Here is a 55,925-nt window from a genome sequence, read left to right as displayed (position 1 = left end):
TCAACACCCTGACCGCCGAGGATGATCCGGCCGAGGCATTGACCCGTTATATCCGTGCCAAAATGGAATTCTCACGGCGCCAGCCACAAGCCTCGCGAGTCTTCGCCATGGAAGTGATCAGTGGCGGCGAGTGCCTGACCGAGTATTTCAACCAGGACTATCGCGCCTGGTTCCAAGGCCGGGCAGCGGTATTTCAGGCGTGGATCGATGCTGGAAAGATGGACCCGGTCGACCCGGTCAACCTGATCTTCCTGTTGTGGGGCAGCACTCAGCATTACGCCGACTTCGCGACCCAGATCTGCCGCGTCAGCGGACGCACCAAGCTGACCAAGCAGGACATGGAAGAAGCCGGCAACAACCTGATCCGCATCATCCTCAAGGGCTGCGGCCTGAACCCTGCTATTTAAGACGCTTATGCCTTTTACCCTCAGCGACTTTTGCGAGTACCGCGAAGAAATTCGCAAAAGCCGCTTCATCACCTTCGCCGCGCCGATCGCAAGCCCTGCTGACGCCCAGGCCGTCATCGAACAGCACAGCGATTTGAATGCTTCGCACAATTGCTGGGCGTGGAAGCTGGGCGATCAGTACCGCAGCAACGACGATGGCGAGCCCGGCGGCACCGCAGGCCGGCCGATTCTCGCGGCGATCGAAGCGCAGGATTGCGACCAGGTCGCGGTGCTGGTGATTCGTTGGTACGGCGGCATTCAACTAGGTACGGGCGGCCTCGCCCGGGCGTATGGCGGTGGCGCCAACAAATGCCTGCAAGCGGCGCCAAAGGTGGAGCTGATCAGTCGAGTGCCTGTCAGTTGCGCCTGCGCCTTTGGTGAGCTCGCATTGCTGAAACTTCGCGTGGCGGAACTGGGCGGTTTGGTCGTGGAAGAAACCTTCACTGCCAACGGCGTCGAACTGCAATTAGCGATTGGAAAAGCGCAGATCCACACCCTGCAAACGCAGCTGGCGGACTTGAGTCGTGGGCGCATTGTGTTGCAGCACTGAGTGCACCAACAACGTTCACCCTTATTCCATCGACGCTGGGAATTTGCCCACATCTACTGTGCACCCGGCTGTGGATAACCTGAGCACAGGTGCCTGTAACCCTTCTGTCATGCGGGTTTGCGGGCTTTGTACACTTTTCGTCCAATCTGCCACCATCAACACTAAATTCACGTAAAAACAAATAGTTAGCGCGGGTTATCACCTTTAGAAGATAGCCGCACAGTGCTTATGCCCGACCTTTGAGCTTGCGCACAAATACTGTGGAGCAATCTGTGGATAACCCGTTCATGACTGTCGCGACTCCCTATCCGGTATGGCTTGCAGACAGCCGCTCATTTTTTAACCAATTCAACTCGAGCAAAACAGGAGCCTGATCAACAGCTCTGCCCTCAAGTGGTGCCTGATTCGCCGTTGATGGGTCGCAACCCATTGTCCCCGAGGACTGTACCTGCGCGGATTAGCAGCTTTCCTGACTACATGGCCAGGAAATTGCTTTATCCACAGGCATCATGTCCATCGACCCGAGTCCGTCATGCCCAACCCCGTGCCGATCCCCGATCAAACGCCCCGCCTGCAATTGCGCAAGATCAGTAAACGCTACCCCGGATGCCTGGCCAACGATGCCATCGACCTGACGATTGCGCCTGGCGAAATTCACGCCCTGCTCGGGGAAAACGGCGCCGGTAAAAGTACGCTGATGAAGATTATCTATGGCGTCACCCACGCCGATTCCGGGGAGATGATCTGGCAAGGGCAACGCGTGACCATGCGCAACCCGGCCCAGGCCCGTGGCCTTGGGATTGGCATGGTGTTCCAGCATTTCTCGCTGTTCGAAACATTGAGCGTGGCGCAGAACATTGCCCTGGCGATGGGCGCCACGGCCGGCACACCGAAACAGCTTGAACCGAAGATTCGTGAAGTGTCCCGACGTTATGGCATGGCGCTGGAGCCGGAGCGACTTGTCCACAGCCTGTCGATTGGCGAGCGGCAACGAGTGGAAATCGTTCGTTGCCTGATGCAAGACATCCGCCTGCTGATTCTCGATGAACCGACCTCGGTGCTGACCCCGCAAGAGGCCGATGAACTGTTCGTCACCTTGCGCCGACTTGCGGCCGAGGGCTGCAGCATTTTGTTTATCAGCCACAAGCTTGGTGAAGTCCGGGCGCTGTGCCACAGCGCCACCGTGTTGCGCGGCGGGCGAGTGGCCGGGCATTGCTTGCCAGCCAAATGTTCGGACCGGCAACTGGCGCGGCTGATGGTCGGTGAAGCGGCCGAGACGATTACGGACTATCCGAAGGTGGTGGGCGGTGCTGCGTTTCTCACCGTTAACCGGTTGTCCTGGCCCAATCCAGATCCGTTCGGCTGCTCACTGAAGGACGTTGATCTTGAGGTACGCAGCGGTGAAATCGTCGGCATCGCCGGTGTCGCGGGTAACGGTCAGGATGAGTTGCTCGCCTTACTGAGTGGCGAAGAACGACTGACCCGCAATGACGGCGCAAGGATCAGTTTCGGAGGGCAATCGGTCGCTCATTTGCGACCCGATGCGCGACGCAAACTCGGCCTGGCCTTCGTTCCTGCAGAACGCCTGGGTCACGGCGCGGTGCCGGAGTTGAGTCTGGCGGATAACGCGCTGCTCACGGCTTTTCAACAAGGGTTGGTCAGCAATGGATTGATTCAGCGCGGCAAGGTCGAAGCGTTGGCCGAAGAGATTATCCGACGCTTCGGGGTCAAGACGCCCGATGCTCAAACGCCAGCTCGCAGCCTGTCCGGCGGCAACTTGCAGAAATTCATCCTCGGCCGGGAAATCCTCCAGCAACCCAAATTGCTGATCGCCGCGCACCCGACCTGGGGCGTGGACGTCGGTGCCGCCGCGACCATTCACCGCGCGCTCATTGCCTTGCGCGATGCCGGCGCCGCAATCCTGGTGATCTCCGAAGACCTCGACGAATTGTTCCAGATCAGCGACCGCCTCGGCGCCTTGTGCAGCGGTCGTCTATCGCCGCTCAAGGCAACCGTCGACACGCTCCTGATCGACGTCGGCGGCTGGATGGCCGGCCAGTTCGAAGCCCCTCAATCACTCGCCCCCGAAACGGTTTAACGGAGTTTCAAATGTTGCTTTCTCTCGAACCCCGTGGCCAGCAATCGCGCCTGATGCTCTGGTGCTCGCCGTTGCTCGCGGCGGCGCTAACGCTGGGCTGTGGCTCATTGCTGTTTATCGGATTGGGCCACGATCCATTGCTCACCTTGCACACCTTGTTGATCGCGCCGGTCAGCGACCTGTATGGCGTCTCGGAATTGTTGGTCAAAGCGTTGCCGATTTTGCTCTGCGCGCTGGGACTCGCGGTGGCGTATCAGGCGCGGATCTGGAACATCGGTGCCGAAGGTCAATTGCTGCTCGGCGCGCTGGCCGGCAGTGCCTTGGCCGTGAACATCATCGACCTGCAAAGTCGCTGGGCACTGGTGCTGATCCTGCTGGTCGGCACCCTGGCCGGTGCGGCGTGGGCCGGGCTAACTGCGTGGTTACGCACGCGCTTCAACGCCAACGAAATCCTCACCAGCATAATGCTCAATTACATCGCCCTGAACCTGCTGCTGTTCTGTGTCCATGGGCCGTTGAAAGATCCGGCCGGGTTCAATTTCCCGGAGTCGGCGATGTTCAGTGATTTCAGCCGATTGCCGTTATTGATGGAGGACGGTCGGGTTCACGCCGGGGTGTATTTCGCCTTGTTGGCGTTGGTCGCTGCCTGGGTCTTGTTGCAGAAAAGCTTTGTCGGTTTCCAGATCAAAGTGCTGGGGCTGGACAAGCGCGCGGCGGGTTTCGTTGGGTTCCGCGAGAAGCGTTTGATCTGGCTGGCGCTGTTGATCAGCGGCGGTTTGTCTGGCCTGGCCGGCGTGTGCGAGGTGACCGGGCCTATCGGCCAATTGGTGCCGCAAGTCTCGCCCGGCTACGGCTATGCGGCGATTACCGTGGCATTTCTCGGACGACTCAACCCCATCGGCATTCTGTTTTCCAGCCTGTTGATGGCGTTGTTGTACATCGGTGGTGAAAGCGCGCAGATGAGCATGAACCTGCCGCAAGCCATCACCCAATTGTTCCAGGGAATGATGCTGTTTTTCTTGCTGGCCAGCGACGTGCTGATTCTCTACCGACCTCGTTTGAATATGCGCTGGGCCCGTCGCGCACCAGCCACCGCCGTACATGCAGGAGCGCTGTGATGGATCTCGATCTGCTGAGCAATATTTTCTACGCCATGGTCCGCTGCGGCACGCCGTTGCTGTTGGTGGCGCTGGGTGAATTGATCTGCGAGAAAAGCGGCGTACTCAACCTGGGGCAGGAAGGGATGATGCTGTTTGGCGCGGTGATCGGTTTTATCGTCGCGCTGAACAGCGGCAACCTGTGGCTCGGCGTGCTGTTGGCGATGCTCGCCGGGATGTTGTTGTCATCACTGTTTGCCGTGGTGGCGCTGGTGTTCAATGCCAACCAAGTGGCCACCGGGTTGGCGCTGACAATCTTCGGCGTGGGCCTGTCGACGTTTGTCGGTGCGGCGTGGGTGGGTAAACCGCTAGCCGGTTTTGAGCCGGTGGCGATTCCCTACTTGAACGAAATCCCGCTGATCGGGCGGATGTTGTTTGCGCAGGATTTGCTGGTGTACCTGTCATTCGTGCTGTTTGCGGTGGTGGCCTGGGTGATTCTGAAAAGCCGCGTCGGGCTGATCATTCAGGCCGTCGGGGAAAACCCGGATGCGGCCAGCGCGATGGGTTTGCCGGTGTTGGGCGTGCGTACGCTGGCGGTGTTGTTTGGCGGCGCGATGGCCGGGTTGGCCGGGGCGTATCTGTCACTGGCGTACACGCCGATGTGGGCCGAGAACATGAGCGCCGGGCGTGGCTGGATTGCCTTGGCGCTGGTGGTATTTGCCAGTTGGCGGGTGTGGCGCTTGCTGCTGGGCGCGTATCTGTTCGGACTCGCCAGCATCCTGCATTTGGTGGCGCAGGGGTTAGGGCTGGCGATTCCGTCGAGCCTGTTGGCGATGCTGCCGTATGTCGCGACGATTGTGGTGTTGGTGCTGCTGTCGCGGGATGCGCTGCGTACGCGGTTGTATGCGCCGGTTTCGTTGGGGCTGCCGTGGCAGAGCGGACATTAGCGGTCGCCTGCCTTGGCCCCATCGCGAGCAGGCTCGCTCCCACAAAGGCCCGGTTTGAACCTTGGACTATGGGTTCACACCGCCCCCTGTGGGAGCGAGCCTGCTCGCGAAAGCTGCCTGACAGGCAACACCTGAGCCACGCCCCACGTCAATTCAAAGATCAGGAAAATCACCAACAACGAACTGGCCCCATGCAGCAAGGCATAAAGCTGCCAAGCCGAAAACAGAAACCGTCCCACCGCGTCATACCGCCCAAACACCTGCTGCGGATCCCGAATCCGCAGCACCGCCCAGACACACACTATCGAGCCCAACAGATTCGCCATTAGCATGTGCATCGGCTCAAAAACCGGCAACTCGCCGGGCAAGTCAAAGACTTGGCTCACCCCCTTCAACACTCCGTGTAATGCCGAAAAACTCCACGGCGTGACAAACGCCGCCGTCACGATCAAGTCATACCAGGCGCTGCCCCGCACCACCCGGCGATATTGCGTTGAAGTCCACATTGGCCCTGCTCCAGACATTCGAGGAGCAACAAGGCTAAAGCCTGGAGTATGCTCCAAGGTCAAGCCCTCTTGAGACACCACTATGCGCATCGGTGAATTAGCCCAGGCCAGCGCGGTCAGCCGCGATACGCTGCGTTTTTATGAGCAGCGCGGATTGATCGCGGCGCAACGTAGCGCCAATGGTTATCGCGACTACCCGGCGGACATGGTGCAACTGGTGCAGTACATCAAAACCGCTCAGCGACTGGGTTTTACCCTCGGCGAAATCGGCAACAGCGTCGCGGCAATCTGGCAGTCACCCGATCCAGACAGCGCCGTCACGCAATTGCTGCAAGACAAACTCAAACTGATCGAAACCCGCATGGCTGAACTGGGCGCTTTGCGCAGTGAATTGCAGCAACGACTCGGCCAGCGTTGTCCTTTAAATCCGTGATCCTCTTTTTTCAAGGAAGCTACTCATGTCCAAGGCAAAAACCGCACTCATCATCGGAGCCTCACGGGGCTTGGGCCTCGGCCTGGTGAAAACTCTGCTGGCCGACGGCTGGCAAGTCACCGCCACCGTGCGTAACCCGCAAAACGCCGAAGCTCTACGGGCCTTGGGCAATGTGCGGATCGAGAAACTCGACATGGACGATCAGCCAGCGGTGATCGCCCTCAGCCAACAGCTCAAAGATGAAATGTTCGATCTGTTGTTCGTGAATGCCGGGGTCAAGGGCCCGGACGTTCAAATACCGGGCGGCGCGACGCTGGCCGAGATCGGCCAGCTGTTTTTCACCAACGCCGTGGCGCCCATTAACCTGGCCCAGCGTTTCATCGGGCAGATTCGTCCGGACAGCGGCGTGCTGGCGTTCATGAGTTCGGTACTCGGCAGCGTGACCATGCCGGACGCGCCGGAACTGGCGCTGTACAAAGCCAGCAAAGCGGCGCTGAACTCGATGACCAACAGCTTTGTGACGCAATTGGGCGAGCAAAAACTCACCGTGCTGTCGTTGCATCCGGGCTGGGTGAAAACCGACATGGGCGGTGAAGGTGCGGACATTGATGTGGACACCAGTACCCGTGGTTTGGTGGATCAGGTGAATGCCTACACCGGCAAGGGCGGGCATCATTTTGTGAATTACAGAGGTGAAACCATTCCCTGGTAAACATGTAGGAGCCGGGCTTGCCCGCGATTGCATCAACTCGGTCTCGCTGACAGACCGAGGTGCCTGCATCGTCGGAACGCCGCCCGGGGCAAGCCCGGCTCCTACAGGGATTTGTGTTGTCTGGTCGGGTCGGGCTTGCCCAGAACAGCGTTTTGTCCGAAACTCCGCACCTCGCCCCCGCGGCGATCCTGGATCAGCAGACAGGGTAATCACTGAGCTGGCAACCCTGAACCCAACTTTCAGAGGAGCCGGCCAACATGCCTGCATCCCGTACCTGGTTAAAAAATCCCCTCGCGATCTTCACTGCCAATGGCCTCGATGCCCGTGGCGGTCTGGTTGTGCAAGACGGTGTGATCGTCGAAGTGCTCGCCGCCGGACAGCAACCGTCCGCACCCTGTGGACAAGTCTTCGATGCCCGCGAGCATGTGATCCTGCCGGGGCTGATCAACACCCATCACCATTTCTATCAAACCCTGACCCGCGCCTGGGCGCCGGTGGTCAATCAGCCGTTGTTCCCGTGGCTGAAGACCCTGTACCCGGTCTGGGCCCGCCTCACCCCGGAAAAACTCGCCCTCGCCACCAAAGTCGCGCTGGCCGAGTTGCTGCTGTCCGGTTGCACCACCGCCGCCGATCACCACTACCTGTTCCCCGAAGGCCTGGAAAATGCGATCGACGTGCAAGTCGAATGCGTTCGCGAGCTGGGCATGCGCGCCATGCTGACACGCGGTTCCATGAGCCTCGGCGAGAAGGACGGCGGCCTGCCACCGCAGCAGACCGTGCAAGAAGGCGAAGTGATCCTCAACGACAGTCAGCGCTTGATCGCCGAATACCACGAACGCGGTGACGGTGCGCAAATCCAGATCGCCCTGGCGCCGTGCTCGCCATTCTCGGTCACTCCGGAAATCATGTCCGCCAGTGCTGAATTGGCAAACAAGCTCGACGTGCGCCTGCACACCCACCTGGCCGAAACCCTCGACGAAGAAGACTTCTGCCTGCAACGCTTCGGCCTGCGCACCGTGGATTATCTGGACAGCGTCGGCTGGCTCGGCCCACGTACGTGGCTAGCCCACGGCATCCACTTCAACCCGGACGAAATCGCCCGCCTCGGCGCGGCCGGCACCGGTATTTGCCATTGCCCAAGCTCGAACATGCGCCTCGCTTCCGGCATCTGTCCGACGCTGGATCTCACAGCGGCGGGCGCGTTGCTCGGGCTGGGTGTGGACGGTTCGGCGTCCAACGATGCGTCGAACATGATGCTCGAAACCCGTCAGGCACTTTACATTCAACGCCTGCGTTATGGCGCCGAGAAGATCACCCCGGAACTGGTGTTGGGTTGGGCGACCAAGGGCTCGGCGAGCTTGCTGGGCCGTACCGATATCGGCGAACTGGCGGTCGGCAAGCAGGCGGATCTGGCGCTGTTCAAACTGGATGAGCTGCGCTTCTCCGGCAGCCATGATCCGGTGTCGGCGTTGCTGCTTTGCGGCGCGGATCGGGCGGATCGGGTGATGGTCGGCGGCAAGTGGCGAGTGATCGATGGGCAGGTTGAAGGGTTGGACCTCAAAGGCCTGATTGCTGATCACAGCCAAGCGGCTCGGCAGTTGATTGCCGGCACCTGATACAACACACATCAAACCTGTGGGAGCGGGCTTGCCCGCGATGGCGGTCTGTCAGCCAACAGAGATGTTGAATGTGATGACCTCATCGCGGGCAAGCCCGCTCCCACAGGTTCTACGAAGTTCTTAAAGGCCGAGCAGCGACAACATGATGAATGTCGCGAACAGCACAAAGTGGGTCATGCCTTCGATGGCGTTGGTTTCGCCATCGTTGAGGTTGATCGCGCTGACGATCAAGGTCAGGAAGATCATCACCGTCTGCACCGGGGTCATCGCCATTTGAAACGGCTGGCCGGTGTAGAGCGCCATCGCTTCCATCACCGGCACCGTCAGGATCACCGTTGACAGTGACGCGCCCAAGGCGATGTTGACCACCGACTGCATGCGGTTGGCCAATGCTGCACGCAATGCGGTCAGAATCTCCGGCGCTGCGGAAATGGCCGCCACCAGAATGGCCGTAATCACCGGCGGTGCGCCCGTCCCTTCCAGCCCCAGATCGAGGGTTTTGGACATCACCTCGGCCAATGCGCCGATCACCACCACGCCAAATACCAATGTGCCAATACTCAGTGCCAGATTGACCGATTCAGGTTCCTCCTCCGGAACTTTCTTGCGGCGTTTTTCCGGGTAGCTGTAGCTGAAAAAGTAGCTGTGCGGCCCGACCTGCATCCGCAGGAACAGGGCGTAGAGCACGACCATCGCCCCGATGGTGAAGCCCGAATAAATCTTCCAGTTGGCCTCGGGAATGAACTCCGGCACCACCATCGACACCCCCATGGCCGTGAGAATCATCACGCTGTAGGTGCGCGCCGAATCATCGTTGTAGGACTGCTCGCCGTGCTTGAGCCCGCCCATCAACGCGGCCAGGCCGAGGATGCCGTTGATGTCGAGCATCACCGCCGAGTAAATCGTATCGCGCACCAGGGTAGACGAGGCTTCGTTGCTCATCATGATCGCCAGGATCACCACTTCCACCAGCACCGCCGCCAACGTCAGGATCATCGTGCCGTAAGGATCGCCGACTTTTTCCGCCAGCAACTCGGCATGATGGGCGACGCGCATGGAGGCGGCGACAATGAAGGCGATCAGCACCAGGCCGGCGGCCAGCGCGACGGGTTGGCCGCTGTGGAGCATCCAGTGCTCCAGCGGGTATGCGACGACGGCAGCGAGGACGGCCAGCAGCAGAAAAGTTTCTTGTTTGAGGAGTGTGAGCATTGCGGGCCTTTTTGCGCAGTGGAGCGAAAGCAGAGTGATGAGCTACTGACTGCGGTGCGGCGCTAACGTTTCGTTACACCTTAGCGCACCAGGGGATGGCAGCCGCGTCAGGTCATGCACTTTTATCGGCCTTGCGGGCCTCATCGCGGGCAAGTCTTGCTTCTACAGTATTTGTGGTGCCCCCAATCTCGCGACCGACACTAACCTGTAGGAGCAAGGCTTGCCCACGATGGCCGTTACGCGATTTCGACTTTTGTTGTCTTTTTGGTCAGCAATTTGCATTGCCCCTGCCAACCTCACAACAACATGGAGTTCGAATTCATGCATAAACGTCCGTTGCAGAAGCTGCTTTGCGCCGTCGCCGCAGCCATCGGTCTGAGCGCCAGCCTGACCGCCAGCGCCGCCGACCCGCTGAAAGTCGGCTTCGTCTACATCGGTCCGATCGGTGACCACGGCTGGACGTATCAGCATGAACAGGGGCGTAAGGCGTTGGCTGAAAAATTCGGCGACCGGATCACCACCAACTATGTGGAGAACGTCGCCGAAGGCGCCGACGCCGAGCGGGTGATCCGCAACATGGCCAAGGACAACTACGACCTGATCTTCACCACGTCATTCGGCTACATGAACCCGACCCTGAAAGTGGCGAAGCAATTTCCCAAAGTCACCTTCGAACACGCCACTGGCTACAAGCAGGACAAGAACCTCGGCACCTATTTGGCGCGCACCTATGAAGGTCGCTACGTCGGCGGCTTCCTCGCGGCGAAGATGACCAAGACCAAAAAAATCGGCTATGTCGCCTCCTTTCCGATCCCGGAAGTGATCCGCGACATCAACGCCATTCAACTGGCCCTGAACAAATACAACCCCGGCACCGAGATCAAGGTGGTGTGGGTCAACTCGTGGTTCGATCCGGGCAAGGAAGCGGACGCCGCCAACGCGCTGATCGACCAAGGCGTAGACGTGGTGTTCCAGCACACCGACAGCCCGGCGCCGATCCAGGCGGCAGAACGTCGTGGCGTGTATGCCGTCGGCTACGCGTCGGACATGGCGCACTTCGGGCCGAAAGCGGTATTGACCTCCATCGTCAACGACTGGGGTCCACACTATATTCAAGCGACCCAAAGCGAGCTCGAACACACATGGAAATCACAGGATTACTGGGGCGGGTTGAGGGAAGGTACGGTTGAACTGCCGATCAGTGAACTGGTTCCAGCGTCGGTGAAAGCCGAAGCCGAGCAGATCATTGCGGACATCAAGAGCGGCGCGTTCCACCCCTTCACCGGGCCGATCAAGGATCAGGCAGGTGTCGAGAAAATTGCGCTGGGCGCGACGGCCAGCAATGCGGAACTGGCGTCGATGAACTACTACGTTGAAGGCATGAAGGCCGATATTCCGAAGTAGTTTCCACTATCAGTACACAGTACCTGTAGGAGCGGGCTTGCCCGCGAAGGCGGTGGGTCAGTCGCCAGCGATGTTGAATGTGCTGGCCCCTTCGCGAGCAAGTCGAATCGTCGCACCGCCGCTCCTACATTAGTTTTTCAGTGTTCTCAAGGACTGTGCATGAACCAACTCCCGATCATCGACATCGCCCCGCTCTACAGCGATGACCAAAACGCTTGGCCAGCCGTCGCCGCCGAGATCGACCGCGCCTGCAGCGAATGGGGCTTCTTCTACATCAAGGGTCACCCGATTTCTCCATCGCGCATCAACGCCGTTCTCGACCAAGCCCAACGCTTCTTCGCCCAACCCACCGCCGAAAAGCTCAAGATCGACATCACCCAAACCCGCCACCACCGCGGTTACGGCGCCATCGCCACCGAGCAACTCGACCCGAGCAAACCCAGCGATCTGAAGGAAACCTTCGACATGGGCCTGCACCTGCCGGCCGATCACCCGGAAGTTCTGGCGGAAAAACCTTTGCGCGGCCCTAACCGCCATCCCTCGCTGCCCGGCTGGGAAGCGCTGATGGAACAGCACTACGTCGACATGCAGGCCCTCGCCCAAACCCTGTTGCGCGCGATGACGCTGGCACTGGGCATCGAGCGCGATTTTTTCGACAGCCGTTTCAACGAACCGGTCAGCGTACTGCGGATGATCCATTACCCACCACGCCACACCGCCAGTTCCGCCGAACAACAAGGCGCCGGCGCTCACACCGATTACGGCTGCATCACCCTGTTGTACCAGGACGCTGCCGGTGGCCTGCAAGTTCGCAACGTGAAGGGCGAATGGATCGACGCACCGCCGATCGACGGCACGTTCGTGGTCAACCTCGGTGACATGATGGCGCGGTGGAGCAACGACCGTTATCTGTCGACGCCACACCGGGTAATCAGCCCGTTGGGCGTGGACCGTTATTCGATGCCGTTCTTCGCCGAGCCACACCCCGACACACGCATCGAATGCCTGCCCGGTTGTCAGGATGAACTGCACCCGGCGAAATACCCGGCCACCACCTGCGCGCAATTCCTGCTCTCGCGCTTCGCCGATACCTACGCCTATCGACGGGAACAGGACGCGGTGTGATGAATCGGCTGGTCAGGTTTTGCAAATTGTTTCCACGGGCATCTGTAGAATGCTCGCCATCTGCACCTGATGAGAAAAGACTATGTACGACTGGCTGAACGCCCTGCCCAAGGCAGAATTGCATTTGCACCTCGAAGGCTCGCTGGAGCCTGAGCTGCTGTTCGCCCTGGCTGAACGCAACAAGATCGCCCTGCCGTGGAGCGACGTCGAAACCCTGCGCAAAGCGTACGCCTTCAACAACCTGCAAGAATTTCTCGACCTGTATTACCAGGGCGCCGACGTGTTGCGCACCTCGCAGGATTTCTACGACCTGACCTGGGCGTACCTGCTGCGTTGCAAGGCGCAGAACGTGATTCACACTGAACCGTTCTTCGACCCGCAAACCCACACTGACCGTGGCGTACCGTTCGAAGTGGTGCTCAATGGCATCGCTGCCGCCTTGAAGGACGGCGAGCAGCAACTGGGCATTACCAGCGGTTTGATTCTGAGCTTCCTGCGCCACTTGAGCGAAGAAGAAGCACAGAAAACCCTCGATCAGGCGCTGCCGTTCCGCGATGCGTTTGTGGCCGTGGGCCTGGACAGTTCGGAAATGGGACACCCGCCGAGCAAGTTCCAGCGCGTGTTTGACCGTGCCCGTCACGAAGGCTTCCTGACCGTCGCTCACGCCGGTGAAGAAGGCCCGCCCGAATACATCTGGGAAGCCCTCGACCTGCTGAAAATCCAGCGCATCGACCATGGCGTCCGCGCCATCGAAGACGAGCGTTTGATGCAGCGGATCATCGACGAGCAGATCCCGCTAACCGTGTGCCCATTGTCGAACACCAAACTCTGCGTGTTCGATCACATGTCCCAGCACAACATCCTCGACATGCTGGAGCGTGGCGTGAAAGTGACCGTGAACTCCGATGACCCGGCGTACTTCGGCGGGTATGTGACCGAGAACTTCCATGCGCTGTACACCGATTTGGGCATGACTCAGGATCAGGCCAAGCGCCTGGCGCAAAACAGCCTGGATGCCAGATTGGTCAAGCCATAAGCCACACCGCATCCCCACTGTGGGAGCGAGCCGGCTCCGGGCGGCGTTCCGACGAAAGCTATGTGTCAGACACTATTCATTTCGACTGACACAACCTCATCGCGAGCCGGCTCGCTCCCACATTGGCTGGATGTTGCTTCATCCCTAAAGCGCCATTTCCAGCTCGGTTTCCTTGGCGAAGCGATGGATTTCACGCTGCCCAGCGGCAGTGATCTGCAAGGCACGGGATTCGTTGGGCAGGCTCAACCAGCCCGACTGCATGAACAGTTGCAACAGCGCCGCGCCCAGTGAGCCGCCCATGTGCGGGCGTCTTTCGCTCCAGTCGGGACAGGCACAGGCCACCCGGCTGTTGCGATGCGCCAGCGCCTGGATGAATACACCTCGTGTCGCCAACTGGGTGGAACCTTTGTGGGTAATCATGACCCGCTGATCGATCTGTTCGATCCAGCCTGCATCCAGCAACCGCTGGTAAAGGTCCGCGGCCAAGGTGCCTCCCAGATGGTCGTCGCACAGTCTGGCTCGCAGCAGTGACGAAGGCGCCGTCTGAGGTTTGGCGATGGGATTGGGGCGTTTGAAAACATCCGGGACCTCTCGGGGGGTACTGGCCAGGGTCGCACTGGCCAATGCCTCGATAGCCGCGCCGACTTCGGGGGCCGCCAAGCGGAAAAATCGCTTTCGCCCACGGATTTCAACTCTCAACAGACCGCCTGCGGACAATCGTCCCAGGTGTGCGCTGGCCGAAGAGGGTGACAGGCCGGCCAACAATGCCAGCTCTTCGGTTTGCCGCGCCGTGCCGTCCATCAAGGCCCACATCATTGCGCTGCGCTTTGGGTCAGCCAGCAACGTGGCGATCTGGCTGATGCAAGGTGCATGTTCCATGTATTCACTCCCTGTTGAATCGTTTCGTCTGCTGCTCAGAGACATCTTGACCAGTAATGTGTTGTCGGCCAAGCCGCGGAAACCGCCATAAGTCGGGCAAAGCCCTCCACGCCCCTATGCCAAGGCTTCGCAGCCAGGGCGAAGGTCGGGTGATTGAGCGAGGGCCATGCCGACTGGAACGCGGACTCGCCATCGCGAGATCGACGGTGCGTACATGAGGCGGGCGCTAGTATAAGCGGGTTGACCGCCGGATCCTGCCCTTGAGAAACCGTGGGTGCTGATAGTTGCTGACAGAAATTTCGCTATTTACCTGCGACTAATGATCGATGCCCGATATCGTCGGAAATTGGCTGCTTAAATGAGCGCATCGGCTGGCAAGCATTTCCCGTAACAGGTTCACAGGCTTACTCAATTGTGCGCGATGGGCGCACAGCAAATTCAGAGGTGCGCGCTCACAGAGCAGTTCTGGCATCAGCACTTTCAGCCGCCCGGCGAGCACATCGGCGGCAACATCGAGCCAGGACTTGTAAGCGATCCCTGCGCCTGCAACGGCCCACAACCGCACCACATCGGCATCGTCACTAAACCGGTCACCGCTGACGGTCAGGCCGACTTCGCGCTTGCCGTCACGGAAACTCCAGTGATCGTGGACCCGGCCGCCGAGCATGAACAATAAACAATTGTGCTGAGCCAGTTGCTCCAGCTGCCGTGGCTCGCCCTGTCTGGCGAGGTAACTCGGCGCGGCGCACAGTACCCGGCGGTTCTGCGGGGCGATGGGCAGCGCTACCAGGCTTGAATCTTCCGGTTCGCCATAGCGCAGGGCGATGTCGACCGGTTGGCGGAACAGGTCGGCAATGCGGTCACCCAGCAGAAGCCGGACGGTCAGTTTCGGATGCTCACGCTGAAACTCGTCCAGCCATGGCAGCAACAGGTTGCGGCCAAAGTCCGACGGTGCCGAAAGCTGCAGAATCCCGCTGACCTGATCCTGACCACTGGCCAGCAATCGGCGCCCTTCATCCAGATTGCTCAGGGCTGCCCGGGCATATTCCAGAAAGCCCTCGCCTTCGGCCGTCAGGCGCAGGCTGCGGGTGGAGCGTGCGAGCAAACGCGCGCCGAGTTGCTGTTCGATGCGCTTCAAGGCCGCACTGGCCACCGCAGCCGACATGTCCATCACCCGCGCCGCCGCCGACAGGCTCCCCAGGTCCGCAGCCCGGACGAACAGCTGCAAGTCATCGAAACGCAGCATCTTCAGCCTCGATTATCAAAAAAATATTGAAAGAGACTGCTCTTTTAGCGGGTTTTATCTTGCTGCGAAATAGCCAATCATCTGCCCCATCAAATTCATCACGCTCCCGGAGTCGTCCATGTCCCAGCCTTTTACCGCCATTGCCACCCTCATCGCCAAAGCCGGCCAGCAAGACGCTCTTGAACAGCACCTGCGTGCCTTGGTCGAACCGACCCGCGCCGAGGCCGGTTGCGGCCAATACGATCTGCACCAGGACCTCGCCAACCCGCAGGCCTTTTACATGATCGAGCAGTGGAGCAGCGACGAAGCCCTGCAAGCGCATGACGCCAGCGCCCACATCCAGAATTTCCGCGCCAAGGCCGGCGACTTTCTCGAACATTTCGACCTCAAGCGCCTGCGTACCGTGGCCTGACTCCTTCCTTTATTACCTTCAGGAACTCCCTAGATGAAAGCCATTGCTTACTACAGTTCGTTACCGATCAGCGACGAACAATCCCTGCAAGACATCGAGCTGCCAGAACCGGTTGCCGGTCCGCGCGACCTGTTGGTGGACGTCAAAGCCATCTCGGTCAACCCGGTGGACACCAAGGTCCGCCAGAACGTCCAGCCTGAAGAAGGCGTGGCCAAGGTACTGGGTTGGGACGTGGCCGGTGTGGTCAAGGCCGTCGGCCGCGAAGTGACCTTGTTCAAGGTCGGCGACAAGGTCTTTTACGCAGGCTCCATCGCCCGCGCGGGGGGTAACAGCGAACGCCATGTGGTGGATGAGCGGATCGTTGGCCACATGCCCAAAACCCTCGGTTTCGCCGAAGCCGCCGCGCTGCCGCTGACCGCCATTACCGCCTGGGAGTTGCTCTTTGAACGCCTGCAAGTGCGCGAAGGCAACACCGATGAAGGCCAGCGCTTGCTGATCGTCGGCGCGGCCGGTGGCGTGGGTTCGATCCTTACGCAATTGGCCAGTCAGCTCACCGGGCTCAACGTCATCGGCACCGCCTCCCGTCCGCAAACCCAGAGCTGGGTACGTGAATTGGGCGCCGACCTGGTGATCGATCACAGCCAACCGCTGAGCGAGGAGCTCAAGCGTGCCGGTGTGGATTACGTGACCCATGTCGCCAGCCTGACCCAAACCGATCATCACCTGGACCAATTGGTCGAGGCGCTGGCACCGCAAGGCAAACTGGCGTTGATCGATGATCCCAAGTCGCTGGACGTGACCAAGCTCAAACGCAAGAGCCTGTCACTGCACTGGGAGTTCATGTACACCCGCTCGCTGTTCGAAACCGCAGACATGATTGAGCAACACCATTTGCTCAACCGCATCGCCGGGCTGATCGACGCCGGCACACTGAAAACCACGGTCGGCGAGCACTTCGGCACCATCAACGCGGCCAACCTGCGCCGTGCGCATGCGCTGCTGGAGAGTGGCAAAGCCAAGGGCAAAATTGTGCTGGAAGGGTTCTGAAACAAGATGAAACAGTGTCGTCCTGACGGGGACGACACCGTCAGTCCGAGAGTTGACCTCCGTCATAATAGCGATCGTATTCGGGTCTACAATCGAATCCTCTGCGGAATATTCTTTACGTAGTAGCTTTTACGAGAGGAGAGATCAGCAATGAAGATCCTGATAAAAGAAGTGGCTAAATCACAATGGCAAGTCCGTCTGGACCAACTTGCCGTGACATTCCGCAGCGAAGCCGAAGCACTGGCCTTTACCCGAACCCTCGAAGCACGCCTGTACGCCCCCCATCAAATTCCCGGTCACCAGCAGCGCGCTGCTGGCTGAGCCCGCCCTCAGACCCGGGCTTGCGCCAACGTCCGGGCAGTTTGCAAGCGACGGGTGAGCATCGCCATGCTCACCACCAACACTCCGCACAAGCTGATGACCATCGCCATCGGCATGGCACTGCCATCGTGTAAAACACCGACCAGCGAAGCGGCACCGGCCGCGACGGTGAATTGCAGGCAGCCGAGCATCGCCGATGCACTGCCGGCGCGAGCGCCCTGCCCGTTCATGGCACACGCTGACGCGTTGGGAAGGATGCAGCCGAGACTGGAGATACAAATAAACAGCGGAATCAGCAACGGCCATAGTTGCTCGGGGCGCAGCGCACTGACGGCGAGCAGTGTCAGGCCGGCGATCAGGTAAACCCACACGGCACGTGCCAGCAAGAACGCCGGGCCACGCTTGGCCAGCAATCGTGCGTTGACTTGCGCCACCAGAATGAACCCCGCCGCATTGGTGCCGAACAGCCAGCCAAAATGTTCGGCCGGTACACCGTAGAGTTTGATGAACACGAACGGTGAACCGGCGATGTAGGCAAACATCCCGGCGATGGCGATGCCACCCGTCAGGGCGTGGCCGAGATAGACCCGATCCGACAACAGGCGACCGTACTGCCTGAAAGCGCCCGACAACGGCTGACGCGGTACATGCGCGGGCAGACTTTCCGGCAACCCGAGCGCCACGGCCAATGCGGCCAAGGCACTGAAACCGGTCAACGCCAGAAAAATTGACTGCCAACCCGTGGTGTTGACCAACAAGCCGCCGAGCATCGGCGCGAGAATCGGCGCTAGACCCATGACCAGCATGAGTTGCGAATAGACTTTCGCAGAACCCACGGCATCGCATTTATCGCTGACCACCGCACGGGAAATCACCATCCCCGCGCAACCGCCTAACGCCTGGACAAAACGTGCGCCGATCAACCATTCAAGGTTTGGCGCAAACGCGCAGGCCAGCGAAGCAAGGGTGAATAAACCGACCCCGGTCAGCAACGGAATACGCCGCCCGAAACGATCGGCAACCGGGCCGTAGAAAAGTTGACCAATCGACAAACCGAGGAAATACGCCGCCAGTGTCAGTTGCACGTGTTTTTCGTCTGTGCCGAAAGCGAGCGCCATTGCCGGGAAGGCCGGTAGATAGAAATCGATCGCCAGCGGGCCGAAAGCGCTCAGGGCGCCAAGAATCAAAATGGTACGGAAGTTCATCAGGCATCCAGTTGGACATGAGTCGTCAGGCCAACAGTCTAGCCGTGCATGAACGTCTTGAACATTACGATAGCTTGCTAACTAACAAAAACCCCTGAATGAATGCAAACTCCTGTAGGAGCGAGCTTGCTCGCGAAGGCGGTGTGTCATTCAGCATTGTTGTCGTCTGACACACCGCTTTCGTCGGAACGCCGCCCGGAGCAAGCTCGCTCCTACAGGGGATTGCGCTGGGTCAGGCGATTTTCGCCTCGTAACCTTCTTCGGTGATCGCGGCGATCACTTGCTCAACCGTCAACGCGCTTTCAACCCCGACTTCCTTGGCGGCCAGATCGACCCGCACACTGGCCGCCGGATCTTTGGCTTGCAGCGCCTGAGTAATGGCTTTGACGCAGTGACCGCAAGACATGCCCTGAACGTTGAACACTTGCATGGTGTGGCTCCTTTCATGAGGTTGCGAGCAGTCTCGAGCTTGCCACCATGGCAAGGTCAAGTTCTTGAACAAATTGCCGGGCTGGCAATCGGCGTCGCGCTCGGCCAAGCTGCGGGCATCAATGACTCGAATTCAGGAGATTCAGCCATGCGCTGGTCAGCTCTCAGCCTGTTTGGCTTCCTCAGCCTCTTTGCCGCGATACCTTCGGTTCACGCCGCCGGGGAGAACTATGGCGTACTGATCATTTCCCGCGAGCGCCTGGAAGTTTCAACCTCCTGCGAGATCGGTGTGTACATCCAGGATGAACTGGCTGCACGACTGTTCCAGGAGCAAAGCACGTTGTTCAACCTGCCGCCTGGCAATGTGTCCTTGCGCCTCAAACTGTTGCCGGGCCAAGTGCCGGGTTGCAACCCGGGCATGCTCGTACCGGGCGCGCAGAACATCGTCCTCAAGGCAGGGGATGTGTTGAAGTACCGGATTGCGATGTCGCAGGAAGGGATGTACCTCAAGCCCGCCGTCCTCGACTACTGAAGAAATCCGTTGTGGGAGCGTGCCTGCTCGCGAAGCGGTGTGTCAGTTGCGTAGAGGTCGACTGATACACCGCTTCGCGAGCAGGCTCGCTCCCACAGTAGGGATTGCGGTGGCATAAATAATGGCGCTTGACCTTGCCCGCATGGCAAGGTTGATCCTGTAGGCATCTACTACAGGGAGTGCGACCGATGTCCGAATCCACCACGTTCGATCTGCCGATTGCCGGCATGACCTGCGCCAGTTGCGCCGGGCGTGTCGAACGAGCCTTGAGCAAAGTCATCGGCGCCTCAGCCGTCAGCGTCAACCTGGCCACCGAACAGGCCCGCGTCCAAGCGCCCAGCGACAGCTTGCCCGCGTTGATGGACGCTGTTGAGCAGGCCGGTTACAGCGTGCCCCGGCACAATCTGGAACTGAGCATCGACGGCATGACCTGCGCTTCGTGCGTCGGCCGGGTCGAGCGTGCGCTGGCCAAGGTGCCGGGGGTCAAGAGCGTCAGCGTCAACCTGGCCAACGAACGCGCCCACCTCGAACTGCTCGGCCACATCGATCCGCAAAGCTTGATCGCTGCCGTGACCAAAGCGGGTTACTCCGCCAGCGTCTGGGAAGTCGAACACCCGCTAACCGACACTCAACAACAGCGCCTGCACCGTGAGCGCTGGGCGTTGATCATGGCCATCATTCTCGCTTTGCCGCTAGTGCTGCCGATGCTGCTGCAACCGTTCGGCGTGCACTGGATGCTTCCTGCCTGGATGCAATTTTTGTTGGCAACGCCGGTGCAATTCATCTTCGGTGCGCGCTTTTATGTCGCCGCCTGGAAAGCCGTGCGCGCCGGGGCCGGAAACATGGATTTGCTGGTCGCCCTGGGCACCAGCGCCGGTTACGGCCTGAGTGTTTACGAATGGGCTACCGCCGCCGGGCGCATGCCGCACCTGTATTTCGAAGCCTCGGCGGTGGTGATTGCGTTGGTGCTGCTGGGCAAGTACCTGGAAAGCCGCGCTAAACGCCAGACCGCCAGTGCCATTCGAGCCCTGGAAGCCCTGCGTCCGGAGCGGGCGATTCAGGTGATCGATGGTCGCGAACAAGACGTCGCCATCAGTGCCTTGCGCCTCAATGACCTGGTCATGGTCAAACCGGGCGAACGCTTTCCGGTGGACGGCGAAGTGGTCGAAGGCCAGAGCCACGCCGACGAAGCGCTGATCAGCGGTGAAAGCCTGCCGGTGCCCAAGCAACCGGGGGACAAGGTCACCGGGGGCGCGATCAACGGTGAAGGCCGATTGCTGGTTCGCACCCAGGCCTTGGGCGCGGAAACCGTGTTGGCACGAATCATTCGTCTGGTCGAAGATGCCCAGGCTGCCAAAGCACCGATCCAGAAACTGGTGGATAAAGTCAGCCTGGTCTTCGTGCCCACTGTCCTGTTGATCGCACTGGTGACGTTCATCGGTTGGTGGCTGTACGGCGTGCCGATTGAAACAGCCTTGATCAATGCCGTCGCGGTGTTGGTGATTGCCTGCCCGTGCGCCTTGGGGCTGGCGACTCCGACAGCCATCATGGCCGGGACCGGCGTGGCGGCACGTTACGGGATTCTGATCAAGGATGCCGAAGCGCTGGAACGCGCCCATGAAGTCAGTGCAGTGGTGTTCGACAAGACTGGCACGCTGACGTCGGGCACACCGCGCATTGCTCATTTGACGGCCATTAACGGTGACGAAGCCGCCCTGCTGCAAATCGCCGGCGCGCTGCAACGGGGTAGCGAACATCCGCTGGCCAAGGCAGTGCTGGACGCTTGCACCGAGCGTGGATTGACCGTGGTCGATGTCAGCGACAGTCAATCGCTGACAGGGCGTGGCATTGCCGGCACGCTCGATGGTCGTCGACTGGCATTGGGTAATCGTCGTCTATTGGAAGAAAGTGGTTTAAACGCAGGTTCCTTGGATGACTCGGCAACAGCCTGGGAAACCGAGGGCCGAACCCTGTCCTGGCTGATCGAGCAAAGCCCGGAATCGAAAGTGCTCGGCCTCTTCGCCTTTGGCGACACCCTCAAGCCCGGCGCCCTGCAAGCCGTGCAACAGCTTAGCGCGCGGAACATCAGCAGCCACCTGCTGACCGGTGACAACCGTGGCAGTGCCAAAGTCGTCGCCGAGGCGCTGGGCATCACCGATGTGCATGCCGAAGTGCTGCCCGCCGACAAAGCCGCCACCGTTGCCGACCTGAAAACGATCGGTGTGGTGGCGATGGTCGGCGACGGCATCAACGACGCCCCGGCCCTGGCTGCGGCGGACATCGGCATCGCCATGGGCGGCGGCACCGACGTGGCCATGCACGCGGCCGGGATCACCCTGATGCGCGGCGATCCACGGCTGGTACCGGCGGCGCTGGAGATCAGCCGCAAGACGTATGCGAAGATCCGGCAAAACCTGTTCTGGGCCTTCGTCTATAACCTGATTGGCATTCCGTTGGCGGCGTTCGGCTTCCTCAACCCGGTGCTGGCCGGTGCGGCCATGGCGTTATCGAGCGTCAGTGTGGTGAGCAATGCGTTACTGTTGAAAACCTGGAAGCCCAAGGACCTGGAGGACAACCGATGAACATCGGTCAAGCAGCCCGCCACAGCGGCCTGAGCGCGAAGATGATCCGTTACTACGAGTCCATCGGCCTGCTCAAGGCTGCCCATCGCACCGACAGCGGCTACCGCGTTTATGGCGACGATGACCTGCATACACTGGCCTTCATCAAGCGTTCCCGGGACCTGGGGTTTTCACTGGAAGAGGTCGGCAAACTGCTGACCCTCTGGCAGGACCGCCAACGCGCCAGCGCTGATGTGAAGGCCCTGGCCCGTCAGCACATCGACGAACTGAACCAGAAGATCCGCGAACTCGGCCAACTGCGCGACACCCTGCAAGACCTGGTCGAGCACTGCCAGGGCGACCATCGCCCCGAATGCCCGATCCTCAAGAACCTGGCGTCGGGTTGCTGCACCGAACCTGTTCGCGCCTGATCGTCAAGCCCTTCACCACCAGCAATGTGGTGAGGGGAATGCCGTGGAACAGCAACACCACCGCACCCGGCGTCCACCACGAATAAAACGGCGCGGCGATTAACATGCCGACGCCGAAGCCGGTCATTTGCAGCAGGGTCAGAAGGCTGAAAATGGGCAGACGCAGGTTGTCCGGCTCGCGTTGCAGACGGGACATCAGGCCGACTTCCGAGAAACCGTCGCCCAACCCGGCCGGCAACGAGAACAGCAGCAATCCGTAAAGGGTCTGCTGCTGAAACATCAGGATGAAGCCGCAGGACATCAGCAGCACCCCGAAGAAAAATCGCCGCTCCAGATTGACGTTGTCCGAGCCTTTCAGGCGACTGGCGATTCGCGCACCGATCAATTTTCCGCTAGCCCAGACCGCCAGCATCAGGCCCAGCGTGGTGCCGGCCGACTCGGGGGTCAGTAGCGTGGAAACTATTGGCAAACCCACGTTGTGCGCGGCACTGCCAAGGGTGTCGGCCATGGTAACGGTGAGCATCGCGGCCACCACCGGTGCGCTGCGCAATCCTTGTCGCAGGGCCGACCATTCGCCCCGCTCGCGAATGGATTGATCACAGGTTGCGGGGATGGAAAAGCGCAACGGCAGGATGAACAACGCGGCCAGCAGGTACGTCACCACGTTCAATGCAAACACCGTTTCAAACCCAAACGCTGCCACCAGCACTCCGGCAACCAGACTGCCACCGACCATCGCGGCCGATGAAGCAGAGGTGATCCAGGCATTGGTCTTGAGCAGGTGTTCGCCATCGATCAAGTGCGGCAGCTGACTGTTCAGGCCGATGGCAAACATCGAGTTACCGAAGCCCAGACCGAACGCGATGACGGGGAGCAGCAGCGCCTGTTGATCAACCGGCAGCACCAGCAGCAAGCCGAGCAATCCTGCTCGCAACAGGTCGAAGACGATCAGCGGCATACGTCCGACCCAGCGGCGGTAGAACGTGGTGCCGATCAGACTGGCGAAAATCCCTCCGCCGACGCGACTGGCGAGAAAGATGCCGACACTCATGGCACTGTTGCTGAGCAGATAAACGTATGTGGCCAGGGCGACCATGTTGAGGAAAGCGCCAAAGTCAGAAATCAGACGGGCGGCGATGATCAGTCGGGCGTTGCGGGTGGAGGTATTCACATTCAATCCTTGAGTGTGGAGGGTATGGTTGTTTTGGATTGTCTGGTCTGACGCCATCGCGGGCAAGCCACGCTCCCACAGGTCAGGTGTCGACCATAGATCTGTGGCCTGCACATAACCTGTGGGAGCGTGGCTTGCCCGCGATGCAGACGCCGCGGTTCCAAATAAAAGCCTCTACAAAAAACCCGGCCGAAGCCGGGTTTTTGTTTAGCTGATCACTGCATCCAGGGCGGAGGCGGCTCTTCGGCTTTGCTCGGTGGCGCGTCGTCAGCAGCGCGGATCGCTTGCTTACGCTCTTCGTCCAGCCGCGCAGCCTCGATTTCGCGCATGATCCCGCCGACGTCGGCCAACTCTTCCGGCTCGTCGAATTCCCCGGTCAAGACACTGGCCGGGTGCAAGGTGCCGGCTTCGTACAACGCCCACATTTCCTTGGCGTATTTGGTCTTTTTCAACTCCGGCGCAAACCGCCCGAAGTAAGACGCCATGTTGCCCACGTCGCGCTCCAGCATGTTGAACGCGTGGTTGTTACCCGCCGCATCCACCGCCTGAGGCAAGTCGATGATGACCGGGCCGTCCGGGGTCAACAGCACATTGAACTCCGACAGGTCACCGTGCACCAGACCGGTACACAACATCAGCACGATCTGCGAGATCAGGAACGCGTGATATTCGCGCGCCTGGTCCGGCTCCAGCACCACGTCGTTCAGACGCGGCGCGGCATCGCCGTATTCATCGGCCACCAGTTCCATGAGCAGTACGCCTTCGAGGAAGTCATACGGCTTGGGCACCCGGACACCGGCACCGGCCAGACGGAACAAAGCCGCCACTTCGGCGTTCTGCCACGCGTCTTCGGTTTCTTTCTTGCCGAACTTGGAGCCCTTGGCCATCGCACGAGCCTGTCGGCTGTTGCGCACCTTGCGGCCTTCCTGATACTCGGCCGCCTGACGGAAACTGCGTTTATTCGCCTCCTTGTAAACCTTCGCGCAACGTAACTCGTTGCCGCAGCGCACCACATAAACAGCTGCTTCTTTACCACTCATGAGTGGGCGCAGCACCTCGTCAACCAGACCGTCCTCGATCAGGGGTTCAATGCGTTTTGGAGTCTTCATCAGCTTTTATTGTGGGTCCTTTATTACCAAACACGCGAAAGTCATTCGTTATACGGCAATCCAGTCGTTCGGGGGAGGGGTTGCCGACCTATGAACGTCGTGAAGCACGCAATGTGCCGGATTAATCACTCATCCGCCGCCGGTCGTCAATGACCGTCCGAGATCATAGCTGAGGCAACGACACCCGTAGGCGAAAGGTTCTGAGGGCATTTACGACAGAAACTGAAATCTTTATTCATACCGTTCAGTAGGATTTTTCCAATCCCGGCTCAATTTCCCCCTCCAGCGGCCGAAGTCCTCAAAGACAAAGGCAATTGTCCGACAAACTTTCCTACAGCAAACGACGGCGCACTCACGGACCCGAGATAAAGAACAACGTTTTCAGCTGCCAATATTCCGCGAGTCATCAGCACTGCGTGGGCCTACAAGAAAATCTGGAGCGTGGATGAACATCAAACAGAAGTTGACCTGGGCGTTTGCAATCATCGCCTGCTTGCCCGTGGTGCTGGTCGCCACCCTCGTTGTGCTGAATTTGCGCAGTGACGCCAAGGAGAGTTTCGTCGACGGCAGCGGCCGCGAAATTCGCCAGGTCAGCAACGCCATGCAACTGTTTTTCGACGGCATCAGCCAAAACGTCGACTACCTGGCCAACCAGCCCCTGATCAAGAACTCCGACGACAGCCTCAAGACCTACATGAGCGCCAACGCCGAGAGCATTCCGCAAAGCGAGATGGATAAAAAAGTCTTCAACCTCCTCCAGGACCTGGGCAAAAGCCACCCCTCGTACGCCTATGCCATTCTCGGCACTGCGGCTGGCGGTTATGTGTCCTGGCCGGACGATGCGAAGCTGAACAATTACGACCCGCGCCAGCGCCCTTGGTACAAAGCGGCCCAAGCCAAACCGGGCAAGCCGTTCCGCACCGAGGCCTATTACTGGGCACAGGACGACGCGACCTACGTCAGTACCGTGCGCACCATCGACAACCAGTTGGGCAGCAATGGCGGCGTGGTCAGCATCGACGTGACGCTCAAGGGGCTCACCGAAATCGTCAAACAGATCAAGCTTGGTGAAACCGGCTACCTGATGCTGCTGGAAAACACCGGCACGGTTCTGGTGGACCCGAAACAGCCGGAGCACAACTTCAAGCCACTGAGCAGCCTCGGCGAGGGTTACGCGCAACTGGCCAAGGCTGGCAAAGGCCTGGTGGAAGTCGAGCTGAACGGCGAAATCTACATGGCCAACGTCTGGCCGTCGGAGCAACTGGGCTGGACCTTCATCGGCCTGATCAAGCAAAACGACGTGATGAGCTCGGCCACCCAGCTGACTTGGCTGATCGCAATCATCGCGGCCGTGCTGGCCGTGTTCTTCGCCATCCTCGGCGCGAGTTTCGCCAGCGTCATCGTGCGCCCGATCCGCAGCGTGGCCAGCGGTCTGGAAGGCATCGCTCAAGGCGAAGGCGACCTGACCAAGAACCTGGAAATCCGTGGCAGCGACGAAACCGCGCAATTGGCCAGTTGGTTCAACCAGTTCTTGACGGCGATTCGCAACCTGATTCAAAGCATCGGAGGCGCTGCGACCAACATCCTCGCCACCTCCAAGAGCTCGACCCAGGTCTCCAGCGATATGGCCGAAGCCGCAGGGCGCCAGCGTGAAGCGGTGGACATGGTGTCCACGGCGTTCCACGAAATGGTCGCCACCGCCAACGAAGTCGCGCGTTCTTGCAGCCAGGCGGCGGACTCTGCCGACAACGGCCAGCGTCAGGCTCGCGAAGGTCAACAGCAGATTGATGCAGCGGTGAGCAGCGTTGATCGCTTGAGCCAGGAAATCGAACAGTCGGCGCAATCGATGCAGCAACTCGAGCGCGACAGCAACGACATCCAGTCGATTCTGGGAACCATTCGCTCGATCGCCGAGCAGACCAACCTGCTGGCGCTGAACGCGGCCATTGAAGCGGCACGGGCCGGTGAGCAAGGGCGCGGGTTTGCGGTCGTGGCCGACGAAGTGCGGGCGCTGGCCAAACGCACGGCTGACTCCACGGCGGAGATCGACGGTCTGCTCGGCAACCTTGCCAAGCGCACCAGCCAAGTGACTCAACAGATGCATGCGAGCCTGGAAGTGTCGCAGCAGTCGGTGAGCCGAATCGGCGAAGCACGCAACAGCTTTGGGCTGATTCGCGAGTCGGTGGACGTGATCCGCGATATGAACACGCAAATTGCGACGGCGGCAGAAGAACAGCATTCCGTGGCCGAAGACATCAACCGGCACATCAGCCAGATCCATGGAGATGCGCAATTGGTCGCGGAACTGGCCAACTCGGCGCGCCTGGATTCACAAAGCCTGGCCGGGCTTTCGAGCGAGCTGGACGGGTTGGTTCGACGCTTTAGAACCTGATCCCCAAGAACATCACAGATCCCCTGTGGGAGCGAGCCTGCTCGCGAAAGCGGACTTACATTCAACATAGATATTGAATGTGACGGCCTCTTCGCGAGCAGGCTCGCTCCCACAAGGGTCAGGTGGTGTTATTGCTTGAAGAGTTCGCCGGGGGTAAACCCGAACAGGCTTTTGAACGCAGCAATAAACGCCGACGTCGAGTCATAGCCACACGCCAGCGCAGCATTGGTTACGCTGGCGCCCTCCTCCAGCAAACTCAACGAAGACAACAACCGCATCCGCTGTCGCCAACCGCGAAAGCTCAACCCGGTCTCGCGCTGAAACAGGCGCATCAGGGTTTTTTCCGAGGTGCCCAACTGTTCCGCCCAGGCCTGCAGCGTCACGTTTTGCTCTGGTCTTTCAATCAACTCGTTGCACAATCCCAGCAGCCGCTCATGCCGTGGCAACGGCAGGGAAAACCCCACCTCGGGCAAGTTCGCCAACTGATCCAGCAACACACTCACCAACCGCGCTTCCTGGCTGTCGCCCTGCGGATATTCCACTGGCAGCAAGCAAAAACTCTTGATCAGCTCCCGCGCCAGCGGTGTGACTTCCAGTACCCGGCAGCGCCCGTCCGCCCACTCACAATCTTCGCGACGCACATACAGGCTGCGCATTTCGGCGCGCATCGAGGTCACGACCTGATGCTCCAGATCCGCCGGAATCCAGATGCCCCACTGCGGCGGCGCAAAGAAACTGCCCTCGGCAGTGTGCACGCCGAGGACGCCGCTGATGGCGTAGGAAAACTGTACCCAATCGTGGCGGTGCCGCGGTGTCCAGGAGCCGGCGTTCAGGCTTTCTACCCGGGCGAATAGCGGACGCGGTAACACTGACAACGTCGGAATGATCCGCTCGAGAGAAAGGTGTCCGTTAGTCGACATTAACTAGCCTTATGTCGCAAGGTGACTGATGAGATCGACGTTAGGCTAAGTCACGACTCCATACAAATCTATTTGATGCAGCTAATCCCTGTGGGAGCGAGCCTGCTCGCGATAGCGGTGTTTCAGCCAACATTTTGGTGACTGACACACCGCTTTCGCCGGCAAGCCCGCTCCTACAGGTTCCGGGTTTACTCAGGTGTTTCTTCAGCGCTCGATAATTGCGGTGACGCCTTGACCGCCGGCCGCGCAGATCGAGATCAAACCTCGGCCCTTGCCCGCCGCGTCCAGCAACTTCGCCAGGTTGGCGACAATACGTCCGCCAGTCGCCGCAAACGGATGCCCGGCCGCCAGTGAACTGCCTTTGACGTTAAGACGGCTGCGGTCAATGGAGCCCAGCGGCGCATCAAGCCCGAGGCGGGTTTTGCAATAGTCAGGATCTTCCCAGGCCTTCAACGTGCAGAGCACTTGCGCGGCGAAGGCTTCGTGGATTTCGTAGTAGTCGAAGTCCTGCAAGGTCAGGCCATTGCGCGCCAGCAATCGCGGCACCGCGTACACCGGTGCCATCAACAGGCCTTCGGCTCCGTTGACGAAATCCACCGCTGCCGCTTCGCCGTCACGCAGGTACGCGAGGATCGGCAGGCCACGCTCCTTGGCCCACTCTTCACTGCCCAGCAACACCAGCGACGCACCGTCGGTGAGCGGCGTGGAGTTGCCCGCCGTCATCGTGCCCTTGGCGCTTTTCTCGAAGGCCGGTTTCAGCTTGGCGAGCTGCTCCAGGGTCAGGTCCGGGCGCAAGTTGTTGTCGCGGGTAAGGCCGAGGAATGGCGTCATCAGGTCGTTGTGCCAGCCTTCGGCGTAGGACGCGGCCAGATGACGATGGCTTTCCAGCGCCAGTTGATCCTGAGCTTCGCGGGGGATGTTCCAGGTCTGCGCCATCAGCTCGCAATGTTCGCCCATGGACAAACCGGTGCGGGGTTCGCCGTTGCGCGGAAATTCCGGGATCAGGTGTCGGGGCCGCAATTGCAGGAACGTTTTCAGTTTGTCTCCGGTGGTCTTGGCGCGATTGGCTTGCAGCAAAATCCTGCGCAGGCCCTCACTGACACTGATCGGCGCATCCGAGGTGGTATCGACACCGCCGGCAATGCCGCAATCGATCTGCCCCAGGGCGATCTTGTTCGCCACCAGCAACGCCGCTTCCAGCCCGGTGCCGCACGCCTGCTGGATGTCATAGGCCGGCGTTTCGGGCGACAGCCGCGACCCGAGCACGCACTCGCGCGTCAGGTTCATGTCCCGTGACAGTTTGAGCACCGCCCCCGCGACCACTTCGCCCATTCGCAGGCCGTGCAGGTTGTAGCGTTCGATCAAGCCTTCGAGCGCTGCGGTGAGCATCGCCTGGTTACTGGCGGTGGCATACGCCCCATTGGAACGGGCGAAAGGAATACGGTTACCGCCGATAATCGCGACGCGGCGCAGCTGAGTCATGAAAAGCTCCTTGTGAAATATTCAATTTGAAACCCGATCACCTGTGGGAGCGAGCCATGTGGCGAGGGGGCTTGTCGGAATGCCGCATCACCCCGTTCGGCTGCGAAGCAGTCGTAGATATTCTGGGGCCGCTTCGCGACCCAACGGGGGCAAGCCCCCTCGCCACATGGCTCGCTCCCACAGGGGTCTGCATTCCATTTCAGGGTTTGCATTCCAATTCTGGTCTGCTGTCACCCTGAAATTCTCGCTACGAACTACTCTGCAATGTTCAAGCGTAGGCCTTATCTCGTGGATCGAACGACTGATTGCCAATCGTGGTCCACACTTTGAACCCCAGCTGACGGAGCACGTTCCATGTCTGACCGTTATATCGACTTCGCCAATTCGTCCATCGGCCATCGCCTGGTCGGGGCCTTGGGTTTGCCGTCGCCGGTCCGTCTGGAGCGCTGGCAGGCAGGCCGGCTGCGGCCTGTCGAAGGGGCGCTGTTGATTGGCGGTGGCCCGTTGGCTGAGAAAGTCAGTGCTTTCGCCAATCGCCTGACCGACGCGATTTACAGCTACGGTACCGAGCCGTCACTGGCCACCGCGTGGATTCCCGGCCACGGTCCGAAACTCAAAGCCGTGGTGTTCGATGCCAGTAACCTGGAACAAACCGGGCAGCTCAAGCAGCTGCGCGAGTTCTTCCAGCCGCTGATGAAAAACCTCGATCACAGCGCGCACCTGGTGATTTTGGGCCGTGCCCCGGAAATCTTGAGCGACCCCTTCGCCGCCAGCGCCCAGCGCGCACTGGAAGGTTTCAGTCGTTCGCTGGCCAAGGAACTGCGCAGCGGTGGCACCTTGCAGTTGATCTATGTCGGCGACGGTGCGGAAGATCAACTGGAAGGACCGCTAAGGTTTTTCCTCTCGCCTAAAAGCGCGTTTGTGTCCGGGCAAGTGATTCGGTTGAAGGCGTGCGCCACGCCGGTTCAGGACTGGACGCGGCCACTGGCAGGACGCAAGGCGCTGGTGACCGGCGCAGCACGTGGCATCGGCGCCTCGATCGCCGAGACGCTGGCCCGTGACGGCGCCGAGGTGATTCTGCTCGACGTGCCATCGGCCAAAACCGATCTCGACGCCCTCGCCGCGCGCCTCGGCGGGCGCAGCATCACCCTGGACATTTGCGCCGAAGACGCCGCCACACAGTTGGTCGAACAACTGCCCGACGGCGTCGATATCGTGGTGCACAACGCAGGGATCACACGCGACAAAACCCTGGCCAACATGACCCCTGAATTCTGGGACGCGGTGCTCGCGGTCAACCTCAATGCCCCGCAAGTGCTGACCAAGGCCCTGCTCGACAGCGGCACCCTGCACGACAACGGCCGGGTGATTTTATTGGCCTCCATCAGTGGTATCGCCGGCAATCGCGGGCAAACCAACTACGCCGCGAGCAAGGCCGGGCTGATCGGGCTGGCACAAGCCTGGGCGCCGTTGCTGGATCAGCGCGGGATCAGCATCAACGCAGTGGCGCCGGGGTTTATTGAAACGCAGATGACCGCGCACATTCCGTTCGGCCTGCGTGAAGCGGGCCGACGCATGAGTTCACTCGGCCAGGGCGGCTTGCCGCAAGACGTCGCCGAAGCTGTGGCCTGGCTGGCGCAACCGGGCACCGGCGCGTTTACCGGGCAAGCGCTGCGGGTCTGTGGACAAAGCGTCTTGGGGGCCTAGCGATGATCACCGATTGGCACACACTCAACCGCGAACCGAGCCTGCCTGCGTTGTACGTGCGAGCAGCGACGCGGCGCAAAATCACCGGCACCACATTGCCCGACACGGGTTTGCACTGCTGGGTCGATGTCGATCCCAAGCGCCTGGCGGCGTATCGCAACGTCTGCGGGTTTGCCGACAACGGATTGTTGCCGCCAACCTATCCGCACATCCTCGCGTTTGCCTTGCAAATGCAATTGCTCACCGCCAAAGAATTCCCTTTCCCCCTGCTGGGGTTGATTCACCTGAGCAACCGCATCCGAGTTCTGCGGCCCATGGGCGGCGTGCACCGGGTACGCGTCAGCGTGCAGGTGCAGAATCTGCAACCCCATGCCAAGGGGGCGACGTTCGATCTGGTAACCACGCTGGACGATCAATTGGGGACACTCTGGGAAGCGCAAAGCCAGATGCTGTGCCGGGGCGTCAAACTGGACGGGGAACCCGTCGAGGACGCGCCGGCACCCACGCTGGAGATGATGGAAGTGGCCCGCTGGAAAGCCCCCGCCGACATTGGTCGTCAATACGCCAAAGTGTCCGGCGACTACAACCCGATTCACCTGAGCGCCGCCAGCGCCAGACTCTTCGGTTTCCCGACGGCCATTGCCCATGGGTTGTGGAACAAGGCGCGCACGCTGGCGGCGCTGACCGATCACCTGCCCACGGCGAACATCGAAATTGCCGTGCAGTTTCGCAAACCGGTGCGGTTGCCCAGTGAAGTGACATTGCTGGCGAGCGCGGCAGGATCCAGTGGGGACTTTCAGTTGGTGGGTGCTGGGGATCTTGAGCACATGGTCGGGCATTGGCGGCCGGTGGCCTGATGGCTGACAGTGGAATCTTTGGAGTGCTTGAGATTGCTATCGCGAGCAGGTCGAATCGTCGCACCGTCACTCCCACAGGGGATTTGTGTTGATGCGCAAATCAAATGTGAGAGCGAGCCAATGTGGGGTTAGTGGGCCAATTTAGGTGGGTAGTTGGCCAGGATGCGCATAACAGTTTCATGTATCGCATTGCTACGATCCGTCGGGTTCGGCGAGCCGCTGAGCAGCTGTTCGTCGCTGCCGCGCCACACCAGTTTGCCGTCCTTGCCGTCGAGCATGTCGATCTGGATGGTCGCCACCTTATAGCTGACATTTCGGGTTTCGTTGTACATCGGCGCGCCCCAGTAACCGTTCCAGGGGTTGCCCCAACCGCCGCCATAATTGGTGGTCACTTGTTGCTGGCGCTCTTCGACGATCAGATAAGTTTGTACGTTCAAGTCGCCCTTGGAGCCGGCGGCAGCCGGACGCAAGCCTCGCTGATCCAGTTGATCGGCAACGGATTGGCGGATGCGTTGTTCAGTCAGGTCACTCTTGATCCGTGGATCATCGGGGCGATATTGCAGGGCGGGTTCTTTCCAGCTCCAGCTGCGGTAGGCGGCAAAATCGCGGCTGGCATCGAAGTCATGATTGACCTGGTTGGCGGCGCAGGCACTGAGCAGCGCGGCCACAGCCAGTACAGCGAAACGGCGGAACATGATGGTTCTCCAGTTGCAGGCAAAACGTGCGCAATGCTTCTTATCTACAGAAGCTAACTGGGAGGATACGCCGACATTGCCTTTTCTACAGCCTTGCGAATGGCATCGACTTGCTCGCTCTGGCTGCCCTTATCGCTGGTTTCAGCGCTGGCGCTCCACACCGGCTGACCAGTGGCCGCATCGAACATGTCCACCTGCACCACCACGACTTGTTCCTGATAGGTGCGCAGGATCGGCACGCTGCCGTACATGCCGTAACCGCTGCCGTAGTGGTTGTACCCGCCATAGCCGGCGCCGTAATAACCGTAGTCGTCCTGCACCTGCCGCATGCGGGTTTCCAGGTGCAGGTTGGCACTGACAAACAGGTCGGCCGGACGGTTATCGCGCATTGGCCGCAAGCCGCGCTGATCGAGCGCATTGCTGACCACTTCGGCCACCTGCGCCGAGTCTGCCCAGGTGGTGCCCGGCGGCAGATGACCGCCGAGCCACGCCCAGCTGCGATAACGTCCGTAGTCACGCGGTGGCGCCGGGTAGGCGCTGTGATCGAAGGTGGTGGCGGCGCCAGGTGGCGCCGGCGGTATCGGCTTGGACGATGCCACGTACGGGTTGCTGCCCGCACAGGCCGCCAGCCCGAGACAGATCAGCAGTAACCCTGAACGCCTTTTCATTGAGTGCTCCGCTCAGATCGGCCGACAGATCCAGTGCAGATAGCGCCCAAGCCCGGCAAAACTTGGGTGACGACGGTGCGCCAGCTCCATTTCCAGCAAGTCCACCAGCTCGGCGCGGGCCTGGAATTCCACAGGCATGTAGTCGTGAAAAACCCGAACGCCACTCTGGGTTTCGACCTGCCACAGACCTTCAAGTTGCGCCGCCAGCTCGCGCGGATCCAGCGGCTGTTGCGGGGTCAGGCTCTGCTTCTCGCCGGCCATGTCGTTCTTGCGCATCTTGCGAAAGTGGCCCTTGAGCAGGTTGCGGTAAATCAGCGCATCGCGGTTGTAGAAGGCCAGGGATAACCAACCGTCTTTTTTCGTCAGTTGATGCAAAACCGGCAAAATCGCATGCGGTTCGGCCAGCCATTCCAGCACGGCATGGCACAGCACCAGGTCGTAGGGTTCGGTGAGCTGACCGAGCAGCTCCTGCCACGGCGCCTGAATGAATGTCGCGTTCTGCCCGGCCTCGGCAAAGCGTTGGCGGGCGCCTTCGAGCATTGGCTCGGCGGGCTCGGCCAGCGTAACGTCATGACCACGCTGGGCCAGCCACAACGACATGTGGCCCAGACCGGCGCCGATGTCGAGTACGCGCAGCGGCCTGTCCGGCAGGGTTTCAGCCAGGTCGGCCTGAAGCACCGCCAGCCGGATCGCGCCTTTGGCCCCGCCGTAGATTTTTTCGGCGAAGCGTGTCGCCAGTTGATCGAAATGACGATCGCTCATCAGCTGAACCTCTTTTCGCTGTCCGCGAGTTTGCTGCGCACGACTTCATTCATGTCCAACCCCAACTCGCTGCACAGCAGCAATAAATAGAGCACGATATCGCCGATTTCCTGCCCCGCGTGGGCAAGCTTGTCGGCCGGCAACTGACGCGACTGGTCTTCGGTCAGCCACTGGAAAATCTCCACCAGTTCGGACATTTCCACGCTGGCAGCCATGGCCAGGTTTTTCGGGCTGTGAAATTGCCGCCAGTCATTGCGATCACGGATGGCGTGCAGGCGTTCGGTCAGTTCAACAAGGTTCATCGGGCTCTCCTGAAGGCGTATAGCTTCGGGGGGATGGCCGGCGATGGCAAGCTTCTCGGTACAGCGCGGTGCTTTGCACCATAATCAAAAAGATCGCAGCCTGCGGCAGCTCCTACAGGGAACTCGCCAATACGATCAATGGCCCAAGGCTCAACCACTTTCATCAGGACGATAACGACATGCAGGTAGAAGGTTTTTTCGAATGGCTCGGCCAGGCGCTCGGTTCAGTCATCCGCTTTATCGTTGACGGCCTCAGTGGCTTGTTCAATCTGCTGAGCAATGCCGGCGGCAACTTTGTCGAAGGCTTGTCCATGGCGTTGGGGATGGATGCTTCGATCATCAGCATCATCGCGCTGATTCTGGGCTTGATGCTGTTGTGGTCGGCGATTCGGGCATTCATGAATGCTTCGATCATCATGGGGATCATCTGGTTGATGCTGGGGCTGTGGTTGCTAAGCTGGATTATTCACTAACACCTAAAACCCTGTGGGAGCGAGCCGGCTCCGGGCGGCTCGCTCCCACACTGGCTATGCGCTCGCCTCCCGCTACAATGCCGGCTTCGCCAAGGAGCCTGCATGTCCAACCTGATTGCCGACTGGCGTGACCGCCCGACCCATCGTCGGGTCTGGGCGCTGGCAGCGCCAATGATACTGTCGAACATTTCCGTACCGCTGGTGGCGCTGGTCGACAGTACGGTCATCGGCCACCTGCCCCACGCCCATCAGTTGGGCGCCGTTGCGGTCGGGGCCAGTTTGTATACATTCCTGGCCTGGGCCATGGGTTTTCTGCGCATGGGCTCCACCGGTTTCGCGGCGCAGGCCGCCGGACGTGGGGATGGCGCGGCGTTGCGGCAGATTTTGTTGCAAGGTTTGTTATTGGCCTTGGGCCTGGCGATTGTCCTCGGCGCCGCAGGCGTTCCCTTGAGCAGCGTCGCGTTGCACTTCATGCAACCTTCGCCCGAACTGGATCAACTGACCCGCGAGTTTTTCCACACGCGGCTGTTCGGGCTGCCGGCGGCGCTGGCCAGTTATGCACTGGTCGGCTGGTTCCTCGGCACCCAAAACGCGCGGGCACCGCTGGCGATTCTGCTGAGCACCAATCTGGTGAACATCGCGCTGAACCTGTGGTTCGTCCTAGGGCTGGAATGGGGCGTGGTCGGTGCGGCCCGGGCGTCGGTGATTGCCGAATGGACCGGTGCGCTGATTGGCCTGCTGCTGACGCGCAAAGCCTTGCGTGCCTACCCAGGGCATATCGTCTGGGCCGCGTTGGCGTTGTGGCAGAGTTGGCGCCCATTGCTGGCGGTCAATCGCGACATTTTCATCCGAAGCCTGGCGCTGCAATCGGTGTTTTTCCTGATCACCGTGCAGGGCGCGCGACTCGGTGATGCCACCGTTGCCGCTAACGCGCTCCTGCTTAACGGCCTGCTGCTGACGGCACACGCTCTGGACGGTTTGGCGCATGCCGTGGAAGCCTTGTGCGGGCATGCCATCGGCGCGCGTGATCGAGTGGCGTTGCGGCGCTCACTGGTGGTCGCCTGCGGCTGGTCATTGCTGGCGAGCCTGGGTTTCGCCGTGTTGTTTGCGTTCGCCGGGCACCTGTTTATCGAAATGCAGACTGACATCCAGAGCGTGCGCGATACGGCGTTCATCTACCTGCCCTACCTCGCTTCGTTGCCGCTGATTGCAGTGTGGAGCTACCTGCTCGACGGACTGTTTATCGGCGCCACTCGTGCCCGGGAAATGCGCAACGGCATGCTGCTGACCGTGGTTCTCCTGCTGCCCTTCGCCTGGGCACTGCAGGGCCTGGGCAACCATGGGTTGTGGATCACGTTTTTGCTGTTCATGGTGTTGCGCAGCCTGACCCTCGGCGCGTTCGCCTGGTACTTGCGCAAGAACGACGGCTGGTTCGCTGGATGATGGGAGGTCAGGGTCTTGCGCAGGTTCAGGACTGATCGTTTTGCCACTGGTTGCGCAGGCTATCGAGACGTTCCTGTTGAGTGATTCCCGGTATAGGCTGCTCGGGCATAGCGCCGGGGTACTGCAAGCGTAGCCATAACCAGCCATCGAGGACCGGCCGCTCGCTGAAACCCAGCGCCAATCCCTCCAGCAGATGGGACCACATGCGGGTGTAATCGCTCGCGGTGGATTGGCTCCAGCGCCAGGCGTGTTGTTCAAGCAGGCAGGTTTGCAAAGCGTCACGCTGACGCGCACTGAGGTCTTCCTCAATGCCTAGCGGTTTGACCGCAAGCCCCGGATTGAACAACTGCTGCCAGCCCTGACAGCCGATAGCCCGGTCAGCCCAGGTTCCGCCGAACCAGCGCAGCTGGCTGATCGGACCGAGCCAGCGACTTAACTCCAGGGCATCGCACGCATCGAAAAAGTAACTGGCCGTGTGGGGATTGTAGTAACTCAGCAAGGCGCGTTGATGCAGGCCAACAGTGACGGTGAGCATGCGACGCAAATGTTCGAGCAACTGCGACGGCGACGCCTCACTAACCAGCCACAGCCCGCTCCAGAGATGGGGTTCGCGGTGGCACTGCTCGGCCAGCTCAGGGCATCCGTTGAGGTCGACCAACACCGGCCCGCGCTCCCTCAGCGGCTGCCATTCGGTGTTCTCAAATAACCAGAACTGTCGGGCATGGGCAAACTGTTGCCGCAGTGCTGCACCGGCCCCAGGTTCACCCGGTACATCGAGCAACAACCATGGCGAGGTTGCTTCGGGAGCAAGGACGGCAATCATGCCGCACCGCTCTGGCCAAGCTGCGTCGCGGCCCGGCAAATGCAAAGGTTTTGCGTGCAATGAGTAAAACTGCCCCCGCCGGGCAGCAGGCACAGCAACACCAACGGCTCGCTGGAGTGCAACAAGCGCAACAATCCCTCGACCGACACATTGTCATTTGCCACCGCAGCCGGTTGAAGCTCGGACGAGCCTGGCGCCTGGATATCGGGCGTGCCGGGAAGAAACCCGGTGATCAGCGGTTGATCGGGGTCGCCTTCGACAAAGCTCACCAGCACCTCAATTCCTTCACTCAAAGGCAGGTCGAGCGTGCCACGCAATTCAGGTGCTATCGACAACCAGCAGTGGCTGGATGCCGCGCCTTCGCCCTGATAGAGCCAGTCAAATTGCACGGCGACGGGCCGGGACGCCTCGGGTTGAGGCTCAGCGACCTCGACCACCCAGGCCCGCTGCAGGCTGTGCATCCTGGGAGCAGTGGCCAAACCCGCCGGCACATAAGGCGACGCGGCGGCCACCGCGCGGATCTGGTTGCCGTACGTAAACTCCGGCAGCTGCTCACCCTGATGCTCGACATGGGTCAGCAACCAGAGACGATTCCAGTCGGCACACGGATGACCCGTCATCGGAACGCGCTGGCCACTGCGCAGCGTCGCAAGATTCGTATGGCATTCGGCAGCCTGCGCGCGACCATGGAGCGTGAACTGATGCACGCCAGGTTGCCCGGTGTCGGACGCAAAGATCATCTCTGCGCCGCACCGATCGTGCCCCTGCCCATCACCTATGACCAGACAGTGACCGCCCCAGCGGTGCTCGAAGTGATAATGAAGTCTTTCTTGCGCACACAGTCGCTGGAAAAATTGCAGATCCGACTCCTGGTGCTGCGTGCAGAAATCCCGAGGAAGGTAATCGCCGGTCAACTCGAAACGCCGATCCTTGCCCGCAATGCCATGCTCCTTGAGCACTTGGGCGAGGATGTCCGGCACCGAACGGTCACTGAACATTCGCCGGCTGGACCGCAGCGCCAGGCACGCGAGTTTCGGCCTCAGGCTTACACGACAAAGTCTGTATGTGGTGCCATGTCCGGTCTGGACGAGTTCATGCAACTGCCCGTGTATACCGTTCCCCGCTGGCCCGAAATGCAAAAAGGACGGACGGTACAACAGGCTTGCCAAGTCCAGCGCCGGATCATCGATCAGCACATCCACGTTGAACTCAAAGGGTTCGCTGATCGCTTCACTGCCAGTAAAGGCCAAGACCTCAAAGGGATCGGGCAGACCCGCTACATCCAGACGAAATGACGGCTCGTTGACTGGATCGAACATCGGCGATTCTCTACAGGAGGGGCGGCCGGGGATTCTCTCCGAGAGAGTTGGCCGAGTAGAGTGCCGAAATACAACTTAGGAAACGGCCTACGCGAAAAGAAGACCACGTAGCATGGATAGACGTGGATGTGAGTCATTTCGCTGGAAAACAAAGACGCGTCTCACCAGGCCCTCTGAAATTTCCGCAACGTGCGGAACATTTTCAGACAACCTGATGAGAGCAGTGCCTTACCTTACGAAGACAGGTAAGACGAACGGGTCAGGCCCAGGCGCAGCGCGTCGAGGAACTGGGTGCGCTCGGCAGCGGTGATGCGGGCACTGGCGCACTTGTCGCGGTAGTGGGTCATCAACTCTTCCGGCGACAAGTGCACGTAGCGCAGCATGTCCTCGATGGTGTCGTGGGTTTCGATACCGGCGTGGTACACGCTGCCGTCAGCGTTCTGGTAGATGTTCACCGAGTCGGTGTCACCGAACAGGTTGTGCATGTCACCAAGAATTTCCTGGTAGGCGCCCACCAGAAAGATCCCCAGCAGGTAGTCTTCACCCTCGTTCAGGGCATGCACCGGCAGGCTGGTTTCGATGCTCTGCTCGTCGACGTATTGCTTGATCTTGCCGTCGGAGTCGCAGGTCAGGTCTTGCAGCACGGCGCGGCGCAGCGGCTCTTCGTCAAGACGGTGCAGCGGCAGGATCGGCAGGACCTGGCCGATGGCCCAGGTGTCCGGCAGGCTCTGGAACACCGAGAAGTTGCAGATGTACTTGTCGGCCAGTTTGTCGTTGAGTTCGTCGAGCACCTGACGGTGCGAACGCTGACGGGCTTTCAACGAGTTGTGCAGGCGACGGCACACGGCGAAGTAGCATTGCTCGGCCAGGGCTTTTTGAGCCAGGGTCAGCTTGCCATCGGCGTACTGGGAAGCCACGTCGCTCATGTAGTGCGTCGCGCGCCAGTAGGTTTCGGTGACCATCTCGATATCGGTCGGGCCCAGCAGGTCAACCAGCCATTGCACGGTTTCCGGCAGCTCTTCCTTGTTGTCGATCTGCGGCACGTCGTCGTTGTGTTTCTCGACGTCGGTAACTTGCACCACCAGCATGGCGTGGTGAGCAGTCAGGGAGCGGCCGCTTTCGGAGAAAATGTTCGGGTGCGGCAGGTTCTGCGCGTCGCAGAACTCTTTGAGCATCCCGACCACGACACCGGCGTAATCGTCCATGTCGTAGTTGATCGAACTGGCGTTACGCGAATGCGTACCGTCGTAGTCCACGCCCAAACCGCCGCCAACATCGATGTGATCCACCGGCAGGCCGAGGTTGCGCAGTTCGCCGTAGTAACGAATCGCTTCCTTGAAGCCGTGCTGGTAGTCCGCCAGGTTGGCGATTTGCGAGCCCATATGGAAGTGCAGCAGGCGAATGCCCTGATCCAGGCCGGCCGCGCGGAAACGCTCGACCACCGACAGCAATTGCGCCGCCGACAGACCGAATTTGGATTTCTCGCCACCGGTGTCCGCCCACTTGGACGAGGCCAGGGACGACAGACGCACGCGCAAGCCGACTTGAGGCTTGACCTTCAGCGACGCCGCTTCTTCGATCACCAGGCCGACTTCGGATTCTTTCTCGATCACGATAAAAACGTTGTGACCCAGCTTCTGGCCCATCAGTGCCAGACGAATGAACTCGCGGTCCTTGTAACCGTTGCAGACGATGGTGCCGCCCTTCGGCGCCAAGGCCAGAACGGCGAGCAGCTCAGGCTTGGAGCCGGCTTCCAGACCGATGGAAACGTCCTGGGTGGCGATGATGTTTTCGATCACCGCTTCTTGCTGGTTAACCTTGATCGGGTACAGCGCGGTGTACTTGCTCTGGTATTCCAGACGCTCGATGTTCGCATCGAAGGCGCCGGTCAGCTGACGCACGCGGTCTTGCAAGATATCCGGGAAACGCACCAGCAATGGCAAGGACAAACCGCTTTTGCGCAGTTGGTCGACTTGCTCGAACAGATCAATAGGCGAACTGGTCGGACCGTTCGGACGAACTTCGACGCGACCGGCGTCGTTGATCGCGAAATACCCGGCCCCCCAATGGCGAATCCCGTAAACACTGCGGCTGTCCGCAACTGTCCATTGGCTGCCATCGTCTTTGCGTGTGCGTCGTACGGACATTGAAGTCCCCTATAAAGAAGTCATAGAGCGTCGCCTGGGTTCAGGCCGGCGCAGTCTAAAGAATGAAAATGACGATTAGCCTGCATGCAAGGGCGATAGACCTCACATTCAGGTTTGAGTTTAGAAACCGGTCAGAACAGGCTCTGTGAAAACCATGTAGACGACGCCAGACCTAATGTCAGGACTGGATCAAGCCGAGGGTGGTTTTCACAGAGGCTGCTAGCCGCCGGACTTCTTCGCTTTGAAACCGAGTTTGATCAGCTCGCCCAAGAGTAGCTCGACATGATCGCCCTGGATTTCGATGATCCCGTCTTTCAACGCCCCGCCTGTGCCGCAACGTTTCTTCAACGTGGTGGCCAGCTCCTTGAGCGCCTCTTCAGCCAATGGCACGCCGGTGATGGTGGTCACCGTCTTGCCGCCACGGCCCTTGCTTTCGCGACGCACGCGAGCGACGCCGTCGCCGGCCGGGATAACGGTCTGTTTGCAGATACAGGCGTCCACCGGTTTACTGCATTCCGGGCAATGACGACCTGCGTCGGTGGAAAATACCAGGCCACCAAGGGCGGCGAAGGATGCGGCTTTTTTGGCCACCGGCAATCCTCTTGGGAGGACAAAGACTGGTCGCGGCAACTTGGGAAGTGGCCATCGACCGCGAAGCCCCACTCAGGCAGGGGCAGCGCTACTGAGCCAGGCAATGCCGGCTCAGCTTGAAAAGGTCGCGCAGTGTAACGGCAAAAAGCCGACTTGCTAAGAGCCAATCGGCGCCAATTTATAGCTCTTTTGCGACGTCATCCTGTTGAGCGCGCAGATAGCGCTTCAATGCGGCCAGAGAGTCCGGGCAATAAGGCTTTTGCTCGATTTCCAGCATGACCTGATCAATGGGGATGAAGCGCGCTTCGAGCACCTCTTCCGGCTGCAGGATCAATGGCCCGTCCCACACCGCTGAAAACGCCGAACACCAGAGCCGGTTGCCGGTGTCTTCAAAGAAGAAGTGATCATGGGCGGTCAGTTCCACACCGCTCACACCCAGCTCTTCTTCGAGTTCGCGGGCGGCCGACTCGGCGTAGGTTTCGCTGGCGAGCACCATGCCCCCCGCCGCCACATCCCAATACCCCGGATAAATGGCTTTGCTCAGGGTTCGCCGGTGCACGCACAGTTCACCGGCCGAGTTGAACAGCATGATGTAGGTGCCGCGCCCGATCAGCCCGCGTTCACGCAAGTCGGAACGGACCAGGGCGCCGAGCAGGTTGTCCTGTTCGTCGACCCAGGCGATCTGCTCGGCATCCGAGGCAGCGCGATGGGCGGCCTCTTTGGCGTCGTCGACCATAAATCAGCCTTGATTGAGCAATTGTCGCAGATCGATCACTGCGGCGTTGGCTCGGGAAATGTAATTGGCCATGACCAGCGAGTGGTTAGCCAGCACGCCGAAGCCGCTGCCATTGAGGATCATCGGACTCCAGACCGGCTCTTGCGAGGCTTCCAGCTCACGAATGATCTGACGCACGCTGACCGTGGCGTTTTTCTTGGCCAATACATCGGCGAAGTCGACTTCAATGGCGCGCAACAGGTGGGACAGTGCCCAGGCCTGACCACGGGCTTCGTAGAACACGTTGTCGATCTGCATCCACGGGGTCTCGATGATTTCTTCGTCGACCTGTGGCACTTGGCCCGGCGCGAGGACTTCGGTTTTCAGCGAGGTGTTGAGTTTGACCCGGCCGACGCTGGCCGACAGGCGTTGTGACAGCGAACCCAGTCGGGTGCCCACGTCACCCAGCCAGTTGTTCAGGTTGTCGGCGCGGGCATAGAACAGCGCGCTTTTCTGGTTCGGATCGGACAGACGTGCCTGATAGCGGCTCAGGGAATTGATGCCTTCCTGATACTCGGACTCACTGGAAGGCAGCACCCAGCTTTTGTTGTCGAAGTTGAAACGCGGTTCAGCCTTGGCCAGATCGGCGTCTTCGGCCGACTGCGACTGGGAGCGGGCGAAGTCTTTACGTAGCGCACGGCTCAGGTCGCGGACCTGGACCAGCACGCCATATTCCCAGCTCGGCATGTTGTCCATCCACAGGCCCGGCGGGAAACGGTCGTTGGAAATATAGCCACCCGGTTTGCTCAGCAACGTCCCGGCGACGGTCTTGAGGGTTTCCACCGTGGTGTAGCCGATGACCATCTGCTTGCCTTCTTTTTCGGCAGCGATCTGGGCATTTTGCTGGACCGGGAACAGCGCAGGTTCTGCACTCCAGTACCAACCCAGGGCAATCGTAACCAGCAGATAAAGGCCGATCAGCGTGGCCAGCGCCCGACTGAACAGCAGGCCGCCAAAGTAACTGCGGGTGGCCGATTTAGGTTCAGCGGCACGTTCAGGTGCGCTGCCCGCGCGGTTCTTCCAGTCCAGCATGGCGATATCCTTTCAATCACTTGAGTTCATCGGTTCGACCACAACCATACAACAACGAGCCTTTGGCCGGCACCCGTCGTTGGGCCTATCCCGAAAATTGGCGTAGAAAAACCAGCCTCCCTTGCCAATGAACTCAAGCGTGCATGCCCGCTTTAATAGCCCCTGACCATCATTGAAACCTGCTGCACCTCGGCCGGCATGAAAAGATGGGCGATGCCTTCGCCGTCTGTTTTGCGCTGGACAGTCTCCCCGTCCACGGTCGCGATATAGCTGCGCTGCACCAGCGGCTCACCCGTGACGCTGTCGATCAGGCGGAAAATCCTGGGGGTTCGAGAGGGCTGGGGCGGCGGATTGTTCATCAACTCCATGACCTTGCAGTCAAAGGCCTGCTCCGCAATCGGCCAGTCACCGTAGTCGGCTTCAGCCCTGACCAACCACCACTCGCCCCGCTCAATCCGGTCGAGCACTTCGCTGTCGATATCGATCAGCAAACCGGCGCGCAACTCGCTCAGGCCTTCGATGGGTTGCCGATCGTTCAACGCCTGGCGCACATGATCCTTCGCTTCCTCGCCGGGACACGCATGCTGGCGCTCCCACGCGGTCAGATGAACGTCATGGACCAGCCTCATGCCAGCGTCTCGGTGTTCCACTCGTCGGAGCCCATAGTTCGGCTGATCTCATGTCTCCAGTAAATGCGTCGGTAGCTGAAGTGAACCTTCTCCAGCTGGGTGATGTGCGCAGTGCCCGCGTCTTGGCAGTGGGGCAAAAGCACCTCGGCGCCGATGATCACCGCGTCTTCAAGCTCCATCGTGTAGAAATGCTCCTGCGTTCCCTGAGCCGAGGTGCGATACCACTCGACGCGGCACTTGCTGAGCAATTCGCCGGAACACAATGCAATGTTGATCAGCGGCGACGCCTTGTCGATGGCCTTGGTGATGATCAAGGGCTTGTGCATCCGGCGCCCTGCTCCCGACCCTTTGGGCACGAAAATGCCATGGCTCAGGGCCTGAATCATGATCTGGTCTTCACGGCCCAGTTGGTAGACGTTACCCACTGACGCCTCGGTGAAGGCGCCGGCGCTGATCAGGCCTTGTCGTTCGCCGTGGAGGGTCATGAAGGCGGGGGTTGGCATGGTGGGGCTCCTTTTTAGTTGGGTTGCGGGGCGGGGAAGTGACTGGGTTCGTCGTACCTGTCTTCGATTTCGTCGAAAGGAATCCAGGGTTTGGCGAGTGCGAGGGTGATGAGGTAGCGCTCTTCAGTCGGATTTCGGTAATCCTCGAAGCGCCCCAGAGCGAGCGTGACCTGATACTTATCGCCCGCTTGCCAATTAGATTGCCCGTGCAGAATCCCTTTCTGCAGATAGGCCCGCCATTCAGGTGTATCGACGATCGTGGGATTGTCCCGCAGCCCCTTCGCGACCCAGCCTTTGGCAAGCAACTGGTCTTGCAGGTCGAGCACAACGCTCAGGGCGTCGTCGATCAGTAATGGCTCGATTTGCGGAGACATGAGAACGTCTTCAATAACGTTGTCATTAAATGTAATCGTGAAAAAACGAGCCAAAGGCGTATCAAATCCATATTGCGGGTCGATAAATCGCAAGCGAGCATCGGTCTTGGGAATTCCGCCCCAGACATGTCCGCGTATCAGTGGACTGAAAGGGGCCGTAGAGCTTTTCCGCATCTCTTCATATGTCCCGCCTATTTCCAAAGCAATTTCCGGGTCATCCCAAAGAGGCTGCTGCAACTGACGTATGGCGGCCACCATCAAAACAGCCAGAAATAGCAGGCCTGCACCATGACGTAAGCAGGGACGACACTGCCACAGATTCACAGGATTGCTCCGCCCGATGCGATCTCGCTGATCGATTGCACCAATGCAGTACGGTTGTAATTGTTGAGCATGTGATCAAAGCGTTCTGCTGCCCGGAGTACGAATGCCATTCTCTGGTTGATGTCCGACAAATCCGCAACCGGGCTATTGTCAAACTCGATGGTGCGATCATCTTCAACACGCTGGCATTGGCTGGTGAGCGTCAACTCGATAGCCTGAGCGACACCGGAAGGAAAACCAGTCACGTAGGATGCATGGTTGCCGCGCAGCAACGTCACCAATTGCCGATCCTCATAAATAGTTGGCTGGAGGATGTTGCGCTGCTCGTGCCAGGCTAAATACTCGACGCTCGCGGCGATACTTCCCGCCTCAATGGCCTCGAAAGCTTGCAGTACCTGTGGGTAAACCTGTCCGAAGCGAAGCTTTCTCTGCCCCACGGGCCACAACACCGGAAACTTCGAATGCCCATAAATTCCTTCCCGGGCGCCCAGGCAGTTCTTAAACTCCTGCCACCCACGCTTCGCATAAAACTCATGCAACGGAAAAACATCCAGAAACAGCGTGGTATTCCCCAACGCCATCATGTCGTGCACATGCAGGAACTGCTGCTGCACCAAGGACAAGTCTTCCCCGGCAAAACGAATATCCACTGAGGGCACAGGATTGCGCGCATCCGCTTCTTTATAGTCACGCAAGGCATCCGCCTGTTCGGACATCCTGTCCGGAGTCAAGAGCCCGGACTCACGGCGACTGTCTCGCAAACGCTGCCGCACCTCCCACTCCTCGCGAATACGTTCAACACTGTCCGCCGCATGCAGCAATCCACAACCCACCTGCTTGGAGGCAAACGCCGCCAGCCCGGCCCACTGAAACCTTGGGTCATGCAACCACAGCCGGGCATAGGCCGCGTTGATCGCTCGATTGCGCGCCACCGGGTCGGCAATCAATACGCCCTTCGGGGCGACGATCTCCTCCGCCTCGCGTTGATACGTACGCCAAAGGCAGGAGCACGTGAGGATCGGCACGTCAGTGACCAAGGTCTTGCTGCCATAAAGCCGCTCCTCTTTACACTCACAGTCAGCAACGGGGGTGCTGTTGTGATTCAGGCGCTGGTCATCGCTGGAATGTTGTTCAAAACACTGAGTCATGAGTTTCGGTTGGCTACCAAGGGAATCCCTGAACCCTAACAGCCGAAAATCCCGGGCGAATCATGCCGACGCAAAATCAGAATTCCCTGACAGACCAGGTTCGCCGCAGCGAAGGACGTTGCCCTGCATCGACAAGGAAACCTCCTGAAACCGCCTGAACGCGGGGGCTTGCCTAACGCACCCCCGCCAAACAAGACCGACCGGTCACAAACTGAATGGGGCTGATTAACAGATAATTGCCGTACGACTCTCATCCCACTGAAAAGAGGTGCTAGCATAGAGCCACCAGTCGATCTCAGCATTTACCCTACCTAGTAGTCAGGATATGACCGAGCCAGAAGACCCCAGCCGTGAGCGCCTCAAGCACCACTTTGCCCAGCGGGTGATTCATCAGGCACGTCAAATTCTTGAGATCTGGCAGCGCCTGCAACGCAGTGAGTGGTCCACCACCGACTTATCGGAACTGAGCGAGGCCAACCTGCGCCTGCTGCGGTTTGCCGAGCGCTTCGAACAAACTGAACACACCCAGCTGGCGCGCCACATCGGTCAGTCGCTGGAGGCGGTCGACGCCAATCGCGGACGCCTGAGCAGCGGGCTGATCACCGATCTCAATCGCTTGATGCAACGTTTGTCACGCACCGGCCTGCGCCATGGCGATCAACTTGAACAAACCTTCCTGCCGCCACTGCGCAAGCCGATCTACGTGATGCTGCAGGATTACGACCGCGCCGAGCGTCTGGCCAAGCAGCTGGAGTTTTTTGGGCTCAGCGCTCAAGCCCTCGACAGTGTTGCGGCGTTCCGTTCTTCGATGGTCGAGCGCTTGCCCGCGGCGATCGTCATGGACGTGGACTTCAGTGGTGCCGGCATCGGCTTGAAACTGGCCGCCGAAGCCCAGGAAGGCCTTGATCATCAATTGCCGCTGTTGTTCTTCAGCCTGCACGAAACCGACACCCCGACCCGCCTCGCCGCCGTGCGTGCCGGTGGCCAGGAGTTTCTCACCGGTACCCTGGAAGCTTCGAGTCTGCTGGAGAAAATCGAAGTCCTGACCTGTGTCGCTCAGTACGAACCTTATAAAGTGCTGATCATCGACGACTCCCGCGCCCAGGCCCTGCACACCGAACGCCTGTTGAACAGCGCCGGGATCGTCACGCGCACGTTGATCGATCCGATTCAGGCCATGGCCGAACTCTCGGACTTTCAACCTGATCTGATCATCCTCGATATGTACATGCCGACCTGCACCGGTACTGAACTGGCCAAGGTGATCCGTCACAACGACCGTTATGTCAGCGTGCCGATCATTTACCTGTCGGCCGAAGACGATCTGGACAAGCAACTCGACGCCATGAGCGAAGGCGGCGACGACTTCCTGACCAAACCGATCAAGCCGCGCCACCTGATCACCACCGTGCGCAACCGCGCGGCACGGGCACGAAATCTGAAAGCCCGGATGGTCCGCGACAGCCTTACCGGCCTGTATAACCACACGCACATTTTGCAATTGCTTGAAGACTGCAGCTTCCGCTCCCGCCGCGAGAGCAAGCCGCTGTGCTTTGCGATGCTCGACATTGACCACTTCAAACGCGTCAATGACAGCCACGGCCACCCCATGGGCGACCGGGTAATCAAGAGCCTGGCGCTGTTCTTGAAGCAACGCTTGCGCAAGACCGACTTCATCGGCCGCTATGGCGGCGAAGAGTTCGCGATCGTCATGCCGGACACCGACCTCCAATCGGCTTACTCAGTGCTGAATGAAATTCGTCAGCGCTTTGCCGAAATACACTATCCCGCCCAGCCTCAAGACCTTCGGTGCACATTCAGTGCCGGCGTGGTGGAGTTGTGCGAACACTCCGACGGCCTGATGATGGCCAGTCAGGCGGACGAGGCGCTGTACCGCGCCAAGGATGCCGGACGCAACCGTGTTCAGGCGGCGCGAACATCACGGCAAAGTGCCACTTTTTTATCGAAATCCACCGATTCGGTCATAACGCTGTAACACAAACGCAATAAATTCAGGCGCTTACCATTCTGCCCTTGGTAGACACGCTATGCGCCTGAAGTTGCTGACCAATCTCAACACCCTCCTTTTAGTCGCCGTGTGTGTAGCCCTTGGCGCCACACTGTGGTGGTCGCAAAAGGCCCTGGAGCGCCCTTATCTTTTGATGGAGCGTTATCTAGGCCTGTCCCGGCAGTTTCAGAATGAGGTCGCGCGCAACATCGAGGACTACCTCGCCAGTGGCGATGCCCTGCGCCTGAGCAGCGCCAGCCAGGCCATTGACGTCTTGCAAAAGGAGCTCGGTGAGTTGCCACCGGCGCTCGCCGACACCTTGCGCCCGAGCCTGTCGAACCTGGATGAGTTCAGCAAAACCGATCTGTTGGCCGCTGGCAAACTCGCGGGCAACCCGCAAGCGCTGCTGCTGCAAGCAGAACGCGAACTCGGCGCCAGCCTCGACCAACTCAGCCAATACGCCAGTGCGAACGCGGCCTACCTGACGCCGCTGCTCGCCGCCTCGCAACACTTGGGCAGGCTGTCTCTGGCACGTGAAAAACTGGTGAGCAGTGGCCGCAGCGAATTGGCCGCCGACGTCGAACGCGAAGTGGCCAACATCCGCACTCAGGCGGAACTGCTGGGCAGCTTGCCGCTACTCGGCGTCACCGCCAAGAGTGAATCGAACACCGATGATTTCGCGTCGATGATGGGCCTGGAGAACACCGAGAAAGCTGCCGTCGAAGACGCGGGTGTCGGCCTCAAGCGTGAATTCAACAGCCTGCTCACGCGCTACCCGGCCGAACTGTCGCGCACCCGCGATCAGATCCAGAAACGCACCGATCTGAGCGCCGCCACGCACCTGAAAATCGCCGCCGTGCAGCAAGCGATTGCCGGACTCGAACCCGTGGTCCGCGCCCAGCACGGCCAGATCCAGGGCGAAGTACGGTTGATGCAGGGTGTGATGATCGGGCTGATCCTGCTGATCGCCTTACTCATCGATACCCTGCAACGACGCCTGGCCCGAACCCTGACCAACCTGGCGCCGGCCCTGTCTACGTGGGCAGAAGGCGACTTCAGCCGGGACATCGAACTGGGCAACACCAATCGCGAATTGCACGACATTCAAGCGTCGCTCAATCGCTTGCGCGCCTATCTGGTGGATCTGGTCGGGACCATTCGTCTCAACGCCGAGCAAGTCGCCGGCAGCAGCCGAACCCTGGCCGATTTGAGCAATGACCTGCACAGCGGTGCCGAACATCAGGCGGGCGACACCGCACTGATCCGCGATTCGCTCGGTGAACTGGAGGCGACGATTCAACAGGTCGCCGGCGATGCCAGCCAGGCAGCCGACGCCAGTCGTCATGCCGGCCTGGCGGTTGCACACGGCCAGAAAGTCATCGGCCTGAGCCTTACCGGCCTGCATGCGTTGGTGGGTGAAGTGCAGGGTAACGCGCAGATGATCGAACACCTTGCCGAAGAATCGGCGACCATCGGCGGCGTGCTGACGGTGATCCGCTCGATTGCCGACCAGACCAACCTGCTGGCCCTGAACGCCGCCATCGAGGCGGCTCGTGCCGGCGAAATGGGTCGAGGGTTTGCGGTGGTGGCGGAAGAGGTTCGCTCGCTGGCGCAACGCACAGCAGGGGCCACCGCAGAAATTCAGACGCTGATTGCCGGCCTGCAAACCGCTGCGCGTCAATCGGTGGAGGGCATGCGCGCGCAGGTTGAACATGCCGAAGCCACGGCCAATCAGGCGCAGGCGGCCGACGGGGCGCTGGATAGAATCGTCGGGGCTATCCAGACCATTTCCGACACTGCCGTGCGCATTGCCGATGTCACCGCCCAGCAGAGCGGCGCGGTCAGCGAGATTCGTGACCACAGCGAGCGAATTCACCAATTGGGAGGGGATAACTTGCTGCGCATTGGGGAGGGGCGTGAGCAAGGGGAGAACCTTTTGGTGCTGGGCGGGCGGCTGCGTACGGCCGTTCAGGCCTTTCGCGTCTGACAAATCGCCATCGCGAGCAGGCTCGCTCCCACAGGGATACGCATTCCCCTGTGGGAGCGAGCCTGCTCGCGATGGCGCCAGAACAATCACCGCACAACGCCCTACCCTGCACACCCGCCCGCTGTCCGCTATCATGCCCCCAATTCCGATACGCGAGATTGTCATGCGCCGTTTGCTCTGCCTGCTGCTTTTAGTGCTCGCCCTGCCGGCCACCGCCGCCGGTTTGCCGGACACCCGGCCCAGTTCAACTCTGGGCGTGATCAACAACAGCGCTGACTTTCTGCCGGTGCGCGAAGCCTTTCGATTGAGCCTGGTAGACAGCACGCCGCAGTCGATCAAGCTGCGTTTCGTCGCGACCGAAGGGTATTACCTCTATCGCCATCGTTTCCAATTTCGGGCTGACCCGGCCGATATAAGCCTGGGCGCAGCAATACTGCCCAAGGGCGAGCAGAAGCACGATGAGTACTTCGGCGATGTCGAGGTTTATCACGGCGTTGTTGATGTAGAAATACCGCGCACCGATCAACGTGCCTTCACACTGGCCGTGACGTATCAGGGCTGCGCCGACAAAGGCCTGTGCTATCCACCGGAAACCGAGCGCCTGAGCATTGAAGGCATCGGCACCCCGACCTTCGCGCAAAGCGTTGGCTGGCGCGAGCTTGCACTGTTCTTCCTCGCCGGTTTGGGTTTGACGTTCACCCCTTGTGTGCTGCCGATGCTGCCCATCCTGTCCGGTGTGGTGCTGCGTGGTCAGGTCGGTGGTTGGCGCGGCTTCAATCTGTCTTTGGCCTACGTGCTGCCGATGGCCGCCTGCTTCGCCCTGCTCGGTGCGCTGATGGGGATGTTCGGCGCGCAACTCAATCTTCAGGCACGCCTGCAATCGGCCTGGGTGCTGGTGCCGTTTGCGATGTTTTTTGCGCTGTTTGCGCTGGCGATGTTCGGCGTATTCGAACTCAAGCTGCCGCAGACCATCAGCAGTCGCCTGGATCGCATCGCCGGCCGCACTGAAGGCGGTTCACTGTGGGGCGCAGCGGTGTTGGGCGTGGTGTCCAGCCTGTTGGTTTCGCCCTGCGTTTCCGCGCCCCTGGCCGGTGCGCTGCTGTACATCAGTGCCAGCGGCGATGCGCTGGGCGGTGGACTGAAACTGTTCATGCTCGGCCTCGGCATGGGCGCGCCGCTGTTGCTGGTGGCCACCGGTGGCGCGGCCTGGCTGCCGAAAAGCGGGCCGTGGCTGGTCTATGTGAAAAACGCCATTGGGGTGCTGTTGCTGGGATTGGCGATCGGCCTGCTCAGCCGGGTACTGCCGGGCCAGATCACCTTGCTGCTGATCGGTTTGCTGGCCGGCGGTGTCGGCTTGTTCATGGGCGCGCTGGAGTTCGTCTACAAACCGCCTCGAAAACGCCTCGGCCAGTTGCTGGGGATGTTCCTGCTGTTTTACGCGTTGGCGTGCTGGTTCGGGGCGTTCAGCGGTCAGACCGATCCGTTCAACCCGATTGGTCAATCGCGCGTGATTGCGGGTAACGAACCACCGCAAAACACCGGAACTTGGCAAACAATCAGCACGCCCTCAGAGTTGGATCGCGTGCTCGCCGATGCTCAATCCTCCGGCACCCCGCTGCTGCTCGACTGGTACGCCGACTGGTGCATCAGCTGCAAAGTCATCGAACGCGAAGTCCTCAAGGACGCCAAAGTCGTCGAGCGTCTGCAAGGTTATCGACTGGTCCGTTTTGACATCACCGCCAGCAATGCCGAGCAACGTGCCCTTCTCGACCGTTACAAGCTGTTCGGTCCTCCGGCCTTGATGTTTTTCGGCAAGGACGGTGTTGAACGCGCCGATGTGCGAGTGATCGGCGAGATCAACGCCAAAGACTTCGTTGAACGTGTTGCGAAAGCAAATGACCAGATTTAAACACCCGGTCACATATTTCGCGCAAACATCGGCTATCGTGCTGGCTATTGCATAGAACTGGACAGTCACAAAGGCTTTGCGGCATAGTCGCCGGGTTCTGACACTTGCCCACAGATAACAAGGAACAGCAGATGGCGACCCTATTGGTGCTGCACGGCCCCAACCTGAACTTGCTCGGCACTCGCGAACCGGGCACCTACGGCGCTACGACACTGGCGCAGATCAACCAGGACCTGGAACGCCGCGCCCGTGAAGCCGGCCACCATTTGCTGCACCTGCAAAGCAACGCCGAGTACGAATTGATCGACCGCATCCATGCCGCTCGCGGCGAAGGTGTGGACTTCATTTTGATCAATCCAGCAGCTTTTACGCACACAAGTGTCGCATTACGTGACGCGCTGCTGGCAGTGAGCATCCCATTCATCGAAGTGCATTTGTCCAACGTGCACAAACGCGAACCTTTCCGCCATCACTCTTACTTCTCCGACGTAGCGGTGGGAGTGATCTGCGGCCTTGGCGCCAGCGGTTATCGACTGGCCCTGGAGGCTGCACTAGAACAGCTTGAAACACAGGCAACGGCTTGAACGACAAGCGTTAAACGCCCCTGACCGACCCTTGGGAGTTGATGATTCATGGATATCCGTAAAGTTAAGAAACTGATCGAACTGCTGGAAGAGTCCGGCATCGACGAGCTCGAGATCAAGGAAGGCGAAGAGTCCGTACGCATCAGCCGTCATAGCAAAACCCCGGCTCAGCAGTACTACGCACCAGCTCCAATGCACGCTCCGGCACCAGCGCCTGTTGCTGCTGCTCCGGTTGCTGCTGCCGCTGCACCTGCTGCTCCAGCCGCACCTGTTCTGAACGGCACCGTTGCCCGTTCGCCGATGGTCGGTACGTTCTATCGCAAATCTTCGCCATCCTCGCCTTCGTTCGTTGAAGTCGGCCAGACCGTGAAAAAAGGCGACACCCTGTGCATCGTCGAAGCCATGAAGATGATGAACCACATCGAAGCTGAAACCAACGGTGTGATCGAATCCATCCTCGTCGAAGACGGCCAGCCGGTTGAGTACGACCAACCGCTGTTCACCATCGTTTGAACCGCGGAGAAACTTTGATGACTGCGAAGTTGGAAAAAGTTCTGATCGCCAACCGCGGTGAGATTGCCCTGCGGATCCTGCGTGCCTGCAAAGAGATGGGCATCAAGACTGTCGCCGTTTACTCCAAGGCCGACAAAGAACTGATGCACCTGGGCCTGGCAGACGAATCCGTCTGCATCGGTCCGGCCTCGGCCGCGCACTCTTACCTGCACATCCCGGCAATCATCGCCGCAGCTGAAGTGACCGGCGCTACCGCCATTCACCCAGGCTACGGTTTCCTTGCGGAAAACGCTGATTTCGCTGAACAGGTCGAGAACTCCGGCTTCGCCTTCATTGGCCCGAAAGCCGACACCATTCGCCTGATGGGCGACAAGGTATCGGCCAAGCACGCCATGATCGCTGCGGGCGTTCCAACCGTTCCAGGTTCCGACGGCCCGCTGCCTGAAGACGAAGAAACCGCTCTGCGCATCGGTCGCGAAGTCGGTTACCCGGTGATCATCAAGGCCGCTGGCGGCGGTGGTGGTCGCGGAATGCGCGTTGTGCATAACGAAGAAGACCTGATCTCCTTTGCAAAACTGACCCGCACCGAAGCAGGCGCGGCGTTTGGCAACCCGATGGTCTATCTGGAAAAATTCCTGACCAACCCACGCCACGTGGAAGTCCAGGTACTTTCCGACGGCCAGGGCCACGCCATCCATCTGGGCGACCGCGATTGCTCGCTGCAACGTCGTCACCAGAAGGTTCTCGAAGAAGCGCCGGCACCGGGCATCGACGAGAAAGCACGCCAGGAAGTCCTCGCTCGCTGCGTCAAGGCCTGCATCGACATCGGTTACCGTGGCGCCGGCACTTTCGAGTTCCTTTACGAGAACGGCCACTTCTACTTCATCGAGATGAACACTCGTGTCCAGGTAGAGCACCCGGTTTCGGAAATGGTCACCGGCATCGACATCGTCAAGGAGATGCTCAGCATCGCCGCTGGCAACAAGTTGTCGTACACCCAGGACGACGTGGTGATCCGCGGTCACGCCCTGGAATGCCGAATCAACGCCGAAGACCCGAAAACCTTCATGCCGAGCCCAGGCACGGTCAAGCATTTCCACGCACCAGGCGGCAACGGCGTTCGCGTCGATTCGCACCTGTACAGTGGTTATGCCGTTCCGCCGAACTACGATTCGTTGATCGGCAAGCTGATCACCTACGGCGCAACCCGTGAAGAAGCCATGGCGCGCATGCGCAATGCGCTGGACGAAATCGTTGTCGACGGGATCAAGACCAACATCCCGCTGCACCGCGATCTGGTCCGTGATGAAGGCTTCTGCAAAGGGGGCGTGAACATTCACTACCTCGAGCACAAGCTGGCAGGCGAGAAGCACTAAGCTTCGACCCAATCAACAAAGCCGCCTTCGGGCGGCTTTGTTGTTTCTGTAGGAGCAAGGCTTGCCCGCGATGAACGATGACGCGTCCGAACCGAAAAACCACGGTGCCCGCATCGCGGGCAAGCCTTGCTCCTACAAAAACGCTCCCTTTGTCGCTCCGGTCGTCTTCTGCCGCGCGCTCGCGTAAACTTGCGCGCTTCTCGCAGCCCGCTAGGCTGCAATCAATATTTTTCAAAGGTGCCCGCCATGCCTTGGCTGCAAGTCCGTCTCGCCATCAGCCCAGAACAAGCCGAAACCTACGAAGACGCGTTCCTTGAAGTGGGCGCCGTATCGGTGACCTTCATGGACGCCGAAGATCAGCCAATCTTCGAGCCAGAACTCAATACCACGCCGCTGTGGTCGCACACGCACCTGCTGGCCCTGTTCGAAGGCGGCACCGAAGCTGCCAGCGTATTGGCCCACCTTGAGCTGCTGACCGGCAGCCCGCTGCCCGAGCATCACAGCGAAGTCATCGAAGACCAGGATTGGGAGCGCAGCTGGATGGACGGCTTCCAGCCGATGCGTTTCGGTCAGCGCCTGTGGATCGTCCCGAGCTGGCACGCCGCGCCCGAGCCTGACGCCGTGAACCTGCTGCTTGACCCGGGCCTGGCGTTTGGCACCGGCACCCACCCGACCACCGCGCTGTGCCTGGAATGGCTCGATGGCCAGGACCTGAAAGACTGCAACGTGCTGGATTTTGGCTGCGGCTCGGGGATTCTGGCGATTGCCGCCCTGCTGCTGGGCGCCAAGGAAGCCGTCGGCACCGACATCGACGTCCAGGCACTGGAAGCCTCGCGCGACAACGCCGGGCGCAATAACATTGCCGAAGCACTCTTCCCGCTGTATCTGCCGGAAGATCTGCCGCCGGTCAAAGCGGACGTGCTGGTCGCCAACATCCTTGCCGGGCCATTGGTTTCCCTGGCCCCGCAGCTGTCCAGCCTGGTGAAACCGGGTGGACGCCTGGCGTTGTCCGGTATCCTCGCCGAACAAGGTGAAGACGTTGCCGCCGCCTACGCCCAAGACTTCGATCTGGACCCGATTGCCAATCGCGATGGCTGGGTGCGCATTACCGGCCGTCGGCGCTAGAATGAACGCCTGCATAATCCGGATCGCCGCATGACCGACAGCTTCGTCACCCAGTGCCCGCATTGCCAAACCAGCTTCCGCGTCAGCCATGCCCAGTTGAGCGTGGCCCGTGGAGTGGTTCGTTGCGGCTCCTGCTTGCAGGTATTCAACGCCGCCAAACAATTGCTGGAACAACGGGCCGGTAAAGAAGCCGTCAAACCGGTTGCCCCGGCCATCGCTGAACCGCCGGTGCAACGCGCTATCAGCCAAAAGCAGTGGACCGCCTCCGAACTGGATCTGGACAGCCTGGACCTGGACGAAGAGCTCGCCCGACTCGAACAGCGGGAAATCCAGCCAACCACAGAGTTTGGCCGGCACCGCGAAGACGGCCTCAGTGCTCGTCGCGACTCTATCGAGCACGACGAAGAGCAGTGGTCCGATAGCCTCTTCAGCGAGTCGGCCGCCGACCGCGCCCAGTCAGCAGAAACCGAACAGCCGGAATCAGAACCTGAACCGAGCAAGCACTCGCGAACCGAGCCTTCGTTTTCGCTGG

53 protein-coding genes and 2 pseudogenes (2 of these 55 cut by a window edge) are annotated in these 55,925 nt (G+C 60.1%); 31 read left to right on the top strand and 24 right to left on the bottom strand.

Features of this window, described 5'->3' with window-relative positions; translation table 11 throughout:
* From ACWGZX_RS17885 to ACWGZX_RS17865, 5 genes are all read left to right on the top strand, one after another.
* On the top strand, window positions 1-407 hold the 3' portion of the coding sequence (locus ACWGZX_RS17885; protein ID WP_223521424.1) for a TetR/AcrR family transcriptional regulator. 244 nt of this gene lie to the left of the window's left edge; 407 of the gene's 651 nt are visible here — the last part of the coding sequence; the start codon falls outside the window, past its left edge; it ends in the stop codon at window positions 405-407.
* A 7-nt stretch (window positions 408-414) separates the two neighbouring features.
* A complete protein-coding gene (locus tag ACWGZX_RS17880; protein WP_452624825.1) occupies window positions 415-996 on the top strand; it encodes an IMPACT family protein in 582 nt (193 codons plus the stop codon).
* A gap of 532 nt (window positions 997-1,528) precedes the next feature.
* Entirely contained in the window at window positions 1,529-3,094 is a 1,566-nt protein-coding gene (locus ACWGZX_RS17875; protein ID WP_452624824.1) for an ABC transporter ATP-binding protein, read from the top strand.
* An 11-nt stretch (window positions 3,095-3,105) separates the two neighbouring features.
* Window positions 3,106-4,212, top strand: a complete 1,107-nt coding sequence (locus ACWGZX_RS17870; RefSeq protein WP_452624823.1) for an ABC transporter permease — start codon at window positions 3,106-3,108, stop codon at window positions 4,210-4,212.
* Window positions 4,212-5,138: an ABC transporter permease gene (locus ACWGZX_RS17865; RefSeq protein WP_452624822.1), complete on the top strand. Its 927-nt coding sequence runs from the start codon at window positions 4,212-4,214 to the stop codon at window positions 5,136-5,138. Before ACWGZX_RS17870 ends, ACWGZX_RS17865 begins: the two co-directional genes overlap by 1 nt.
* Window positions 5,139-5,212: 74 nt before the next feature.
* Here ACWGZX_RS17865 and ACWGZX_RS17860 read toward each other — a convergent pair whose 3' ends face one another.
* Window positions 5,213-5,644, bottom strand: coding sequence for a hypothetical protein (locus tag ACWGZX_RS17860; protein WP_452624821.1), 432 nt, complete (start codon window positions 5,642-5,644; stop codon window positions 5,213-5,215).
* Between the two features lie 82 nt (window positions 5,645-5,726).
* Between ACWGZX_RS17860 and ACWGZX_RS17855 the strand changes: the two genes are divergently transcribed.
* From ACWGZX_RS17855 to ACWGZX_RS17845, 3 genes are all read left to right on the top strand, one after another.
* Window positions 5,727-6,077, top strand: coding sequence for a MerR family transcriptional regulator (locus ACWGZX_RS17855; protein ID WP_007945909.1), 351 nt, complete (start codon window positions 5,727-5,729; stop codon window positions 6,075-6,077).
* Between the two features lie 25 nt (window positions 6,078-6,102).
* Window positions 6,103-6,789 carry an SDR family oxidoreductase gene (locus ACWGZX_RS17850; protein WP_452624820.1) on the top strand — a complete coding sequence of 229 codons (687 nt, stop codon included), beginning with the start codon at window positions 6,103-6,105 and terminating at the stop codon, window positions 6,787-6,789.
* Between the two features lie 257 nt (window positions 6,790-7,046).
* The gene (locus ACWGZX_RS17845) at window positions 7,047-8,405 is read left to right on the top strand and encodes an 8-oxoguanine deaminase (protein WP_452624819.1); all 1,359 of its coding nucleotides are present in this window, start codon (window positions 7,047-7,049) and stop codon (window positions 8,403-8,405) included.
* 123 nt (window positions 8,406-8,528) lie between these two features.
* Here the strand turns inward: ACWGZX_RS17845 and ACWGZX_RS17840 are convergent, their stop codons facing one another.
* Window positions 8,529-9,617, bottom strand: a complete 1,089-nt coding sequence (locus ACWGZX_RS17840; RefSeq protein ID WP_223520947.1) for a calcium:proton antiporter — start codon at window positions 9,615-9,617, stop codon at window positions 8,529-8,531.
* Window positions 9,618-9,938: 321 nt separating this feature from the next.
* Between ACWGZX_RS17840 and ACWGZX_RS17835 the strand changes: the two genes are divergently transcribed.
* The 3 genes from ACWGZX_RS17835 (at window position 9,939) to ACWGZX_RS17825 (ending at window position 13,182) form a co-directional block, all read left to right on the top strand.
* Complete coding sequence (locus ACWGZX_RS17835) at window positions 9,939-11,021, top strand: BMP family ABC transporter substrate-binding protein (protein WP_452624818.1); 1,083 nt, start codon at window positions 9,939-9,941, stop codon at window positions 11,019-11,021.
* Between the two features lie 159 nt (window positions 11,022-11,180).
* The gene (locus ACWGZX_RS17830; RefSeq protein WP_452624817.1) at window positions 11,181-12,146 is read left to right on the top strand and encodes an isopenicillin N synthase family dioxygenase; all 966 of its coding nucleotides are present in this window, start codon (window positions 11,181-11,183) and stop codon (window positions 12,144-12,146) included.
* Window positions 12,147-12,228: 82 nt separating this feature from the next.
* Complete coding sequence (locus ACWGZX_RS17825) at window positions 12,229-13,182, top strand: adenosine deaminase (protein WP_223520952.1); 954 nt, start codon at window positions 12,229-12,231, stop codon at window positions 13,180-13,182.
* Window positions 13,183-13,326: 144 nt separating this feature from the next.
* Here ACWGZX_RS17825 and ACWGZX_RS17820 read toward each other — a convergent pair whose 3' ends face one another.
* The gene (locus ACWGZX_RS17820) at window positions 13,327-14,061 is read right to left on the bottom strand and encodes an ArsR/SmtB family transcription factor (protein WP_223520954.1); all 735 of its coding nucleotides are present in this window, start codon (window positions 14,059-14,061) and stop codon (window positions 13,327-13,329) included.
* A 316-nt stretch (window positions 14,062-14,377) separates the two neighbouring features.
* Window positions 14,378-15,307, bottom strand: a complete 930-nt coding sequence (locus tag ACWGZX_RS17815) for a LysR family transcriptional regulator (protein WP_452624816.1) — start codon at window positions 15,305-15,307, stop codon at window positions 14,378-14,380.
* Window positions 15,308-15,425: 118 nt separating this feature from the next.
* On the opposite strand from ACWGZX_RS17815, the gene ACWGZX_RS17810 reads away from it, so the two are divergent.
* The 3 genes from ACWGZX_RS17810 (at window position 15,426) to ACWGZX_RS17800 (ending at window position 17,087) form a co-directional block, all read left to right on the top strand.
* A complete protein-coding gene (locus tag ACWGZX_RS17810) occupies window positions 15,426-15,719 on the top strand; it encodes a putative quinol monooxygenase (protein WP_452624815.1) in 294 nt (97 codons plus the stop codon).
* Between the two features lie 33 nt (window positions 15,720-15,752).
* Complete coding sequence (locus ACWGZX_RS17805; RefSeq protein WP_223520960.1) at window positions 15,753-16,766, top strand: zinc-binding alcohol dehydrogenase family protein; 1,014 nt, start codon at window positions 15,753-15,755, stop codon at window positions 16,764-16,766.
* Window positions 16,767-16,916: 150 nt separating this feature from the next.
* Window positions 16,917-17,087 carry a hypothetical protein gene (locus tag ACWGZX_RS17800; protein WP_007947681.1) on the top strand — a complete coding sequence of 57 codons (171 nt, stop codon included), beginning with the start codon at window positions 16,917-16,919 and terminating at the stop codon, window positions 17,085-17,087.
* Between the two features lie 8 nt (window positions 17,088-17,095).
* Here the strand turns inward: ACWGZX_RS17800 and ACWGZX_RS17795 are convergent, their stop codons facing one another.
* Entirely contained in the window at window positions 17,096-18,292 is a 1,197-nt protein-coding gene (locus ACWGZX_RS17795; protein WP_452624814.1) for a multidrug effflux MFS transporter, read from the bottom strand.
* Window positions 18,293-18,524: 232 nt separating this feature from the next.
* A complete protein-coding gene (locus ACWGZX_RS17790) occupies window positions 18,525-18,722 on the bottom strand; it encodes a cation transporter (RefSeq protein WP_452624813.1) in 198 nt (65 codons plus the stop codon).
* A 147-nt stretch (window positions 18,723-18,869) separates the two neighbouring features.
* Between ACWGZX_RS17790 and ACWGZX_RS17785 the strand changes: the two genes are divergently transcribed.
* The 3 genes from ACWGZX_RS17785 to cueR all read left to right on the top strand — a co-directional run bounded on the left by ACWGZX_RS17785 (window position 18,870) and on the right by cueR (window position 22,245).
* Complete coding sequence (locus ACWGZX_RS17785) at window positions 18,870-19,253, top strand: hypothetical protein (protein WP_452624812.1); 384 nt, start codon at window positions 18,870-18,872, stop codon at window positions 19,251-19,253.
* A gap of 188 nt (window positions 19,254-19,441) precedes the next feature.
* Window positions 19,442-21,835 carry a heavy metal translocating P-type ATPase gene (locus ACWGZX_RS17780; protein WP_452624811.1) on the top strand — a complete coding sequence of 798 codons (2,394 nt, stop codon included), beginning with the start codon at window positions 19,442-19,444 and terminating at the stop codon, window positions 21,833-21,835.
* Window positions 21,832-22,245 (top strand): Cu(I)-responsive transcriptional regulator, encoded by a 414-nt coding sequence (cueR, locus tag ACWGZX_RS17775; RefSeq protein ID WP_452624810.1) that lies wholly within the window; start codon window positions 21,832-21,834, stop codon window positions 22,243-22,245. Before ACWGZX_RS17780 ends, cueR begins: the two co-directional genes overlap by 4 nt.
* Here cueR and ACWGZX_RS17770 read toward each other — a convergent pair.
* Together ACWGZX_RS17770 and ACWGZX_RS17765 are read right to left on the bottom strand one after the other, a co-directional pair.
* Complete coding sequence (locus ACWGZX_RS17770) at window positions 22,199-23,416, bottom strand: MFS transporter (RefSeq protein WP_452624809.1); 1,218 nt, start codon at window positions 23,414-23,416, stop codon at window positions 22,199-22,201. The genes cueR and ACWGZX_RS17770 overlap by 47 nt on opposite strands.
* A gap of 215 nt (window positions 23,417-23,631) precedes the next feature.
* Window positions 23,632-24,525 carry a PA4780 family RIO1-like protein kinase gene (locus ACWGZX_RS17765; protein WP_046032972.1) on the bottom strand — a complete coding sequence of 298 codons (894 nt, stop codon included), beginning with the start codon at window positions 24,523-24,525 and terminating at the stop codon, window positions 23,632-23,634.
* Window positions 24,526-24,970: 445 nt separating this feature from the next.
* On the opposite strand from ACWGZX_RS17765, the pseudogene ACWGZX_RS17760 reads away from it, so the two are divergent.
* Window positions 24,971-26,011: pseudogene (locus tag ACWGZX_RS17760) on the top strand (cache domain-containing protein); the annotation flags it as partial.
* 138 nt (window positions 26,012-26,149) lie between these two features.
* Entirely contained in the window at window positions 26,150-26,917 is a 768-nt protein-coding gene (locus ACWGZX_RS17755) for a methyl-accepting chemotaxis protein (protein ID WP_411741843.1), read from the top strand.
* Between the two features lie 128 nt (window positions 26,918-27,045).
* On the opposite strand, the gene ACWGZX_RS17750 is transcribed toward ACWGZX_RS17755, so the two are convergent.
* Entirely contained in the window at window positions 27,046-27,837 is a 792-nt protein-coding gene (locus ACWGZX_RS17750; protein WP_452624808.1) for an AraC family transcriptional regulator, read from the bottom strand.
* Between the two features lie 204 nt (window positions 27,838-28,041).
* Window positions 28,042-29,319, bottom strand: a complete 1,278-nt coding sequence (locus tag ACWGZX_RS17745) for an acetyl-CoA C-acetyltransferase (RefSeq protein WP_452624807.1) — start codon at window positions 29,317-29,319, stop codon at window positions 28,042-28,044.
* A 354-nt stretch (window positions 29,320-29,673) separates the two neighbouring features.
* Here ACWGZX_RS17745 and ACWGZX_RS17740 point away from each other — a divergent pair, with 354 nt between their 5' ends.
* Window positions 29,674-31,026, top strand: coding sequence for a 3-oxoacyl-ACP reductase (locus tag ACWGZX_RS17740; protein WP_452624806.1), 1,353 nt, complete (start codon window positions 29,674-29,676; stop codon window positions 31,024-31,026).
* A gap of 2 nt (window positions 31,027-31,028) precedes the next feature.
* Window positions 31,029-31,883 (top strand): MaoC family dehydratase, encoded by an 855-nt coding sequence (locus ACWGZX_RS17735; RefSeq protein ID WP_452624805.1) that lies wholly within the window; start codon window positions 31,029-31,031, stop codon window positions 31,881-31,883.
* A 128-nt stretch (window positions 31,884-32,011) separates the two neighbouring features.
* On the opposite strand, the gene ACWGZX_RS17730 is transcribed toward ACWGZX_RS17735, so the two are convergent.
* From ACWGZX_RS17730 to ACWGZX_RS17715, 4 genes are read right to left on the bottom strand one after another with little or no spacing between them, the layout of a single operon-like run.
* Entirely contained in the window at window positions 32,012-32,578 is a 567-nt protein-coding gene (locus ACWGZX_RS17730) for a DUF4136 domain-containing protein (protein WP_452624804.1), read from the bottom strand.
* 53 nt (window positions 32,579-32,631) lie between these two features.
* Window positions 32,632-33,246, bottom strand: a complete 615-nt coding sequence (locus ACWGZX_RS17725) for a DUF4136 domain-containing protein (RefSeq protein ID WP_452624803.1) — start codon at window positions 33,244-33,246, stop codon at window positions 32,632-32,634.
* A 12-nt stretch (window positions 33,247-33,258) separates the two neighbouring features.
* Window positions 33,259-34,008, bottom strand: coding sequence for a methyltransferase domain-containing protein (locus tag ACWGZX_RS17720; protein ID WP_223515236.1), 750 nt, complete (start codon window positions 34,006-34,008; stop codon window positions 33,259-33,261).
* Window positions 34,008-34,310 carry a MazG-like family protein gene (locus ACWGZX_RS17715; RefSeq protein ID WP_223515233.1) on the bottom strand — a complete coding sequence of 101 codons (303 nt, stop codon included), beginning with the start codon at window positions 34,308-34,310 and terminating at the stop codon, window positions 34,008-34,010. The genes ACWGZX_RS17720 and ACWGZX_RS17715 overlap by 1 nt, the downstream gene beginning before the upstream one ends.
* Window positions 34,311-34,489: 179 nt before the next feature.
* Between ACWGZX_RS17715 and ACWGZX_RS17710 the strand changes: the two genes are divergently transcribed.
* Window positions 34,490-34,783, top strand: a complete 294-nt coding sequence (locus ACWGZX_RS17710) for a hypothetical protein (RefSeq protein ID WP_223515230.1) — start codon at window positions 34,490-34,492, stop codon at window positions 34,781-34,783.
* A gap of 102 nt (window positions 34,784-34,885) precedes the next feature.
* The gene (locus ACWGZX_RS17705) at window positions 34,886-36,226 is read left to right on the top strand and encodes an MATE family efflux transporter (protein ID WP_452624802.1); all 1,341 of its coding nucleotides are present in this window, start codon (window positions 34,886-34,888) and stop codon (window positions 36,224-36,226) included.
* 25 nt (window positions 36,227-36,251) lie between these two features.
* On the opposite strand, the gene ACWGZX_RS17700 is transcribed toward ACWGZX_RS17705, so the two are convergent.
* The 10 genes from ACWGZX_RS17700 to ACWGZX_RS17655 form a co-directional block, all read right to left on the bottom strand.
* On the bottom strand, window positions 36,252-37,049 hold the full coding sequence (locus tag ACWGZX_RS17700) for a DUF4123 domain-containing protein (RefSeq protein WP_452624801.1): 798 nt from the start codon (window positions 37,047-37,049) through the stop codon (window positions 36,252-36,254).
* Window positions 37,046-38,368 (bottom strand): contractile injection system protein, VgrG/Pvc8 family, encoded by a 1,323-nt coding sequence (locus ACWGZX_RS17695; protein ID WP_452624800.1) that lies wholly within the window; start codon window positions 38,366-38,368, stop codon window positions 37,046-37,048. Before ACWGZX_RS17695 ends, ACWGZX_RS17700 begins: the two co-directional genes overlap by 4 nt.
* A 233-nt stretch (window positions 38,369-38,601) precedes the next feature.
* On the bottom strand, window positions 38,602-40,515 hold the full coding sequence (speA, locus tag ACWGZX_RS17690; RefSeq protein WP_452624799.1) for an arginine decarboxylase: 1,914 nt from the start codon (window positions 40,513-40,515) through the stop codon (window positions 38,602-38,604).
* A 219-nt stretch (window positions 40,516-40,734) separates the two neighbouring features.
* A complete protein-coding gene (locus tag ACWGZX_RS17685) occupies window positions 40,735-41,106 on the bottom strand; it encodes a translation initiation factor Sui1 (RefSeq protein WP_452624798.1) in 372 nt (123 codons plus the stop codon).
* A gap of 178 nt (window positions 41,107-41,284) precedes the next feature.
* Window positions 41,285-41,842, bottom strand: a complete 558-nt coding sequence (locus ACWGZX_RS17680; RefSeq protein ID WP_452624797.1) for an NUDIX hydrolase — start codon at window positions 41,840-41,842, stop codon at window positions 41,285-41,287.
* Window positions 41,843-41,845: 3 nt separating this feature from the next.
* Window positions 41,846-42,913 (bottom strand): DUF2333 family protein, encoded by a 1,068-nt coding sequence (locus ACWGZX_RS17675; protein ID WP_223515198.1) that lies wholly within the window; start codon window positions 42,911-42,913, stop codon window positions 41,846-41,848.
* Window positions 42,914-43,065: 152 nt separating this feature from the next.
* The gene (locus ACWGZX_RS17670; protein ID WP_452624796.1) at window positions 43,066-43,542 is read right to left on the bottom strand and encodes a hypothetical protein; all 477 of its coding nucleotides are present in this window, start codon (window positions 43,540-43,542) and stop codon (window positions 43,066-43,068) included.
* The gene (locus ACWGZX_RS17665; RefSeq protein ID WP_452624795.1) at window positions 43,539-44,045 is read right to left on the bottom strand and encodes an Hcp family type VI secretion system effector; all 507 of its coding nucleotides are present in this window, start codon (window positions 44,043-44,045) and stop codon (window positions 43,539-43,541) included. The genes ACWGZX_RS17670 and ACWGZX_RS17665 overlap by 4 nt, the downstream gene beginning before the upstream one ends.
* A gap of 14 nt (window positions 44,046-44,059) precedes the next feature.
* Window positions 44,060-44,743: a hypothetical protein gene (locus ACWGZX_RS17660; RefSeq protein WP_452624794.1), complete on the bottom strand. Its 684-nt coding sequence runs from the start codon at window positions 44,741-44,743 to the stop codon at window positions 44,060-44,062.
* Window positions 44,740-45,891 carry a DUF2515 family protein gene (locus ACWGZX_RS17655; protein WP_452624793.1) on the bottom strand — a complete coding sequence of 384 codons (1,152 nt, stop codon included), beginning with the start codon at window positions 45,889-45,891 and terminating at the stop codon, window positions 44,740-44,742. Before ACWGZX_RS17655 ends, ACWGZX_RS17660 begins: the two co-directional genes overlap by 4 nt.
* A 325-nt stretch (window positions 45,892-46,216) precedes the next feature.
* Here ACWGZX_RS17655 and ACWGZX_RS17650 point away from each other — a divergent pair, with 325 nt between their 5' ends.
* The 8 genes and pseudogenes from ACWGZX_RS17650 to ACWGZX_RS17615 all read left to right on the top strand — a co-directional run.
* Complete coding sequence (locus tag ACWGZX_RS17650; protein WP_452624792.1) at window positions 46,217-47,887, top strand: diguanylate cyclase; 1,671 nt, start codon at window positions 46,217-46,219, stop codon at window positions 47,885-47,887.
* Window positions 47,888-49,379: 1,492 nt separating this feature from the next.
* Window positions 49,380-49,886, top strand: a pseudogene (locus tag ACWGZX_RS17645) (methyl-accepting chemotaxis protein); the annotation flags it as partial.
* 163 nt (window positions 49,887-50,049) lie between these two features.
* On the top strand, window positions 50,050-51,795 hold the full coding sequence (locus ACWGZX_RS17640; protein WP_452624791.1) for a protein-disulfide reductase DsbD: 1,746 nt from the start codon (window positions 50,050-50,052) through the stop codon (window positions 51,793-51,795).
* 131 nt (window positions 51,796-51,926) lie between these two features.
* Window positions 51,927-52,379: a type II 3-dehydroquinate dehydratase gene (aroQ, locus tag ACWGZX_RS17635; protein ID WP_223515185.1), complete on the top strand. Its 453-nt coding sequence runs from the start codon at window positions 51,927-51,929 to the stop codon at window positions 52,377-52,379.
* A gap of 48 nt (window positions 52,380-52,427) precedes the next feature.
* The gene (accB, locus tag ACWGZX_RS17630) at window positions 52,428-52,892 is read left to right on the top strand and encodes an acetyl-CoA carboxylase biotin carboxyl carrier protein (protein WP_452624790.1); all 465 of its coding nucleotides are present in this window, start codon (window positions 52,428-52,430) and stop codon (window positions 52,890-52,892) included.
* Window positions 52,893-52,909: 17 nt separating this feature from the next.
* Window positions 52,910-54,268 (top strand): acetyl-CoA carboxylase biotin carboxylase subunit, encoded by a 1,359-nt coding sequence (accC, locus tag ACWGZX_RS17625; protein ID WP_452624789.1) that lies wholly within the window; start codon window positions 52,910-52,912, stop codon window positions 54,266-54,268.
* Window positions 54,269-54,514: 246 nt separating this feature from the next.
* Window positions 54,515-55,393, top strand: a complete 879-nt coding sequence (gene prmA / locus ACWGZX_RS17620) for a 50S ribosomal protein L11 methyltransferase (protein ID WP_223515176.1) — start codon at window positions 54,515-54,517, stop codon at window positions 55,391-55,393.
* Between the two features lie 30 nt (window positions 55,394-55,423).
* Window positions 55,424-55,925 carry the 5' portion of a DUF3426 domain-containing protein gene (locus ACWGZX_RS17615; RefSeq protein ID WP_452624788.1) on the top strand. The gene runs 716 nt beyond the window's last position, so the window shows 502 of its 1,218 coding nt (coding positions 1-502); the start codon lies at window positions 55,424-55,426; its stop codon lies beyond the right edge, outside the window.

The organism is Pseudomonas sp. CLCA07 (assembly GCF_053615335.1).
Note: the sequence above shows the minus strand (reverse complement) of the source record. Positions and strands in the feature narration are given on the sequence as shown.

What these genes read in the sequence shown, in the direction of transcription:
- ACWGZX_RS17880 (WP_452624825.1), top strand. Translation starts at nt 415, where the DNA reads ATGCCTTTTACCCTCAGCGACTTTTGCGAGTACCGCGAAGAAATTCGC.
- ACWGZX_RS17875 (WP_452624824.1), top strand. Translation starts at nt 1,529, where the DNA reads ATGCCCAACCCCGTGCCGATCCCCGATCAAACGCCCCGCCTGCAATTG.
- ACWGZX_RS17870 (WP_452624823.1), top strand. Translation starts at nt 3,106, where the DNA reads ATGTTGCTTTCTCTCGAACCCCGTGGCCAGCAATCGCGCCTGATGCTC.
- ACWGZX_RS17865 (WP_452624822.1), top strand. Translation starts at nt 4,212, where the DNA reads ATGGATCTCGATCTGCTGAGCAATATTTTCTACGCCATGGTCCGCTGC.
- ACWGZX_RS17860 (WP_452624821.1), bottom strand. Translation starts at nt 5,644, where the DNA reads ATGTGGACTTCAACGCAATATCGCCGGGTGGTGCGGGGCAGCGCCTGG.
- ACWGZX_RS17855 (WP_007945909.1), top strand. Translation starts at nt 5,727, where the DNA reads ATGCGCATCGGTGAATTAGCCCAGGCCAGCGCGGTCAGCCGCGATACG.
- ACWGZX_RS17850 (WP_452624820.1), top strand. Translation starts at nt 6,103, where the DNA reads ATGTCCAAGGCAAAAACCGCACTCATCATCGGAGCCTCACGGGGCTTG.
- ACWGZX_RS17845 (WP_452624819.1), top strand. Translation starts at nt 7,047, where the DNA reads ATGCCTGCATCCCGTACCTGGTTAAAAAATCCCCTCGCGATCTTCACT.
- ACWGZX_RS17840 (WP_223520947.1), bottom strand. Translation starts at nt 9,617, where the DNA reads ATGCTCACACTCCTCAAACAAGAAACTTTTCTGCTGCTGGCCGTCCTC.
- ACWGZX_RS17835 (WP_452624818.1), top strand. Translation starts at nt 9,939, where the DNA reads ATGCATAAACGTCCGTTGCAGAAGCTGCTTTGCGCCGTCGCCGCAGCC.
- ACWGZX_RS17830 (WP_452624817.1), top strand. Translation starts at nt 11,181, where the DNA reads ATGAACCAACTCCCGATCATCGACATCGCCCCGCTCTACAGCGATGAC.
- ACWGZX_RS17825 (WP_223520952.1), top strand. Translation starts at nt 12,229, where the DNA reads ATGTACGACTGGCTGAACGCCCTGCCCAAGGCAGAATTGCATTTGCAC.
- ACWGZX_RS17820 (WP_223520954.1), bottom strand. Translation starts at nt 14,061, where the DNA reads ATGGAACATGCACCTTGCATCAGCCAGATCGCCACGTTGCTGGCTGAC.
- ACWGZX_RS17815 (WP_452624816.1), bottom strand. Translation starts at nt 15,307, where the DNA reads ATGCTGCGTTTCGATGACTTGCAGCTGTTCGTCCGGGCTGCGGACCTG.
- ACWGZX_RS17810 (WP_452624815.1), top strand. Translation starts at nt 15,426, where the DNA reads ATGTCCCAGCCTTTTACCGCCATTGCCACCCTCATCGCCAAAGCCGGC.
- ACWGZX_RS17805 (WP_223520960.1), top strand. Translation starts at nt 15,753, where the DNA reads ATGAAAGCCATTGCTTACTACAGTTCGTTACCGATCAGCGACGAACAA.
- ACWGZX_RS17800 (WP_007947681.1), top strand. Translation starts at nt 16,917, where the DNA reads ATGAAGATCCTGATAAAAGAAGTGGCTAAATCACAATGGCAAGTCCGT.
- ACWGZX_RS17795 (WP_452624814.1), bottom strand. Translation starts at nt 18,292, where the DNA reads ATGAACTTCCGTACCATTTTGATTCTTGGCGCCCTGAGCGCTTTCGGC.
- ACWGZX_RS17790 (WP_452624813.1), bottom strand. Translation starts at nt 18,722, where the DNA reads ATGCAAGTGTTCAACGTTCAGGGCATGTCTTGCGGTCACTGCGTCAAA.
- ACWGZX_RS17785 (WP_452624812.1), top strand. Translation starts at nt 18,870, where the DNA reads ATGCGCTGGTCAGCTCTCAGCCTGTTTGGCTTCCTCAGCCTCTTTGCC.
- ACWGZX_RS17780 (WP_452624811.1), top strand. Translation starts at nt 19,442, where the DNA reads ATGTCCGAATCCACCACGTTCGATCTGCCGATTGCCGGCATGACCTGC.
- cueR (WP_452624810.1), top strand. Translation starts at nt 21,832, where the DNA reads ATGAACATCGGTCAAGCAGCCCGCCACAGCGGCCTGAGCGCGAAGATG.
- ACWGZX_RS17765 (WP_046032972.1), bottom strand. Translation starts at nt 24,525, where the DNA reads ATGAAGACTCCAAAACGCATTGAACCCCTGATCGAGGACGGTCTGGTT.
- ACWGZX_RS17755 (WP_411741843.1), top strand. Translation starts at nt 26,150, where the DNA reads ATGGCCGAAGCCGCAGGGCGCCAGCGTGAAGCGGTGGACATGGTGTCC.
- ACWGZX_RS17750 (WP_452624808.1), bottom strand. Translation starts at nt 27,837, where the DNA reads ATGTCGACTAACGGACACCTTTCTCTCGAGCGGATCATTCCGACGTTG.
- ACWGZX_RS17745 (WP_452624807.1), bottom strand. Translation starts at nt 29,319, where the DNA reads ATGACTCAGCTGCGCCGCGTCGCGATTATCGGCGGTAACCGTATTCCT.
- ACWGZX_RS17740 (WP_452624806.1), top strand. Translation starts at nt 29,674, where the DNA reads ATGTCTGACCGTTATATCGACTTCGCCAATTCGTCCATCGGCCATCGC.
- ACWGZX_RS17735 (WP_452624805.1), top strand. Translation starts at nt 31,029, where the DNA reads ATGATCACCGATTGGCACACACTCAACCGCGAACCGAGCCTGCCTGCG.
- ACWGZX_RS17730 (WP_452624804.1), bottom strand. Translation starts at nt 32,578, where the DNA reads ATGTTCCGCCGTTTCGCTGTACTGGCTGTGGCCGCGCTGCTCAGTGCC.
- ACWGZX_RS17725 (WP_452624803.1), bottom strand. Translation starts at nt 33,246, where the DNA reads ATGAAAAGGCGTTCAGGGTTACTGCTGATCTGTCTCGGGCTGGCGGCC.
- ACWGZX_RS17720 (WP_223515236.1), bottom strand. Translation starts at nt 34,008, where the DNA reads ATGAGCGATCGTCATTTCGATCAACTGGCGACACGCTTCGCCGAAAAA.
- ACWGZX_RS17715 (WP_223515233.1), bottom strand. Translation starts at nt 34,310, where the DNA reads ATGAACCTTGTTGAACTGACCGAACGCCTGCACGCCATCCGTGATCGC.
- ACWGZX_RS17710 (WP_223515230.1), top strand. Translation starts at nt 34,490, where the DNA reads ATGCAGGTAGAAGGTTTTTTCGAATGGCTCGGCCAGGCGCTCGGTTCA.
- ACWGZX_RS17705 (WP_452624802.1), top strand. Translation starts at nt 34,886, where the DNA reads ATGTCCAACCTGATTGCCGACTGGCGTGACCGCCCGACCCATCGTCGG.
- ACWGZX_RS17700 (WP_452624801.1), bottom strand. Translation starts at nt 37,049, where the DNA reads ATGATTGCCGTCCTTGCTCCCGAAGCAACCTCGCCATGGTTGTTGCTC.
- ACWGZX_RS17695 (WP_452624800.1), bottom strand. Translation starts at nt 38,368, where the DNA reads ATGTTCGATCCAGTCAACGAGCCGTCATTTCGTCTGGATGTAGCGGGT.
- speA (WP_452624799.1), bottom strand. Translation starts at nt 40,515, where the DNA reads ATGTCCGTACGACGCACACGCAAAGACGATGGCAGCCAATGGACAGTT.
- ACWGZX_RS17680 (WP_452624797.1), bottom strand. Translation starts at nt 41,842, where the DNA reads ATGGTCGACGACGCCAAAGAGGCCGCCCATCGCGCTGCCTCGGATGCC.
- ACWGZX_RS17675 (WP_223515198.1), bottom strand. Translation starts at nt 42,913, where the DNA reads ATGCTGGACTGGAAGAACCGCGCGGGCAGCGCACCTGAACGTGCCGCT.
- ACWGZX_RS17670 (WP_452624796.1), bottom strand. Translation starts at nt 43,542, where the DNA reads ATGAGGCTGGTCCATGACGTTCATCTGACCGCGTGGGAGCGCCAGCAT.
- ACWGZX_RS17665 (WP_452624795.1), bottom strand. Translation starts at nt 44,045, where the DNA reads ATGCCAACCCCCGCCTTCATGACCCTCCACGGCGAACGACAAGGCCTG.
- ACWGZX_RS17655 (WP_452624793.1), bottom strand. Translation starts at nt 45,891, where the DNA reads ATGACTCAGTGTTTTGAACAACATTCCAGCGATGACCAGCGCCTGAAT.
- ACWGZX_RS17650 (WP_452624792.1), top strand. Translation starts at nt 46,217, where the DNA reads ATGACCGAGCCAGAAGACCCCAGCCGTGAGCGCCTCAAGCACCACTTT.
- ACWGZX_RS17640 (WP_452624791.1), top strand. Translation starts at nt 50,050, where the DNA reads ATGCGCCGTTTGCTCTGCCTGCTGCTTTTAGTGCTCGCCCTGCCGGCC.
- aroQ (WP_223515185.1), top strand. Translation starts at nt 51,927, where the DNA reads ATGGCGACCCTATTGGTGCTGCACGGCCCCAACCTGAACTTGCTCGGC.
- accB (WP_452624790.1), top strand. Translation starts at nt 52,428, where the DNA reads ATGGATATCCGTAAAGTTAAGAAACTGATCGAACTGCTGGAAGAGTCC.
- accC (WP_452624789.1), top strand. Translation starts at nt 52,910, where the DNA reads ATGACTGCGAAGTTGGAAAAAGTTCTGATCGCCAACCGCGGTGAGATT.
- prmA (WP_223515176.1), top strand. Translation starts at nt 54,515, where the DNA reads ATGCCTTGGCTGCAAGTCCGTCTCGCCATCAGCCCAGAACAAGCCGAA.